The 57,671-nt window shown below is 36.4% G+C and carries 63 protein-coding genes, 1 pseudogene, 1 riboswitch and 1 other annotated feature (1 of these 66 running past the window's edge); of the genes and pseudogenes, 15 read left to right on the plus strand and 49 right to left on the minus strand.

Features of this window, described 5'->3' with window-relative positions; all coding sequences use genetic code 11:
- Positions 1 to 224: 224 nt before the first annotated feature.
- Positions 225 to 1,790: a fibronectin type III domain-containing protein gene (locus F8153_RS07310; RefSeq protein ID WP_151865704.1), complete on the minus strand. Its 1,566-nt coding sequence runs from the start codon at positions 1,788 to 1,790 to the stop codon at positions 225 to 227.
- 312 nt (positions 1,791 to 2,102) lie between these two features.
- Here F8153_RS07310 and F8153_RS07315 point away from each other — a divergent pair, with 312 nt between their 5' ends.
- Positions 2,103 to 2,417 carry a hypothetical protein gene (locus F8153_RS07315; protein WP_151865705.1) on the plus strand — a complete coding sequence of 105 codons (315 nt, stop codon included), beginning with the start codon at positions 2,103 to 2,105 and terminating at the stop codon, positions 2,415 to 2,417.
- Positions 2,418 to 2,647: 230 nt separating this feature from the next.
- Here F8153_RS07315 and F8153_RS07320 read toward each other — a convergent pair whose 3' ends face one another.
- Positions 2,648 to 3,175, minus strand: a complete 528-nt coding sequence (locus F8153_RS07320; protein ID WP_151865706.1) for a TDE2712 family protein — start codon at positions 3,173 to 3,175, stop codon at positions 2,648 to 2,650.
- Between the two features lie 224 nt (positions 3,176 to 3,399).
- Here F8153_RS07320 and F8153_RS07325 point away from each other — a divergent pair, with 224 nt between their 5' ends.
- On the plus strand, positions 3,400 to 3,867 hold the full coding sequence (locus F8153_RS07325; protein ID WP_151865707.1) for a C-GCAxxG-C-C family (seleno)protein: 468 nt from the start codon (positions 3,400 to 3,402) through the stop codon (positions 3,865 to 3,867).
- 11 nt (positions 3,868 to 3,878) lie between these two features.
- Complete coding sequence (locus tag F8153_RS07330; RefSeq protein ID WP_151865708.1) at positions 3,879 to 4,832, plus strand: TDT family transporter; 954 nt, start codon at positions 3,879 to 3,881, stop codon at positions 4,830 to 4,832.
- Positions 4,833 to 5,018: 186 nt separating this feature from the next.
- On the opposite strand, the gene F8153_RS07335 is transcribed toward F8153_RS07330, so the two are convergent.
- Together F8153_RS07335 and F8153_RS07340 are read right to left on the minus strand one after the other, a co-directional pair.
- Positions 5,019 to 5,375, minus strand: coding sequence for a PilZ domain-containing protein (locus F8153_RS07335; protein ID WP_151865709.1), 357 nt, complete (start codon positions 5,373 to 5,375; stop codon positions 5,019 to 5,021).
- 124 nt (positions 5,376 to 5,499) lie between these two features.
- Positions 5,500 to 6,510 carry a nucleoid-associated protein gene (locus tag F8153_RS07340; protein WP_192929706.1) on the minus strand — a complete coding sequence of 337 codons (1,011 nt, stop codon included), beginning with the start codon at positions 6,508 to 6,510 and terminating at the stop codon, positions 5,500 to 5,502.
- Between the two features lie 146 nt (positions 6,511 to 6,656).
- On the opposite strand from F8153_RS07340, the gene F8153_RS07345 reads away from it, so the two are divergent.
- A complete protein-coding gene (locus F8153_RS07345; RefSeq protein WP_192929707.1) occupies positions 6,657 to 7,127 on the plus strand; it encodes a GNAT family N-acetyltransferase in 471 nt (156 codons plus the stop codon).
- Between the two features lie 78 nt (positions 7,128 to 7,205).
- Here the strand turns inward: F8153_RS07345 and F8153_RS07350 are convergent, their stop codons facing one another.
- On the minus strand, positions 7,206 to 9,116 hold the full coding sequence (locus tag F8153_RS07350) for a stalk domain-containing protein (RefSeq protein ID WP_151865712.1): 1,911 nt from the start codon (positions 9,114 to 9,116) through the stop codon (positions 7,206 to 7,208).
- Positions 9,117 to 9,379: 263 nt separating this feature from the next.
- On the opposite strand from F8153_RS07350, the gene F8153_RS07355 reads away from it, so the two are divergent.
- Entirely contained in the window at positions 9,380 to 10,426 is a 1,047-nt protein-coding gene (locus F8153_RS07355; protein ID WP_151865713.1) for an FAD:protein FMN transferase, read from the plus strand.
- 30 nt (positions 10,427 to 10,456) lie between these two features.
- Here the strand turns inward: F8153_RS07355 and F8153_RS07360 are convergent, their stop codons facing one another.
- The 4 genes from F8153_RS07360 to F8153_RS07375 form a co-directional block, all read right to left on the minus strand.
- Positions 10,457 to 11,182 (minus strand): HAD family hydrolase, encoded by a 726-nt coding sequence (locus tag F8153_RS07360; protein WP_151865714.1) that lies wholly within the window; start codon positions 11,180 to 11,182, stop codon positions 10,457 to 10,459.
- A 162-nt stretch (positions 11,183 to 11,344) separates the two neighbouring features.
- Positions 11,345 to 13,999, minus strand: coding sequence for a cyanophycin synthetase (gene cphA, locus F8153_RS07365; RefSeq protein ID WP_151865715.1), 2,655 nt, complete (start codon positions 13,997 to 13,999; stop codon positions 11,345 to 11,347).
- Positions 13,996 to 14,847, minus strand: a complete 852-nt coding sequence (locus F8153_RS07370) for a cyanophycinase (protein WP_151865716.1) — start codon at positions 14,845 to 14,847, stop codon at positions 13,996 to 13,998. Before F8153_RS07370 ends, cphA begins: the two co-directional genes overlap by 4 nt.
- A 131-nt stretch (positions 14,848 to 14,978) precedes the next feature.
- Positions 14,979 to 16,592, minus strand: coding sequence for a Na/Pi cotransporter family protein (locus F8153_RS07375; protein WP_151865717.1), 1,614 nt, complete (start codon positions 16,590 to 16,592; stop codon positions 14,979 to 14,981).
- A gap of 249 nt (positions 16,593 to 16,841) precedes the next feature.
- Between F8153_RS07375 and acpP the strand changes: the two genes are divergently transcribed.
- Both acpP and F8153_RS07385 read left to right on the plus strand, forming a co-directional pair.
- Positions 16,842 to 17,069, plus strand: coding sequence for an acyl carrier protein (acpP, locus tag F8153_RS07380; RefSeq protein ID WP_151865718.1), 228 nt, complete (start codon positions 16,842 to 16,844; stop codon positions 17,067 to 17,069).
- Positions 17,070 to 17,206: 137 nt separating this feature from the next.
- Positions 17,207 to 17,545, plus strand: a complete 339-nt coding sequence (locus F8153_RS07385; RefSeq protein ID WP_151865719.1) for a hypothetical protein — start codon at positions 17,207 to 17,209, stop codon at positions 17,543 to 17,545.
- Positions 17,546 to 17,562: 17 nt separating this feature from the next.
- Here F8153_RS07385 and F8153_RS07390 read toward each other — a convergent pair whose 3' ends face one another.
- From F8153_RS07390 to F8153_RS16410, 7 genes and pseudogenes are all read right to left on the minus strand, one after another.
- Entirely contained in the window at positions 17,563 to 17,925 is a 363-nt protein-coding gene (locus F8153_RS07390; RefSeq protein WP_243136932.1) for an Asp23/Gls24 family envelope stress response protein, read from the minus strand.
- Positions 17,926 to 17,979: 54 nt separating this feature from the next.
- The gene (locus F8153_RS07395) at positions 17,980 to 19,326 is read right to left on the minus strand and encodes an urease accessory protein UreH domain-containing protein (protein WP_192929708.1); all 1,347 of its coding nucleotides are present in this window, start codon (positions 19,324 to 19,326) and stop codon (positions 17,980 to 17,982) included.
- Positions 19,327 to 19,344: 18 nt separating this feature from the next.
- Positions 19,345 to 19,944, minus strand: coding sequence for a molybdenum cofactor guanylyltransferase (gene mobA, locus F8153_RS07400; RefSeq protein ID WP_151865721.1), 600 nt, complete (start codon positions 19,942 to 19,944; stop codon positions 19,345 to 19,347).
- Positions 19,945 to 20,000: 56 nt separating this feature from the next.
- Positions 20,001 to 20,306, minus strand: coding sequence for a hypothetical protein (locus F8153_RS07405; RefSeq protein WP_151865722.1), 306 nt, complete (start codon positions 20,304 to 20,306; stop codon positions 20,001 to 20,003).
- A gap of 18 nt (positions 20,307 to 20,324) precedes the next feature.
- Complete coding sequence (locus F8153_RS07410) at positions 20,325 to 20,750, minus strand: DUF1893 domain-containing protein (RefSeq protein WP_192929709.1); 426 nt, start codon at positions 20,748 to 20,750, stop codon at positions 20,325 to 20,327.
- A 347-nt stretch (positions 20,751 to 21,097) separates the two neighbouring features.
- Positions 21,098 to 21,496, minus strand: a pseudogene (locus F8153_RS16405) (C-GCAxxG-C-C family (seleno)protein); the annotation flags it as partial.
- 24 nt (positions 21,497 to 21,520) lie between these two features.
- Positions 21,521 to 21,769, minus strand: a complete 249-nt coding sequence (locus F8153_RS16410; protein WP_243136933.1) for a hypothetical protein — start codon at positions 21,767 to 21,769, stop codon at positions 21,521 to 21,523.
- 297 nt (positions 21,770 to 22,066) lie between these two features.
- Between F8153_RS16410 and F8153_RS07420 the strand changes: the two genes are divergently transcribed.
- A complete protein-coding gene (locus F8153_RS07420; RefSeq protein WP_151865725.1) occupies positions 22,067 to 22,957 on the plus strand; it encodes a LysR family transcriptional regulator in 891 nt (296 codons plus the stop codon).
- 64 nt (positions 22,958 to 23,021) lie between these two features.
- Here F8153_RS07420 and F8153_RS07425 read toward each other — a convergent pair whose 3' ends face one another.
- From F8153_RS07425 to F8153_RS07490, 14 genes are all read right to left on the minus strand, one after another.
- Entirely contained in the window at positions 23,022 to 23,540 is a 519-nt protein-coding gene (locus tag F8153_RS07425) for a YeeE/YedE thiosulfate transporter family protein (RefSeq protein WP_151865726.1), read from the minus strand.
- 24 nt (positions 23,541 to 23,564) lie between these two features.
- Positions 23,565 to 23,792 (minus strand): sulfurtransferase TusA family protein, encoded by a 228-nt coding sequence (locus tag F8153_RS07430; RefSeq protein WP_151865727.1) that lies wholly within the window; start codon positions 23,790 to 23,792, stop codon positions 23,565 to 23,567.
- 10 nt (positions 23,793 to 23,802) lie between these two features.
- Positions 23,803 to 24,501, minus strand: a complete 699-nt coding sequence (locus F8153_RS07435; RefSeq protein WP_151865728.1) for a YeeE/YedE family protein — start codon at positions 24,499 to 24,501, stop codon at positions 23,803 to 23,805.
- Positions 24,502 to 24,666: 165 nt separating this feature from the next.
- On the minus strand, positions 24,667 to 25,377 hold the full coding sequence (tatC, locus tag F8153_RS07440; protein WP_151865729.1) for a twin-arginine translocase subunit TatC: 711 nt from the start codon (positions 25,375 to 25,377) through the stop codon (positions 24,667 to 24,669).
- 15 nt (positions 25,378 to 25,392) lie between these two features.
- Positions 25,393 to 25,581 (minus strand): twin-arginine translocase TatA/TatE family subunit, encoded by a 189-nt coding sequence (locus tag F8153_RS07445; protein ID WP_151865730.1) that lies wholly within the window; start codon positions 25,579 to 25,581, stop codon positions 25,393 to 25,395.
- Between the two features lie 217 nt (positions 25,582 to 25,798).
- Positions 25,799 to 26,821 carry a molybdopterin-binding protein gene (locus F8153_RS07450; RefSeq protein WP_151865731.1) on the minus strand — a complete coding sequence of 341 codons (1,023 nt, stop codon included), beginning with the start codon at positions 26,819 to 26,821 and terminating at the stop codon, positions 25,799 to 25,801.
- 229 nt (positions 26,822 to 27,050) lie between these two features.
- Positions 27,051 to 27,707, minus strand: a complete 657-nt coding sequence (locus F8153_RS07455; RefSeq protein ID WP_151865732.1) for a 3-oxoacid CoA-transferase subunit B — start codon at positions 27,705 to 27,707, stop codon at positions 27,051 to 27,053.
- A complete protein-coding gene (locus F8153_RS07460; protein WP_151865733.1) occupies positions 27,707 to 28,360 on the minus strand; it encodes a CoA transferase subunit A in 654 nt (217 codons plus the stop codon). The genes F8153_RS07455 and F8153_RS07460 overlap by 1 nt, the downstream gene beginning before the upstream one ends.
- 255 nt (positions 28,361 to 28,615) lie before the next feature.
- On the minus strand, positions 28,616 to 29,980 hold the full coding sequence (locus F8153_RS07465; protein ID WP_151865734.1) for a sigma-54 interaction domain-containing protein: 1,365 nt from the start codon (positions 29,978 to 29,980) through the stop codon (positions 28,616 to 28,618).
- A 36-nt stretch (positions 29,981 to 30,016) separates the two neighbouring features.
- A complete protein-coding gene (gene panD / locus F8153_RS07470; protein ID WP_151865735.1) occupies positions 30,017 to 30,400 on the minus strand; it encodes an aspartate 1-decarboxylase in 384 nt (127 codons plus the stop codon).
- Between the two features lie 3 nt (positions 30,401 to 30,403).
- On the minus strand, positions 30,404 to 31,249 hold the full coding sequence (panC, locus tag F8153_RS07475) for a pantoate--beta-alanine ligase (protein WP_151865736.1): 846 nt from the start codon (positions 31,247 to 31,249) through the stop codon (positions 30,404 to 30,406).
- Positions 31,250 to 31,349: 100 nt separating this feature from the next.
- The gene (gene panB / locus F8153_RS07480; RefSeq protein ID WP_151865737.1) at positions 31,350 to 32,189 is read right to left on the minus strand and encodes a 3-methyl-2-oxobutanoate hydroxymethyltransferase; all 840 of its coding nucleotides are present in this window, start codon (positions 32,187 to 32,189) and stop codon (positions 31,350 to 31,352) included.
- Positions 32,186 to 33,058, minus strand: coding sequence for a Rossmann-like and DUF2520 domain-containing protein (locus tag F8153_RS07485; protein WP_192929711.1), 873 nt, complete (start codon positions 33,056 to 33,058; stop codon positions 32,186 to 32,188). Before F8153_RS07485 ends, panB begins: the two co-directional genes overlap by 4 nt.
- A gap of 271 nt (positions 33,059 to 33,329) precedes the next feature.
- Positions 33,330 to 34,583: an MFS transporter gene (locus F8153_RS07490; protein ID WP_151865739.1), complete on the minus strand. Its 1,254-nt coding sequence runs from the start codon at positions 34,581 to 34,583 to the stop codon at positions 33,330 to 33,332.
- A gap of 275 nt (positions 34,584 to 34,858) precedes the next feature.
- Here F8153_RS07490 and F8153_RS07495 point away from each other — a divergent pair, with 275 nt between their 5' ends.
- Entirely contained in the window at positions 34,859 to 35,680 is an 822-nt protein-coding gene (locus tag F8153_RS07495; RefSeq protein ID WP_151865740.1) for a DegV family protein, read from the plus strand.
- Between the two features lie 69 nt (positions 35,681 to 35,749).
- On the opposite strand, the gene F8153_RS07500 is transcribed toward F8153_RS07495, so the two are convergent.
- On the minus strand, positions 35,750 to 36,256 hold the full coding sequence (locus F8153_RS07500) for a hypothetical protein (protein ID WP_151865741.1): 507 nt from the start codon (positions 36,254 to 36,256) through the stop codon (positions 35,750 to 35,752).
- Between the two features lie 386 nt (positions 36,257 to 36,642).
- Here F8153_RS07500 and F8153_RS07505 point away from each other — a divergent pair, with 386 nt between their 5' ends.
- Positions 36,643 to 36,852, plus strand: coding sequence for a hypothetical protein (locus F8153_RS07505; protein ID WP_151865742.1), 210 nt, complete (start codon positions 36,643 to 36,645; stop codon positions 36,850 to 36,852).
- Here F8153_RS07505 and trmB read toward each other — a convergent pair.
- Together trmB and F8153_RS07515 are read right to left on the minus strand one after the other, a co-directional pair.
- On the minus strand, positions 36,842 to 37,474 hold the full coding sequence (trmB, locus tag F8153_RS07510; RefSeq protein ID WP_151865743.1) for a tRNA (guanosine(46)-N7)-methyltransferase TrmB: 633 nt from the start codon (positions 37,472 to 37,474) through the stop codon (positions 36,842 to 36,844). The genes F8153_RS07505 and trmB overlap by 11 nt on opposite strands.
- Before the next feature lie 244 nt (positions 37,475 to 37,718).
- Positions 37,719 to 38,399: an MgtC/SapB family protein gene (locus F8153_RS07515; protein ID WP_151865744.1), complete on the minus strand. Its 681-nt coding sequence runs from the start codon at positions 38,397 to 38,399 to the stop codon at positions 37,719 to 37,721.
- A gap of 146 nt (positions 38,400 to 38,545) precedes the next feature.
- Between F8153_RS07515 and F8153_RS07520 the strand changes: the two genes are divergently transcribed.
- From F8153_RS07520 to F8153_RS07525, 3 genes are all read left to right on the plus strand, one after another.
- Positions 38,546 to 38,818: a hypothetical protein gene (locus F8153_RS07520; RefSeq protein WP_151865745.1), complete on the plus strand. Its 273-nt coding sequence runs from the start codon at positions 38,546 to 38,548 to the stop codon at positions 38,816 to 38,818.
- Between the two features lie 65 nt (positions 38,819 to 38,883).
- Positions 38,884 to 39,017, plus strand: a riboswitch (cyclic di-AMP (ydaO/yuaA leader).
- Position 39,018: 1 nt separating this feature from the next.
- Positions 39,019 to 39,177 carry a hypothetical protein gene (locus F8153_RS16055; RefSeq protein WP_192929712.1) on the plus strand — a complete coding sequence of 53 codons (159 nt, stop codon included), beginning with the start codon at positions 39,019 to 39,021 and terminating at the stop codon, positions 39,175 to 39,177.
- 76 nt (positions 39,178 to 39,253) lie between these two features.
- A complete protein-coding gene (locus F8153_RS07525; protein ID WP_151865746.1) occupies positions 39,254 to 39,544 on the plus strand; it encodes a cell wall hydrolase in 291 nt (96 codons plus the stop codon).
- Positions 39,545 to 39,590: 46 nt separating this feature from the next.
- Here F8153_RS07525 and F8153_RS07530 read toward each other — a convergent pair whose 3' ends face one another.
- From F8153_RS07530 to F8153_RS07545, 4 genes are all read right to left on the minus strand, one after another.
- Entirely contained in the window at positions 39,591 to 40,304 is a 714-nt protein-coding gene (locus F8153_RS07530) for a DUF881 domain-containing protein (protein ID WP_151865747.1), read from the minus strand.
- A gap of 204 nt (positions 40,305 to 40,508) precedes the next feature.
- Complete coding sequence (locus tag F8153_RS07535; RefSeq protein WP_151865748.1) at positions 40,509 to 40,691, minus strand: alpha/beta-type small acid-soluble spore protein; 183 nt, start codon at positions 40,689 to 40,691, stop codon at positions 40,509 to 40,511.
- Positions 40,692 to 40,758: 67 nt separating this feature from the next.
- The gene (trpS, locus tag F8153_RS07540; protein ID WP_207707701.1) at positions 40,759 to 41,754 is read right to left on the minus strand and encodes a tryptophan--tRNA ligase; all 996 of its coding nucleotides are present in this window, start codon (positions 41,752 to 41,754) and stop codon (positions 40,759 to 40,761) included.
- 49 nt (positions 41,755 to 41,803) lie between these two features.
- Positions 41,804 to 42,019, minus strand: a binding site (T-box leader).
- Between the two features lie 238 nt (positions 42,020 to 42,257).
- Positions 42,258 to 42,461, minus strand: a complete 204-nt coding sequence (locus F8153_RS07545; RefSeq protein WP_151865750.1) for a hypothetical protein — start codon at positions 42,459 to 42,461, stop codon at positions 42,258 to 42,260.
- A gap of 145 nt (positions 42,462 to 42,606) precedes the next feature.
- Between F8153_RS07545 and F8153_RS07550 the strand changes: the two genes are divergently transcribed.
- Positions 42,607 to 44,421: a heme NO-binding domain-containing protein gene (locus F8153_RS07550; protein WP_151865751.1), complete on the plus strand. Its 1,815-nt coding sequence runs from the start codon at positions 42,607 to 42,609 to the stop codon at positions 44,419 to 44,421.
- Positions 44,422 to 44,481: 60 nt separating this feature from the next.
- Here F8153_RS07550 and F8153_RS07555 read toward each other — a convergent pair whose 3' ends face one another.
- The 9 genes from F8153_RS07555 to F8153_RS07595 form a co-directional block, all read right to left on the minus strand.
- Positions 44,482 to 44,715 (minus strand): glutaredoxin family protein, encoded by a 234-nt coding sequence (locus F8153_RS07555; RefSeq protein WP_151865752.1) that lies wholly within the window; start codon positions 44,713 to 44,715, stop codon positions 44,482 to 44,484.
- Between the two features lie 97 nt (positions 44,716 to 44,812).
- Positions 44,813 to 45,352: a D-glycero-alpha-D-manno-heptose-1,7-bisphosphate 7-phosphatase gene (locus tag F8153_RS07560; protein ID WP_151865753.1), complete on the minus strand. Its 540-nt coding sequence runs from the start codon at positions 45,350 to 45,352 to the stop codon at positions 44,813 to 44,815.
- Positions 45,353 to 45,356: 4 nt separating this feature from the next.
- Positions 45,357 to 45,599, minus strand: a complete 243-nt coding sequence (locus F8153_RS07565; protein ID WP_151865754.1) for a hypothetical protein — start codon at positions 45,597 to 45,599, stop codon at positions 45,357 to 45,359.
- A 314-nt stretch (positions 45,600 to 45,913) separates the two neighbouring features.
- Positions 45,914 to 46,174 (minus strand): metal-sensitive transcriptional regulator, encoded by a 261-nt coding sequence (locus tag F8153_RS07570; protein WP_151865755.1) that lies wholly within the window; start codon positions 46,172 to 46,174, stop codon positions 45,914 to 45,916.
- A 129-nt stretch (positions 46,175 to 46,303) separates the two neighbouring features.
- On the minus strand, positions 46,304 to 47,716 hold the full coding sequence (locus F8153_RS07575) for a flotillin family protein (RefSeq protein WP_151865756.1): 1,413 nt from the start codon (positions 47,714 to 47,716) through the stop codon (positions 46,304 to 46,306).
- Positions 47,717 to 47,761: 45 nt separating this feature from the next.
- On the minus strand, positions 47,762 to 48,346 hold the full coding sequence (locus F8153_RS07580) for an NfeD family protein (RefSeq protein ID WP_151865757.1): 585 nt from the start codon (positions 48,344 to 48,346) through the stop codon (positions 47,762 to 47,764).
- Between the two features lie 136 nt (positions 48,347 to 48,482).
- Positions 48,483 to 50,279 (minus strand): ABC transporter ATP-binding protein, encoded by a 1,797-nt coding sequence (locus F8153_RS07585; protein WP_151865758.1) that lies wholly within the window; start codon positions 50,277 to 50,279, stop codon positions 48,483 to 48,485.
- A gap of 31 nt (positions 50,280 to 50,310) precedes the next feature.
- On the minus strand, positions 50,311 to 52,131 hold the full coding sequence (locus tag F8153_RS07590) for an ABC transporter ATP-binding protein (RefSeq protein ID WP_151865759.1): 1,821 nt from the start codon (positions 52,129 to 52,131) through the stop codon (positions 50,311 to 50,313).
- A gap of 349 nt (positions 52,132 to 52,480) precedes the next feature.
- On the minus strand, positions 52,481 to 53,164 hold the full coding sequence (locus F8153_RS07595; RefSeq protein ID WP_151865760.1) for a Crp/Fnr family transcriptional regulator: 684 nt from the start codon (positions 53,162 to 53,164) through the stop codon (positions 52,481 to 52,483).
- A 171-nt stretch (positions 53,165 to 53,335) separates the two neighbouring features.
- Here F8153_RS07595 and cooS point away from each other — a divergent pair, with 171 nt between their 5' ends.
- Positions 53,336 to 55,462 carry an anaerobic carbon-monoxide dehydrogenase catalytic subunit gene (gene cooS / locus F8153_RS07600; RefSeq protein WP_151865761.1) on the plus strand — a complete coding sequence of 709 codons (2,127 nt, stop codon included), beginning with the start codon at positions 53,336 to 53,338 and terminating at the stop codon, positions 55,460 to 55,462.
- 118 nt (positions 55,463 to 55,580) lie between these two features.
- Here the strand turns inward: cooS and F8153_RS07605 are convergent, their stop codons facing one another.
- From F8153_RS07605 to F8153_RS07620, 3 genes are all read right to left on the minus strand, one after another.
- Complete coding sequence (locus F8153_RS07605; protein WP_151865762.1) at positions 55,581 to 56,027, minus strand: hypothetical protein; 447 nt, start codon at positions 56,025 to 56,027, stop codon at positions 55,581 to 55,583.
- Between the two features lie 540 nt (positions 56,028 to 56,567).
- The gene (locus F8153_RS07615; protein ID WP_151865764.1) at positions 56,568 to 57,551 is read right to left on the minus strand and encodes an acyl-CoA dehydratase activase; all 984 of its coding nucleotides are present in this window, start codon (positions 57,549 to 57,551) and stop codon (positions 56,568 to 56,570) included.
- Positions 57,526 to 57,671: the end of a CoA protein activase gene (locus tag F8153_RS07620; protein ID WP_151865765.1), read on the minus strand. 967 nt of this gene lie beyond the right edge of the window; only the last 146 of its 1,113 coding nucleotides appear in the window; its start codon lies beyond the right edge, outside the window; the stop codon is at positions 57,526 to 57,528. Before F8153_RS07620 ends, F8153_RS07615 begins: the two co-directional genes overlap by 26 nt.

The following is a 57,671-nucleotide window of genomic DNA, read 5'->3' on the forward strand; positions in this document are numbered from 1 at the left end:
CTGTTCCTATTGGTTCCCAAGCGATATTACTTAAATCAATGCTTCTCATTAATGCATAATGAGCCTCTAAGTTATTTGCCATTGCCTGTAGGTCTTCAATTGAATATATTAATAATGGATCATCAATTGTTCCAGTTCCATTTTCCATGATTAGTGAAACATTTATTAATTCACTCCATTCGCCAACTTCTGCTGCACTCTTAGCTCTAACACGATATACATAGTTAGCTCCAATCTCTACTCCAGTGTATAAATTCTGTTTGTGAAACACTCTCAATTGCGCTCTCATTTACCTCTATATCGTAACCTTCTGCACCTTCTACTACATCCCATGATATCCTTACACTGTTTTCTAATGTTTCTGTAATTATGTTTTGTGGTATTCCTATAACTATTTCTTCATTTATTACTTCTTCAACCTGAACGATTAGAGCTTCACTCCATTCACCGGTTACATTCTCATTCTTAGCCCTTATCCTAAGAGTATAGGCTATTCCTAGTTCTGGATTAGCTAAAATGTATTGTGCTTCATTTACGCTCTCAATGGTGGTTCCATCTATTTCAACTTCATATCCCACCACATCAACTACTACATCCCATGATATCACTACACTGTCTTCTAATTTTTCTGTAACTATGTTTTGTGGTATTCCTATAACTATTTCTTCAACCTCAACTACCAGAGCCTCACTCCAGTCACCGGTTACATTTTCATTCTTAGCCCTTATCCTAAGGGTATAGGCTACTCCTACTTCTGGATTAGATAATATGTATTCTGCTTCATTTATACTCTCAATGGTGGTTCCATCTATTTCAACTTCATATCCCACCGCATCAGCTACTACATCCCAAGATATCCTTACACTGTTTTCTAATGTTTCTGTCATTATGTTTTGTGGTATTCCTATAACTATTTCTTCAACCTCAACTACCAGAGCCTCACTCCAGTCACCGGTTACATTCTCATTCTTAGCCCTTATCCTAAGGGTATAGGCTATTCCTAGTTCTGGATTAGCTAAAATGTATTGTGCTTCATTTACGCTCTCAATGGTGGTTCCATCTATTTCAACTTCATATCCCACCGCATCAACTACTACATCCCATGATATCCTTACACTGTTTTCTAATGTTTCTGTAATTATGTTTTGTGGTATTCCTATAACTATCTCTTCATTTATTACTTCTTCAACCTCAACGATTAGAGCTTCACTCCACTCACCGGTTACATTCTCATTCTTAGCCCTTATCCTAAGGGTATAGGCTATTCCTAGTTCTGGATTAGCTAAAATGTATTGTGCTTCATTTACGCTCTCAATGGTGGTTCCATCTATTTCAACTTCATATCCCACCGCATCAGCTACTATATCCCATGATATCACTACACTGTCTTCTAATGTTTCTGTAACTATGTTTTGTGGTATTCCTATCATAATTTCTTCATTTATTACTTCTTCAACCTCAACTACCAGAGCCTCACTCCACTCACCAGTACCTTCATGGGTTTTAGCTCTGACTCTATATGTATAACTAGAGCCAATAATTACATCTTCGTGTATAAATTCAGTACTTAATCCATTTTCCATCATACTTCCATTAACTTCAACCTCATAATTGGTAGCATTACTTATCTCGTCCCATGTAACTGTAATTGTTGTTTCGGTTATGTTATAACTCAAGTTGGACGGTATATCTACAGAACTAGATGCTGAACTAGCCCTGATATTTACCATAGATAAAATAAGAATAGTGGACAGAAATAATGCTATTAACTTCTTTTGCTTTTTTAACATTCTTTAACCTCCTTATGTCATTATTTTTTAAAAATTTCTTTATATTGTAATTATTACTATATTTTATAACATGATAATATTGATATCTACAATATTCGTCCCTGAAATTTCGACAAATATTCTGAAACTTTTGTAAATCTCTTCACTTTCACAATCTAATGATTGATATATTTAGTACTCTAAGCCTATATAATGTATTATCTCAAAAACAAAAAGAAGCCAATTTCCTAGCTTCTTCATGTTTTCTTTAATTTCTAACTTGTAACAACCTCTCACCTTATGGAATAAGCTTTACTGAGGGGAGAGAGTTCTATGTCAATTAAGTCCTTTGTATCTAAGGTTTTTAAGAGGGATGATTCTCAAAAGGATTATGTTAAGGTTGAGCTTGAAGATCTTAAAATGGAAATGGTTAGAATTACCGATAAAGAAATTCCCCATGAGGTAACGGTGGTTATTCCTAGAGTAGAAATAAGGGAGAAGTATGATGGGGATGGTAATTTAACCGAAAGAGAGGTTATTCTCAACAGTATTACCATGGTTCATGCCCCCAGACATCCCCTTGCAGGCCCTCCTGCTCCACCTCCTGAAATACCCGAAAGAACAGACGTGAATTTTAGACGAAGATAAAATAATTGCTACCCTATAGTAGTGGGTAGCAATTATTTGTGTAGTCATATAATATGTTCTATTCTATTTCTCTAACATCAATGATAGCCCCTTGGTTAAAGTCTTTTTGAGATAGGAGCTTTAGAACTTTTTCAGCTACAAAGTCTGGTGATAATAGTCGACCTTCGTTTGTGCATCAACAAATCATATGATAGTTTTTCAACAGTCTGAAGCTGTATAACAAATACAGCTTAACTAATTAACTCCCTTAGTTTACCTTCAATATATTCAACCAGTGGTTGATCTCCAATAGTGATTTTGTTATTCTCATATAAATCTGCCTTCACTCTAAAGAAGTTGATGATTAACTTATAATCCTTAATTATGTACTCAGTACTGTGGGCTGGAACAAAAACCACTTCCAACTCTTCATATTTGCTATCTTGAAGCTTATCTATTAAGGAATCTAAATTTAGCACCTTCAGTGGAGCAATCATGAGATTGGTATAATCCAAATCCTCCAGCATCCACATATTGTTGTTCCAATAAACCCTTTCTTTTTTTATGTCACTATGAAATATTTCTCTATTGGATATGGCACTAAGAACCTTTCTAACAGATTCTTCATTGAATTCATTGTCATAGAAATACTTCATTTCAGGATTTGAAGCCATATTATTTAAATAAGCCTCCCCTACCTTCTCCTTATCCTTAGTTGCCTGCCAATAATATAACATGCCCTCAACAGCATCTAGCTTTATTTTAATCCTTTTTAGCATAAGTCTTTTCATCTCCTTTTGGTTGTTTATATGTTATTATCAACGATTTCCATTATTATATTACCACAATTGCTGGCATTAAGCCATGATGTTTATGCTCTTTTTCAAGGATGTATATAAAAACCTAATGGATAAACGGAGTATGATAGAGATATTCTATTGTTATTTTTCAAGCAATGATGATATTCTTTATTATAGTAAAGTTTAATAAAGGAGGACATAAAATGAAGACTGAAATAAACATTGAAAAAGTTAAGGCTGATGCCGAGGAACTCTTTAGAAAAGGGGATTTCTTCTGTTCAGAGGCCATTGTATCATCTATAAGAGACAATTTTGAAATTGATATGCCTGAAGAAATGATCGCTATGGCTTCTACCTTTCCTGTAGGGATTGGCCGTTCTAAATGTGTATGTGGAGCAGTTTCAGGCGCATTACTTGCCTTAGGCTATTTCTTCGGAAGAACCAAAGGGGGCGATCCAAAGGTACAAAAGACCTTAGAATTAGCCAATGAGCTTCAACAAAGCTTTAAAGATAATCACAAGGTATTATGCTGTAAGATTTTAACCCATGGTATGGATATGGCATCAGGTGAGCACAAAGCCCAATGTGTATCCTTTACAGGAGAGATGGCAAAAAAGGCAGCAGAAATCATTGTCCGAGAAAAAGGCCTGAAAACTGCTGATGGACTATAGGGGGAATTGTAATGGTTAAGCTTATTAAAAAGGTTCCCATACCAATGGCGGGCTTAATGCTTGCATTGGCGTCATTGGGAAATTTAGTGTTATCCTATGGTAGCGGTTATCGAAATGTTTTTGGTTTGTTATCAGCTATATTATTGATTTTGTTAGTGGGAAAGGTATTAATAGATGGTGGAGCAGTGGCTGAGGATATGAAAAACCCAGCAATAGCCAGTGTTGCCCCTACCTTCTCTATGGGTATTATGATTTTGTCAACTTATATTAAACCCTTTAACGCTACCTTAGCCTTTACAGCTTGGATGATTGGTTTAATCCTTCATGGTTTATTCATTATCTATTTTACAAAGGCCTTTCTACTAAGGTTTGAAATGAAGAAGGTTTTAACCAGCTACTTTGTTGTTTATGTTGGGATTGTCGTGGGAAGTGTTACAGCTCCTGCCTATAATATGCAAAACCTTGGACAGCTGATCTTTTGGTTTGGTTTTATATCTTATTTGATTTTACTACCAGTTGTGATTTATAGAGTTTTAATTATTAAAGGGATTCCAGAGCCCCTTTTACCTACTATAACGATATTTGCAGCTCCTGCCAGCCTTTGTCTTGCAGGTTATATCAGTACCTTTTCAGTAAAAAGCAATCTATTGATTACCTTTATGATGGTTTTAGCTATGGTTATGACCCTATCAGTATTACTATATTTACCTAGGCTATTAAAGCTGAAGTTTTACCCTAGTTATTCAGCCTTCACCTTCCCCTTAGTAATCAGTGGTATTGCAACAAAGCTAGCCAATGGATACTTGGTAAAGAGTGGCAACACTATTGATATGCTAAAATATATTGTAAGGTTTCAAGAGGCCTTATCCATTGCGATCGTCTTATATGTTTTAATCAGGTATATAATGTTTTTAACTTCAGACTTAAAGGCTACCAAAGCACCTGCAGCTCCAATAACTAAGTAATGGTCAATAAATCCAGACTGTCGAGGCGTAGTTTTTCAACAATATAAAGGTGGATTATTCATTGAATAACCCACCCTTTTTATATGCTTGTTTAAATTTGATCTTTATGAATATTGTACATGTTATAGTATTCAATTCTTAATTCTTAATTCTTAATCCTTAATTCTTAATCCTTAATCCTTAATTCTACATTGTTTCGGTTGTCGTTAACTCTTCGCCATACTCGTCTACCTCTTTACTTAAAATATCAGCCAATCCAACAAACTCACAGCCTACAAAAAATCCAATTTCCATCTCAATACATCTTACAATCTTTAGCACACTAAAGAAGTACTTGTCCTCTGAAAGCTGAATCTTTGCATCGAAATAGTAATCAAGGGGGAGCTGGTGCTTGCACTTAAATCCGATTCCTGCCTTGGAGATGTTTTCTACTTCTATACCCTCATTAATATTCTCCAAAGATTTATTATCCTGCTTAAATAAAGAAGTGATTTTTAGCTCAAGACTAAGGGGTAACCTCTTGCTTCTTCTTTTCTCACTCATACCTATTCAACCACCTTTGGTTTTATCCTATGTATTCTATATACCTAAATATGTCCATGTTAAACGGATGCTTCCCTCTCATTATAATATAATAGGGACTATTTTCAAAGTTGTATCTTTTTAACTACTTATAAGAAAGGGAGTTAATATTTTTAATTAATATGGATATGGTTCCATCATGATTATTTAAATATTCTATATTGTTGTCTTCATTATCTAAGGTAATATTTATTTCAATGCCATGATCGGTTTTAATTTTTCGTTTAGAAAATACCTTTTCTATAACCTCTTCCTTTATTTCAACCTCCTTAGCATCAAATCCATTATTCTCCAGATGGTTTAAATAAACCTCTTTAAGCTCATGATTATTAGGAAAAACCCGTTCTGAAATCTTCTCTATGTTTATAATACCCTCGTCTTCGATACTATTGATGATTGCTTTTCCAAATTCATCGGATATTTGCATATCTCGATTACAGAATTTTTTATTAAAGGCCTCTGTTTGCTTCTTCAGCTTTTTCGCCAGCTCCATATCTGAAATCCCTGTAGTGGATTGTAAAAAATCACTGGAAAAATAACTTCTTTTTTCACCGTCAATCTCATATTCCCTTTCAAAAAGGGTTATTTTATAATCATCCAATGAAATTATGGCCCACTCATCGGCCTTCTGTCCCATCCCCGGTAGGGTAGTTTTGTATTTAATAATGCTATTATGTGGTCCCTCCTCACCCTCATGAATATAGTGAGTAAAGGAAGGTCTATAGTTAAACTTTAATACTCCCAAAAATGTTTGGCCTTGATGTTGAAAAGTAGTTATAAGTAAGTCTGCAGAAGGAATTTCAGACTGTTGAAGGATAATTTCGTAAAGAATGGAAGCGATTCTTCCAGATTCCTTAACAAAGGTCCTCTGATCCTTGAATATTTCTTCAGCGATGGATTTAACCCTGCTATCCTCTAAAAAATCAGCAGCCTTTCCATTATGATCCTTCAGGATTTTTGCAAGATGAGCCTCCATAAACTCTTGAATATCATTATTTATGGGATGCTCCTTTGATGAAATAACCGGTGCCCCTATCGAGCTGTCTAAAATATGAAGGATTATTTGATTAATTGTTACATGAACTGCTTCAGTCAAAAAAAACACTCCCTAGAATTATTTTTAGTATATAAACCATTGTCCTTATAATATTATATATTAAAATTCCTTAGTTTGAATTTATTTTTTTATAATTGTATTATACAATGTGATAAATGATAATTTTAAGTTTAGGAGGAACTTTTATGCTTAAGGTAAGGATCGCCAATGATGGAGATAAAGAATATTTTATAAAAGATTATCTCGCAAGATATGGTAATGATACGGAGTTGGCAGAAAAGCATGCATTGGTTTGTATAAATGTACATAGAACAATTCTATTAGTTAATGATGAAGAAATAATCGGTAGTGTGACCTGGGCTATAAGAGAAGGGGTTAAGGCAGGTCTTGTAGTGATTTTTCAAATGTCCATTGCTAAGGAAGTGAATAGAGGCAAGGGCTATGGCAGTACACTGGTAAAGCATTGTATTAATGATATTGAAACCTTCTATGGCTTTAAGGGTCATGATTTAAGGAGGATATTCATCGTTATTCACGAAGAAAATCTTGCCGCCAGAAATATCTATAAAAATAACGGCTTTCGAGTTGTTTCAGAACTTAAGGATCACTTAGGTAAAGGAATGAAGGCCCTGGTTTATGCAAAGGATTACTTTTAAAGAATTTAAAGGCCTTTGTATATCTTTATAATATTTAAAATGCTCCCACTTGGTGGGAGCATTTCTATTTGATGATTCTTATTGATTTTCGATGATTTCAAATGCTCTAGGTACTAACTGAACATATCCTTTACCCCAGTTAGTAGCTCCAGTTACGGCATCTATTTCGTAAGTCTTGTTTTCCATAACATAGTTGGTCATTTCATCAAGAACTACTAATGGTAGTTTTCCAGCTAAAGAAGTATCTTTATAATTTGTATACCATCTTCCAGTTTCACCAACATAGCTTGGGTTGTGCTGCTTAGCCAATGGATTTCCTCTTTGGAACTCTACGTAATCAATAGCCTTTACTTCATTTCCTTCTGCAATTGCTAATAATTGAACATAATAGGCACTGAAGTAGGTGGCATCGCCTATAAATACATAGATGGTTTCTTCTTGAGCATCCACTAAAGCTTTAGCACCCAATTCTTGAATGCTATTTTTCCAGCCAGTTGCTCCAGTAATACTGTCTATAGAAGAAAGGTCTTGAGTTTCAACGATCTTAGCTTCCATAGCTTGAAGAATGGCAAGGGGATCAATACCATATTTTTCACCCCATCTACCAAGGTAATCTGGGTTAACTCTCTTGCTAAGCCCTTCAGCGTCATAGTCATTAAATTCAACTGTTGAAATTTGACCATTTGTAATAACAAGTTTAACTTCTGGAGTATAACCTCTTGCATCGGTTTCACCCTTAACTACATATTCACCATCTGCATAGGTAAAGTTTACATCTGCTCTTGCAGCGTGATATAATGCACCTGCAGTAAATCTCTTTAAGTCTTCTCCCCAGCCAGTTGCACCTGTAGCAACGTCCACTAGGTTAGGGTCTTGAGTATCGATTAACTGTTTTTCTCTTTCAGTAATGATTGCTACTGGATCTACTTCTATACCAGCATCCGCTTTCATCGTAATCCATCTAGTTAAATATCCATCGTCATTCTTTTTATTAGCACCTTCTGCATTATATGAATCATAGTTAACGGATACAATTTTGCCTCCTTCTATAACCATATCAACAATTGAAGTCCAGCCTCTTGAATCAGTTAAACCAACGATTCTATAATTACCATCCTTATATCCTTCTACAACTTCTCCACCAAGACCAGCTATTGTAGTCTCGATTGTAGCTTCATACATAGCCTTAGCCATTGCTTTTTTTGTTAATTCAACAAATTTATGGTGGCTTGAGGTTGCAGTAGTTACAACATCTACAAGGTCAGGATTTTGCTTAGCTAATAAATCTTCTTCGAAGGCAGGAATAGCTGTCAACATAATATCCCACTTGTATGCATATGCTGGGTCAGATTTACCTAAACCGCTCTCGATATCATATTCATCATACACAACTTCAGTTATTTTACCATCTTGAATTGTGATGTCTACCTTAGGAAGTCTATTTCTATTGGTGCTAGCAAGACCTGTTGCAGTGTAAACTCCATCCTTCATTTGAGCATCAGCTTCAAAATAGTAAACACTATTGGTTCTTACATCTTCATAGGAATATTTTCCTAGAGCTTCTGCCAATTCAGCAGCAGAAACATAAGATTTACTATCTTTAATTTCAAAGGTTACTTCCTTCATTACTCCATTTACGAATAGATTGAAGCTACCAGCAGCAGCCCTTTCAGCAGGTGCAGTAACTATAGCTGCTTCACTATCTACTACGAAAATACTTCTAGTTGCAGCATCGTATTTAATGAATAGGCCTAGCTTTTCTACAACCTCTCTTACTGGAAGGTAAGCCAATCCACCTTCCCATAAGCTTTCACTTAAGCTTTGGTTTTCTCCATTAATGAATAAAACAGTGAACTGGGGTGTTTCACGATAATTTGTTGCTGGATCAAGGTTAGGCACTGGCCTATTTGTTGGCAATTCATCCGCTGCAAAGGCTATCATTGGGATCGCCATAAGAATAACTAATAGTACCGCTAATAGTTTTTTCATGTTTTTCCTCCTTTTATTTATAAATCCTTCGAAGACATTGTTAAATATGTAACATTTTGAGGCATGTCTTCAAACGTACACAATTAATAAATATTCTACAAAAATGATATAATTCCTGCTAAATAATAGAATTTTATAATTAATAATTGTTTTAAACTGTTCATATTGTTAATAACCTTCCTATCCCTTGGTTGAGGAGAATCTTTACAATTTATATGCAAATTGATATAATTACTTAGTATAAAGAGGAGGGTGTCGTATTTATGTCAAAGTTTTCATATAGAGTATTACTTTTGGCTCTATTGGTGTTAATTACTTCCCTATTTTCCGCCTGCAGTACAGAACCCAAGGAGCCAGTTCAAGTAGAGGATGATCAATCAATTTTAGGAACCTTTGGTCAGATTCGAGTTTTTGCTGCCAGTGAAAAAAAGGGAATTAAAGCCATAGAGGCAGCCTTTAAGAGAATACAATATGTTGAGGATACCATGAGTACCTCTGTTAATGATAGTGATGTACATCAAATAAATCAGGCTGCAGGAGAAGCTTCAGTAAAGGTTGCCCCTGAAACCATAAAGGTAATCGAAGCAGGAATAAAGTATCACCAGATTACTGGTGGGAGGTTTAATATCCTACTAGGCTCCCTAATCGAGCTTTGGGGTATCGGTAAGCCTCATCAGAAGGTTCCCACCGATGTTGAAATTGATGAAGCAAGAAAGCATATTGATATTCAACAGATTGAAATAACCAATAACAAGGTTCATTTAAAGGATTCTGATATGCTTATGGACTTAGGGGGAATTGCAAAGGGCTATGCAGTGGATGAAGCCGTGAAGGTCTTAAAGGATCATGGAGTTAAAAGTGGCTTTGTAAATATGGGGGGAGATGTTTATGCCATTGGTTCAAAGCCTGATGGAAGCCCTTGGTATATCGGAGTTCAAAATCCTATTATCGGAGCTAATAACTCTATTATAAGAGTCCCCTTGGTGGATCGATCAATCGTAACCTCAGGAGATTATGAGCGATACTTCGTGGAGAATGGAGAGCGTTATCATCATATAATTGATCCAGCCACCGGAAAACCTTCTAGAAAACAATTGGTAAGTGTAACAATCCTTTCAGATAAAGGAATGGATGGAGATGCCCTTTCAACAGCAGTCTTTGTTATGGGCCTTGAGGAGGGTTTAGCCTTTATTGAAGCCCAAGAGGGAATTGATGCCATCCTCATAACCAAGGATAAGGAAGTATATGTAACCACTGGTATAAAAGATCAGATTGAAATTATTGATAATCAATTTAAAATAGCAAATTAAACGAGGGAGCCAAAGGCTCCCTTGTTTAATTTAGATAATATCCACTTCAGCACCGACTTTATATATGACATCTTTTCTTTCAATGATAATTAGAGTATTCTTTACCAACTGGGGGTCACTTTTAATATTAAGCAATAACTCCCTTGCTGGGTTTATAGCAACTGGATTACCCACCAGCTTCAGCATAGAAAAGTCACCGTTGGTATCACCATAGGCATAACTTCCTTCAAGATTTATGTTGTATTTCTCTACAAATTCCATTATAGCATCATGCTTATTATTAGAGTCCCACATTTGATCAATCTCTCCAGTAAAATAGTCATTTTCATCTACTTTATATTGAGTACCCTTAAAATCTGTTACTTTATACTTAATAGCCATTTTCTCTACCAGGTAATCAGGACTACCTGAAACAAAGAATATTTTATGACCTTGTTCTTTATGCCACAGAATCTGATCCCTTGTATATCTATAAACTCTATCCCCCTTCATATCAATGATTTGATTGGAAATAAAATTAATTTCACCTCGATTTAAGCCCTTCATGGATTGCAGGTATATTGCTGCCACCTCAAGAAGATAATCCTCATAATCACCTTGTCTTTTATCCCAACTATGAAAAAGCTTCTTTGCTGCACTGTGCCATATAGCTGGATCTATAATTTCATATTTCAATAGCTTTTGAAAATGCTCCAGCATCAAGGAATTTCTATATAAGGTTCCATCTATATCAATAAAAACACCAATACTACTCATACCATTCCCTCCCATCATTCATGTTTTTTTATTAATACTCTAAATTCAAACTTATAAACAATAATACCATACTTATAGATTAATTCTATCACATAATAGACAAGAATATAAAAAACAACTGATAAGCATTAGCCTATCAGTTGTCCTCTGATCATTTTTACATTAAGCCTTAATTGCCAGCTGTGGCTCAATTGTCACCTTTTCACCAGTATGATCTAATACAGCTTCATAGTGTTTAATTAAATCTAGTAGCGGTTTATATTCTTCGTAGAAAACAATAATGGTATCATTGGGTTGTGCTCCTTCGATTGCCCTCCTAAGGGCTTCAACCTCACAACACTCTATGAGGATTTTGTCCTCAGGAACTCCACCTAAACAGCAGCCTTTTTTTAGGATCTTAGCAACCTCTTCTTCTTTTCTTCCCCTTAAGTCCTTATCCTCTTTAATGTATATATAGTCAAAATATTTCCCACTTATTTCACCTACTTTTAAGATATTAATATCTGTTCTATCTCCAGGCACACCAATAACTCCTATTAACCGACCAGTTTTTATCTCCTTAAGACCCTCTAAAACCTTGGTATATCCATCAATATTGTGACCATAATCCACTATGACCTTAAAGTCTTTTAGTTGGAAAACATTAAATCTGCCAGGATTATCTACATCATTACTATAGAAGGCCTCCATAGCCTCTTTTATGACTTTTCTATCAATTCCATAGGAGTAAGCTGCAGCCATAGCGGCTAAACTGTTTTCAATGTTATATTTTAGTATGCCTCCATAGGTGGAGGGTATTTTATTAACTGGCATTACATAGTGACTTTTATTACCATCGTAGAAATATACTTTATTGTCTAGAAGATATACTGCTTTACCCCTATTCTCCATATGCTGCTTTAAGAGGGGATTATTAAGATTTTGACTAAAATAAATCACCTTACATCTTACTCCCTCCAATATAAGGGGAGTATATTCATCATCTGCATTTAATACCGCATAACCCTCATCCTTTATTGCTTCAACAACAAGGGCCTTTACCTTAGCCATCTCCTCAAGATTGTTGATACCATCTATCCCCAAATGATCATCACCAATATTAGTGATAATGCCAACATCTGCTAGATCATATCCTAAACCTCTATTGACAATTCCCCCTCTAGCAGTTTCTAATACCGCTGCCTCCACCCTCTTATCTAAAAGGACGGCCTTGGCGCTTTGAGGCCCTGTAGTGTCCCCCTTCATAACCTCTTCATCATTTATATATACTCCTCCAGTTGTGGTCATTCCAACTGTCACTCCAGTTTTTCGCAATATATTGGCCAGCATTCTGGTGGTGGTGGTTTTACCGTTGGTACCTGTAATTGAGAAAATCGGAATTGAAGTAGGGCAATTGGCTGGAAATAACATATCCAATATGGCTCCTGCAACGTTTCTATCCTTCCCTCGAGAAGGATAATGATGCATTCTTATTCCAGGACAGGCATTAAGCTCAATGATTCCCCCTCCTGTTTCCCTAATATTCATAGATATATCCTGGGCCACTACATCCACGCCAGCAATATCTAATCCAATAATCTCAACCGCCTTAGTAAATAACTTCACATTCTCTGGGTGAATTTCATCGGTTACATCAATTGCAATTCCTCCAGTGCTGAGGTTAGCCGTTTCCCTTAGATAAACCACCTCATTTTCTCTAGGAATAGAATGAAGATCTATTTGGTATTTCTCCAAAAATAGAGCCATAGCCTCATCCATCTTTATCTTTGTTAAGGGCTTTTCATGATCCTCTCCCCTTAAAGGATTCTGATTCTCTATATCTATCAGCTCTTTTATGGTATTTAATCCATTTCCTACTACATGAGCCACAATTCTTTCTGCCACCGCTACAAGCTTACCATCAACAACAATTCCACGGTAATGCTTACCTTTTATATAATCCTCCACCATAATTTGATCACCATAGAGGCTTGCTAAATGATAGGCCTTTTCAACCTCTTCAGAGGACTTCAAATTGGTTGAGACTCCCTTTCCTTGATTTCCGTTATTGGGTTTTACCACCACTGGATAGCTTAATTCCTCTGCCACTTTAATGGCATCCGTCAGAGTCGTTACTGCCCTTCCTCTAGGTACTGGAATATTAAATATCTCCAGCAAACCTTTTGTCAGCTCCTTATCACAGGCTGCATCTACCGATATGCAATTTGTTAAAGAAGAAATAGTAGCCTGAATTCTTCTGCTATATTTACCATAACCAAGATGAACTAGGCTATTGTCTGCCAATCTAATGGTTGGAATGCCCCTTTTGTTGGCCTCAGAAACAATGGCCATCGTGCTGGGCCCCAATTGTTTTTCCCTTATTTTCTTTTGAATTTCTTGTAGTCTTTCATCTACATTTATGGATTTACCTTCAAGGTAACCTTCTAGAATATCAAAGGCCAGTTTTCCTGCCTCGTAACCAGCAACCTCATCATAGTAAGTGAATACTATGGTATAGATTGTTTCCTTCTCTAGATATCTGGTTTTTCCGAAATGCACTTTAAAACCAAGGATGCTTTGAATTTCAATAGCAACATGTTCTAATATATGGGGGATATAGGTACCCCTCTTTAACCTCTCAACAAATCCACCTTTATATCCTCTACTGCATTTATGCTCCTTCAGTCCCGGAAATTGTCTTAATAAAGTTTCATTAAAGTTTCTTATATCACAGGAGGGTATATCTAAATACTTATCTACATCTACATCCATTCTAATAACTGGAGAATGGCTATAGATGTTTCTACCCTGATATACCCTAATGTTGATAAGCTTCATTTCTGCTCCTCCTTATCCTTTTCCTCATGTTGGAGAATAGCTTTTCTAGTAACTAAATTAAAGCCATATCCTGTAGGTAATATGTGTATCTTTATATTGGTAATGACCAAAGGCTCATTTGGAAATTGTTCTGATATATTGGTGTATTCTATATCCATACCATCAACGATGGTAACAACCCCAGACCCAATAACCTCCAATTCAGTCTTTTTGTTAACAACAATGGCTGTATCTTCATCGATTCCAATCCCAAGGGTTGATGGATTTTGAGCAACAGCACCTAATAGTCTTCCAATTCTTCCCCTTTGATTAAAATGTTGATCTACTATGGCTCCATTTAAAAATCCCATACCCGGGGCCATCTTTATGGTACACTTTCGAGGGGCATCTTCGTCATCACCCTCAACCACCATTATCTGACTCATCATGGAAGCTCCAGCACTGGTTCCAGCCACCACTAAGCCCTCCTTCATCAGCTCCATGATTCTTTTATGAAAGGAAGTTCCTCCTAGTATACTGGAAATTCTCAACTGGTCTCCACCTACAAAAAAAAGACAAGATACATCTGATAAGGTATCATAAAATTGCTTTCGATTGGCCTCTATTCGATCCCTTATATTAATCGCTTCAACCCTTTCTGCTCCAATATCATAAAAAATCCTTTTATATTCCTCCCCCACCTCCAGGGGATAATTGGTGGCGGTGGTAATAATGGCTACCCTAGAATCTTTTCCTCCTGATACCTCTATTACCTTTTTTAAAATTTCTTTATCAGCCTTTTTATCCTCTCCACCACCAATGATAATCAATTTTGTATAATCATCTCTATCGATTTCTGTCTTCTTCATACTTTACTCCTTCCCAACAAACTACCTATATTTTTTCCTTTCATAAGCTAAATATTCAGTGGTTATACTAAGGAAGTGGTCATAAATAAAAAAAATCGTGTTTCCACGATTTTTTCATTATCCATTATTAACTATTTTTTTTCTTTTAATTCATCTAAAACTGACATTGCTATATTAGAGGAGTGGTCGCTAATTCTTTCTAGATTACTAATAATATCTAAAAAAATCACACCAGAGCTCGGAACACATTGTTGATTATTTAATCTACCGATATGATTTGCCCTTAGGGATTTTTCCATAGTATCTACCTTGCCCTCAATTTCTATTACCTTCATGGCTAAGCTTCCGTCTAGAGTCTTCATAGCCGTTAAAGAATCCTTAAAGGCCCTTATTACCAAATCTGACATTTCTTTAAGCTCCCCTATGGCTACCTCTGAGAAATTTAATTGATTATCTAACTTGTATTGGGCAAGCTCAGCTATATTTTCTGCATGATCCCCAACTCGTTCAATATCGTTAATGGTATTAAATAAGCCATCCACTGTTTCTCTGTTTTTATTGGAAATATTTGTATTGGAAAGCTTTACTAAGTACTGAGCCAGCTCCCTTTCCAATTCATTTACAATTTTCTCCTTTTTAAAGGTTTCATCAATTTTCTTTTGGCTACCCTCCATAAAGGACGCTATAGAGTGCTCTAGAGAATCTCTTGCAACATTACCCATATGCAGGGTTTCTTTAATTGCACTTCCCAAGGCAATTGAAGGGGTTTCTAGAATACGATAATCTATATACTTAACACCCACAACTGCATCCTCTTCACCAGGTATGATTTTTTTAGATAGATAAACCAGTAACTTAGCAAAGGGTAGCATAATTAGAGTGTTGGTTATATTAAAGATTGTATGGGCGTTGGCTATTTGTCTTGGTATATCTGTTGGATCAATTCTGGTAATTATCTCGAATAGAGGCCTTTGTAGGAATATAATAAAGACTAAAGTACCCACAACATTGAACATAAAATGTACGGCAGCGGCCCTTTTGGCAGTACGATTAGCCCCGATACTAGAAATTATTGCAGTAGTGGTAGTACCAATATTAATACCAAATAAAATAGGCAGGCCTGCAGTTATAGGGATTAGTCCCTGGGTAGCTAGTGCCAGAAGAATACCCGTTGAAGCCGAGCTACTTTGAACAGCAACAGTAATTAAGAATCCTGCTAAAATTCCATAGAATTGGTTTTCACCAAAGGATATAAACATATCTTTAAAGAAGGCTGATTCCCTTAAGGGCCTTAAAGCATCTCCCATGTATTTCATACCGATAAATAGGATTCCGAAGCCAATTAAGGCCTCAGCCAGCTGCTTGATTCGTCTATTCTCGGTGAATAGCCAAACTCCTACGGCAATACCAACAATAATGGGGGCATATTTATCAATTTTAATGGTAATTAATTGAGCTGTAATGGTTGTACCAATATTGGCTCCCATAATTACTCCAACTGCTTGAGTTAGCTTCATCATTCCCGCATTTACAAAACCAACCACCATTACTGTGGTTGCACTACTGCTTTGAACTATAGCTGTTACTATGGCCCCAACTATCACTCCAATAAATCGATTGTTGGTTAACATACCTATAATTGCTTTTAGCTTATCTCCGGCTGCCTTCTGCAAACCAGAGCTCATTACATTCATCCCATAAAGGAATAAACCTAAGCCTCCTATAAGACCAAATGCTATTTCCATTTTAAACCTCCTCATTTGTTTTAGCTGCAACCCTACTCCACAAAACACACCATCTAATACTAATCCTTTTCAAGGGTGGTTGCGTTAATTATTTGTTAGGTAAATGTTAATTTTGTGTTAATTTTTTTATGATTTCAATTAAGTTTTTTATCTCAATTTAGGGATATACATTTAAAGAAATTTATGGTATTCTAAATATGAATTTTTTTGCTTATAATTATACAAAGTATAAGAAGGAGGAATACATAAATGTTTGAACAAATTCGTACTATCATTGCTGAGCAATTGGGGATTACAGATGTTGAGTCTATTAAAAGATCAACCTCATTAATCAATGATCTTGATGCTGATTCTTTAGATGCCGTTGAAATCATCATGGCCATCGAAGATGAGTTTGGAGTTGAAATTCCCGATGAAGAAGCAGAAGGCTTCAAGAATATCGGCGATATCGTTAGTTATGTAGAGAACCACAGATAATTCATTGATATCTATTAAGATTTTTTACTAAAGTGCTGAGATCCTCAGCACTTTAGTTTTTTCTATAAGACAAGTTTCCATTTTTTCCATAAAACATAGCCTATAATGAGATACATTTTATATAAGGAGGTTTTCTTGTGGAAGCTAGAAAAAATAATGGAAACGATATGACTCATCCAATGCCGGATGGCTGTATGCCCCCATATGGAATGATGCCTGGTATGATGCCTGGTATGATGCCTGACATGGGAATGATGCCCGGTATGCCCCCTAATATGACGCCCGGTATGATGCCTGGTATGATGCCCAGTATGGGAGCTATGCCCTATTGTCCTCCAATGTATGGGGACCATCACCACATGGAGGAGCAGATGGAACAAATGTATTATATGCACATGTACTTAGCCGCAATGAATAAAGCAGAGGCCTATAGATACAAGATGATGCATCATGACCATCATGAATGTCACTGTTAACAGGTAATAAGCCTGTATTATGAGATTTTTATATCTTGAACGTATACATTAACCTTTTCCACAGTAATTTCTGTCATTGTTTCAATGGCAGATTTTACTTTTTGTTGAACCTCCTTAATTACATCTGGAATCACCACACCATATTCAATGGCTACAGATAGGTTAATCACCACCTGTTTTTCTTCATTTTCTACGTTTACGCCCTTACGGGGATTGTTTTTTCTGTTGGTGGTATCCACTACACCTTTAGAAATTCCACCACTGAAGGAAATGATCCCCTTCACCTCTTCAACAGCCTTCTTTGTTATGACCATAATTACATCACTTGCTATCTTAATCTTCCCCTGTTGCCCTTGTACCTCCATAGAGTTTTTTGACATATTAAAGCCTCCTTCAATTAAAATATTCTATCTATTATTCTAATCAACATGTTTTTATCTTTCGCCATCACAGCATGGAGTAGTTGGAGCAGGTGTCCAATCCATATCCTGTGGTAAATTATTCAAATCCTCCACAACCAAGAAACTTCCATCTAGCATACCCATCCAGCAGCTAAATCCCAATTGCCCCTCTTCTTCTGGGGTAAACTCTATAACGTTATAGCCAGGTTCCACCTTCATATTGATACCTAAACTAGGAATTGCTACTTCATTATTACAAGCGTTTACCTCTTCTCCACGAATTACCCATTTAACTGCTCTTCCTTTTTCTAAAACGAAGTAATTGGGCTCATAGCCATTGTTATTGGCATAGGTGGTAATTACTTGATACTCATTTATGATTTCTGGAAGCATAGCAGAAGTAATTTCTTGTTTAGCAGCGCTGGCAAATGTGGTTTTTCCCTGAAGGGCAAGTCCCCTATTGATAATTATTACCCCCAACACCATTACTAATACTGCTGATAATTTCAGAAGCTTTTTATTTAAACCAGAGCTAATATAACCACTTATAGTACCAAATCCCATCATTAGAGGTACAGTTCCTATACTAAAGAAAAACATTGCAATAGCACCCTTAAGGGGACTTCCAGTTCCTAAAGCGTAAAGCTGCATAGTTTGTAAGGGGCCGCAGGGCATAAAGCCTGTAGCTAAACCAATATAAAAGGGAGCTTTACTATTGCCCATAAAGCTTGGAGCTTTAAAAAACTTAGGGATCTTGATGTAGCTTCTTAAAAACTTAAAGGGTTCCAACATACTTAAACCCAACAGAATCATAAATACTCCGGCAAAAATCGTGATATAACCCTTCATTAAAGGCGAAAAACTAATAACCGATCCAATTCCTCCAACAATTCCGCCTACGATTGTATAGGCTATTACTCTCCCAGCGTTGTAGAGAAGTGAAGATTTTACAGGGTTTTTAAAGGCTAAGCTTTGAGAAATTACAATACCACCGCACATGGTTAAACAATGCAGGGAAGTTATTGCTCCTAATATCAACAATATTGGATAGCTAGCATTCTCATCAAGCTGAGGCATATAGTTAAAGCCAATGGTGCTTTTTATAATTAAATAGAGACCTAATAAAACAGTGATACCCACAAATATGCCAGTATAAGATGATTTTTTTATTTCTTTAGATTCTATTTGACTGCCTTCATAGCCTAAGACTTTAATAGAAGATAGAATTTTATCTATATTCGATGAGTCACAGGTTAATAACCCCTTTTCATAGGAAACCTCCACATTAATAGCCCCCAGCTTTTCTACAGCTTTTTTAATCCGATCACTACAATTATTACAATGCATACCAGTTATTTTTAAAGTGATAGCCTTTTTCATGATCATCTTCTCCTAATATTAGAATTGGTTTAAGTATTTATGAAAATCTTCTATTGTATTAATATTAATAAAGGACTTTAGTTTTGGGTCCAATCGTCTGACTACTTCCTCCGAAAGTTTTTTTACCTTAACGTCATTAAAGAAATCAGCAATTTTATAGTTTTGATTTCTTAATTGGCTTTCTATAGCGGAAATGCAATTTTTCCCATATATACTGTGGAGGGGTTCATAAAATCCACCTATAAAGGGAATTAATATATCCTCTTTACCTAAGAACTCAACCATGTATTTTAGCAATTGCACATTTAGAAAGGGCATGTCACAGGCTGTTACAAAAACATATGGAGATGTAGATTGATATAGCCCGGTAAGAATCCCTACCAAAGAATTTTTAGAAATTGTTCTAATACAATCATCTACAAATCTTACATCCTCAAGAAAACTGTACTCTTCTGGATTATTTGTAATAATGATGATTTCGTTAAAAACATCCCTTAAGGGATCAATAACCCATTCAATCATGGTTTTAACTCCAAGCTTCATAAGAGCCTTATTATGACCCATTCTGCTGCTGGCACCTCCAGCAAGAATTACGGCTGAAACCTTATTTTGTTGCATCAGTTAACCTCCGAAGATTAATTACTTGCTGTCTCATTACTAATTACTCATTATATCTATTTACCTTTCCCGCATCCTCCACAACCGCCACTACAGCCATCATGAGTCTTAATAACCTTATTAAAATCGGCGGAAAAATCTATGTCTTGAGTTAAAAACATTTGCTGGTGATCTTCTGAAAAAAACACCATATCACAGTCCTCATTTGAACAGGTATAATAGCTATCAGGTATTACTTGATTCTTTATTTTTTTCTTTAAGACCGTCTCTACTACAATATAATGCACTGCCTCTGATGAAGCCTTGCATAGGGGACACTCCATTGTCTTTTTTAACCCATAGTTGTTATTGCAACAGCCCATTGGAAAACTCCCTTCAGGTTATTTAGCATGATTTCTAATAAACTCAATTATTGTAGTATAGGCAGTTTTAGGATCACAAATATCTAATACCATTTTCTCCATTGGACACATATCTGTAGCCAACCTATTTTTAATATATTCTACCTCCTGATGGAACTGAAGGGGTATTTCTGCCTCCTGTAGCAGCTCCTTAGCACTACTACTTATAACTTCAGCATATACTTCTTTTATGCCTCCATATATGGCTAAAAGGGCTGCAGCTTTACCAATACATCTATCTGCCAGCACCATACCCCTTATGGAATCTTCATCTTGGTTCAGGGGTAGAAGCAAAGGCCTTAGCCCTTTTTCTAGGGAGGTATAGCAAACCTTACCATTTAAAACCATTACACAGGTTAAATCTTCTTCCTTTAAAGTTTTCTTCGCCAATTCAATATCTAGCATTTCATATACCTCCTTTATAATCATTTCAGCAAGTACACTATTCTACTAAATATTATAACAAATAATTGTTGTGGTTGCTATTATTCCCTTTTATATCTTATCCACATTGATTATATTTAAAATATTTTACACAAAAGAGGGTGCGTTGGAGAACACACCCTCTTTTATTGATGAAATTACAGACTGATCAAAAGCCCTTAGATTCGAGGCGCAATCAAAAGTAGCGATTGCAACGTATACAGAAATACGTAAGGGTGCTGGTTTTGTGAAGCAACAAAGAATATGAGGGTTTTTCATCAGACTGAGAGGGTGTGTTGGAAAACACACCCTCTTTCATCATGAAAAAACTATAGCTTGCTGTTGAGTATTTCAACCATTTTTACAACTGTATCAGCTGTAACACCTGCACAACGCTCTTTTCTTTCAGGATCGCCATAAGCACATCCCTGAACCTCCATGAACTTACCAACTGAATCAACGCATAATACTGATTCTGCAACGGTTGTTGGAAGGTTTAAGCCTGCTGGCTGGAAGATTGGGAAAGACTCTACTTTATACCAATCCCATAATTCTTTAACGATTTCCTTTTGCTGATCCTTCTCACAAACTGTACCAACACATGCTGCGGCAACCCCTAAACATCCACATAGTGTGGCTTGACCGGCATAACCTCCAGCAGCATTAATAAATGCTTCTGTTGGGATTTGATTGAATGGATATCCTACTTGTTCTGCTAATGATCCGAAGAACCCTTCGGCTACTCCAAAGCCTCAGCCAGCGCCTGTCTTATAGGCGTCATATGCCTTTTGGCCGGCTTTTTCAGCATCTAGCTTAGCATAGGTAAAGGGCCATTGTGGTTTTTCTGCTGTTGCAGAAGTAGAAGGAGCTGCTGCTTTATCAGTACATGCAGTTAATAAGCTACCTACTCCACCCATAAGAGTAACTCCCGCTATGGAAGTTCCAACTCCCTTTAAGAAATCTTTTCTTGATATTTGCTTGTCTTTCTTTTCAGTTGTCATTAAGTAAACCCCCTTTATTAATAATAAAATAACAAACCATGTTTTTTTTCAAAACACATGGATTTATCAAGTTCCAATACATTCATTATAATACATAAATATAAGTTTCTATAATAAGACTTGTTTATAATGTATAATGATGATTTATAATTGTCTATAAATTAACAATTTTTTCAGTGTTAAAAATCAATGATATCCTAATAATTTTCATGTTATAATATACTTGTACCATAAAAAATTATTATATCTACCTACTTATCTATTGAATATATCTATGAATAAAGGGAGTGATTCCTCATGAACCTTCAATATTTAAAAGCCTTTTATGTAACTGTAAAGCTGAATAGCATTTCAAAAGCCGCCAAGGAGCTACATTTAACTCAGCCGGGCTTAAGTATGCAAATCCAATCTCTAGAAAAAGAATTGGCAGTTACCCTTCTTACTAGAAGTAATAAGGGGGTTGAACTAACCGAAGCCGGCACTGTGGTTTTTGATTATGCCAATACGATCCTTTCTATGCAGGATAACATCGAGAGGGATTTACAAAGCTTAAAGACCAATAAAAAGGATCTACTAATTGGTTCATGTAAGGCAGTCGGTGAATATGCTCTTCCCTGTAGCATATATATCTATAAGCAGGATCATCAGGATGTAGATATTCATTATAACATTGTCAACTCTGAGGAGGTCCTCAATAGTTTATCCGACAGAACCATTAACATCGGAATTCTAAATGGCTATTTGCAAAAGGATCATATTAAGCTTGAAAAAATAACCTCTAATCGACTTCTATTGGTTACTTCCTTACCTCTAGTAAAGGATAAAATCACCTTAGAGGAATTAGTGAAGCTTCCCTTAATTTTCAGGGAAGAGGGCTCAGGAACCAGAGCTACCATACTGGAAAGTCTAAAAGCTTATAATATAAAATTGAAGGATATGAATATTATCTATGAACTAAATTCTATGGAGGCAATTAAAACCTCAGTAATTGCAGGTAAGGGTATCTCCTTTATACCAGAGCTAAGCATTAAAAGGGAGCTGAGGGATGGCGTTTTAAGAGAAATACAAATTGAAGGCTTAAATATTCAAAGTAACTTTTATATAGCCTATAGAGAGGATCATCAATTTACCAGCTTCGAAGGGGAGTTTGTAAGTTTCATTAAATCCTCTAAGAGGGGTTTTTGCTAATGAAGAAGCTTTGCCATGTAATAAGAAAACAACCTTAGCTATCGAAAAAGCTAAGGTTGTTTTCTTATAGTAGATACTTGTATAGTATTTTGCAGCCGATGGCAGCCCCTACAAACATAAAAATTCCAAATACCCAACCATGGAGGGAAAAAGAGGGTATAGCGCTAAAATATGCCCCTATATTACAGCCAAAGCTCAGTCTGGTCCCATAACCCATTAGAATTCCTCCTAATAGAGCAAATCCCAGTTGCCTAAAGCTTTTGATCTTCTTCCACTTAAATTCAGAAGCCCATAGCACAGCTAAAAGAGCTCCAATAATTACGGCAAAATTGATAACTGTATAGGTGTTCATAAAGAAGCTTTGTCCATCCTTAAGGCCATTGTTGTATGCAGCAAAATAGTACCATTTATTAGGAGCAAATCCAACTTTCTCTAGAATCCCTGCTCCCCAAAATAAAAATCCTGTAGTTACCTTCCATGCTGAACCAGTTATGGAAAGCATCAAAATATTTAATAATGCAAGGATTATTCCACCAACCCAGTAGGGCCAAGGCTTTTTAAATATTTTATGATATATTTTCAAATCCTTCCCTCCCTTTAGCATCCTTTATCTTGCCTTTTCAATATAAATCTCCCATTCCCCTTCAGATATCTCTATATAGTCAATATAATGCCCTTGCTTTTTGGTCCATTCAACAACATTTTTAATAGAGCAATTATGATCTGTATGCATAATTAATACGTCCCCTATACTCATCTTTTCTAGTTGTTTTAAGGCCTTTAACAATGGGATGGGACACGCCTCAAATAAACAATCTAACTTATACTCTGCCATAATACTCCTCCTACATAGATGACATGATACTATTCTTTTTGTCGAACCAATCCGCTACAAAATAAAGGCCAACCAATACTATCAGCTGTATAATCAGGGAAGGAAATAATCCCAAATACTTTGGTATATAGATTGTCTTAGATTTTGAAATTAGAATTTTGTCCCAAAATTCAAAATGCCTTGCTCCCATAGTTGCACCAATGATAAAGCCAATTAAAACTACAATTTGCAGGATATAGCCCTCTCCAATCCTCATTAGAGTTCCAGAAGCACAGCCTCCGGCTATAACCATTCCAACACCAAATAATATTGCCCCTAGGGCCGTATGCAAACCTACTGGTTTTAGTTGTCCTGGAATATTTTCCAGCAGGTGAAGACCATGAATTTCAATTGTATTATATTGAATGATGAAGAAACCCACAGTTGAGATGATAAGAGCTATCAGTATTGCCTTTAACAAAGAGGTACTTCCTACCATAATTGGATCTCGAAAGCTGGCAGCAAAACAAAAGCGGGATCTTTGCATTGTAACCCCTATTAAAATACCAATAATCCAAAAGCTACTAAAGCGTAGATTATAGTTTAAAAGGGCTAAATAAATAACTAAAGCTAGTAATGTTACACCAATACCATAGGGTGTTTGATTTTTTTTCTTTTTGTTTTCCATCTGCCTCTTTTTAATAAGCTCTTCAATTTTATTTGATGTCATTATATCAACCCTCCTATAGTTACCATTGTCAAGTTTATTGTTAGTTAATTATATCACATACTGCTCCTTATTTAATAAAAATTATTGATTAAGAAAAAAATACCAATATCTTCATAAGACAAAAAGGAGTTCCTATGTATAGGAACTCCTAGCAATCTGTTATTTTTACTTGTTCTTTCTCTTATAGATAAAGCTGGATATGATGATACTAAGTTCAAAAAGCAAAACCATTGGTGTTGCCAATAGTATTTGAGATACAATATCCGGCGGCGTTAGAATTGCTGCAACAATAAAGATAATCAAAATAATAAACTTCCTAGACTTTCTTAAGAAAGTAGGATTTACTATATTAAACTGAGATAACATCATTACTAATATTGGCAACTGAAATGTTAAGCCAAAGGATAATAGCATAGAGCCCACAAAGCTGATATAATTTGCAAAGGAAAAAAGAGGCTCAATGTCGTCCCTAGACATTTTTATAAAAAATTCAATCGTTAATGGCACGATTCCAAAATAGGCAAAGGCTGCCCCTAGTAGAAAAAAAACCATCGCCAATATATTGGCAAGTACTAGATAAAGCCTTTGCTTTAGATCTAGTCCTGGCAAAACAAAACGCCATATTTGGTATAAAACGATGGGCAAAGTTATTATTAAGCCCGTAAGCAGAGATATTTTAATGTAGGCTAAAAATAAATCGGGAGGACTTAAATAAATAAACTTTAATTCCTTAGCTGGCATAATGATATAATCTACTATTTTATCAACATAGAAATAACTTATGACCCCACCCATTATAAGAGCTATGGCTATTATAATAATTCTCTTTCTTAATTCTTCTAAATGACCTACTAAAGAAAGCTTCTTATCTTCCATTGTGCTATCCTCAGTTTACTTATCTGATTCTTTTTTTTCAGCTTCACCCTTAACCCCTGAGGTTATTTCTGATGTGTGGCTTTTAAACTCTCTAATACCCTTTCCTAATGCTTTTCCGATTTCGGGCAGCTTACTTGGACCAAAAACCACTAGGGCAATCACTAATATTAAGATTAATTCAGGTGCACCTAATTTACCAAACATAAATTTATTCCTCCTTGGATCTTCTTAATTAATAAGTTTGATAAAATTATACCATACTTTTTATAGAGTGTAAGAGTATAATTCTGTAAGAACAAGATCCATATCCACGATTTTAATTGGATTACCCCAAGACAAATAGCCTAATTCAAAGCCTTCATCCCATTACCAAAAAAAACTATAGAACAAAACCCTTATATTCTATAAGGAATCCTTATATTTAATATTTTCCAAAATGACAGTTGGGGTAGGTACAATCATCACATTTTAGACATAGACCCCCATAACCCAATCGAGAGATATCCCTTCTAACTATTCTCTCACCGGCAAAAATCTTTGGCAATAAAATATCAAAGGCTGTGGTATGGGAAAACATCACACATCCCGGCAAACCAAATATGGGTATCTCATCTAAATAGGCCACCATCAACATTGACCCAGGTAAAACTGGTGATCCATAGCTGATAACCTCTGCTGCTGTAGCTTTGATTGCACCCGGAGTTTTATCATCTGGATCCACTGACATTCCCCCCGTTACAATAATTAACTGAGCTCCTGCCTCCTTAGCTTTAAGGATTGTTGTCTTAATAGTATCCAAATCGTCGGGAACAATTTTTTTTATTATAATATCAGAGTTAAAGGTCTTTAATTTTTTCTCAACTACTGGACCAAATTTGTCTTCTATTAAACCTTTATATACCTCTCCACCGGTAACAATTACCGCTGTCTTCAATCTTGTAAAAGTCTTAACAGATATTAAGGGTGGTCTTTTCTCCAGGATCTCCTTTGCTGAATGAAGCTTTTCCTTGTCTATAATTAGGGGGATTACCCTACAGCCACCTATAAGCTCATCCTTATTTACTACTCTATCCCCCTGAATTGTGGCTATACTAATATCTCCTAGATCATTTACCTCCTCCAACAAATTTCTATCGATTTTTAATAGCCCCTGATATTTTGCCTTAATATTGATTTTCCCTTCCCTTGGCTCAGTAAAATAGATCCCCTCACCAGCCATCATTTCACCTAAAAAAATCGATGCATCATCTTCATGAAGCTGATTTTCTTTTATATCTAATATATATATATTTTCTTTACCTATTCTCAGTAAATGGTCTATGTCTTCTTCTCCAATGACATGACCCTTTTTAAAGGCTACACCCTTAAATTTTCCTGGTACGATCTCTGTAATGTCATGGGCAATGATCTTGCCAACGGCCTCAGTTGTTGGAATTGTTTTCATAATAACACCTCGTTTTTTATATAGAATGCTTATAATAATTTTACACCTTTGGCGAGGGTTTTGAAATTAAAAAATGTAATTTCTCCTTAGAAAACTAAAAGTTTGTAGTAAAGTAATAAGTCTGGCAAGAAGTCAGACTTATGGTTTATGATTTAATTCTATTAGTGAATTTTTCAAATACCTGATGAAATTGTTAAAAACCAAGATTTCTCTTTAATAGGTTATAGGGTTATTCTGCGACTTCCATAATCTTCAGATTCTCATCGATTATCAACTCAGCCTCTGTAGCATTTTTGATATCCTCTATCGTAATATCTGAGGCAATTTCCCTTAATACCAATCCCCCTTGGGTAACCTCCATAACCCCCATTTCAGTAATAATTAAATCCACTTCTCCTTTAGCTGTTAGGGGCAGAGTGCATTTTTCCAATATCTTGGCCCTGCCTTTTGCAGTATGCTCCATTGCCACAATTACCCTCTTGGCTCCAACTACAAGGTCCATAGCCCCTCCCATACCTGGAACCAGCTTACCAGGAATCATCCAGTTGGCCAGATTACCCTCTTTATCAACCTGAAGGGCCCCCAATACTGTAACGTCAACATGACCCCCTCTGATAATACTAAAGGACATAGTGCTATCAAAGAAGGCAGCACCCCTTTTAGCTGTTACATAGATACCACCAGCATTAACCAAATCCTTATCAACCTCAGCTTCCCCTGCAATAGGGCCCATACCTATAAATCCGTTCTCCGATTGAAGATGAATTTCCACATCATCTGGAATAAAATTTGCCACCATAGTGGGTAAGCCAATACCAAGATTTACAACATCTCCATCCCTTAGTTCCTTTGCTACCCTCTTTGCAATTCGATCTCTAATATCCATTAGCCTCTCCCCTTTACTATATAATCTACAAAAATTCCAGGAGTTACAACATTACTTGGATCTATTTCACCTGCTTTAACAATTTCTTCTGCCTCAACAACAACTAAATCAGCAGCCGTAGCCATAACAGGATTAAAGTTTCTAGTGGATTTGTTGTACCAAATATTCCCCTTCTCATCAACTTTACTTCCCTTAAGCAAAGCTAAATCAGCCTTGATGGGGAGCTCCAAAAGATAGGTTTTCCCATCAACTAAGATCTTTTCCTTCCCCTCTTCCACCATTGTTCCTATGCCAGTGGGTGTTAAAAAGCCTCCTAATCCAGATCCAGCAGCTCTGATCTTCTCAACCAGAGTTCCTTGAGGAATCAGTTGAACCTCTATTTCTCCTGCATTCATCTGTCTTCCTGTTTCTGAATTTGTTCCTATATGAGAGGTTATAACCTTCTTAACCTGCCTGTTAACCACCAGCCTTCCGATTCCCTTATCAGGAAAGCCAGTATCATTACAAATAATCACTAAATCCTTTACATTCTTTTCGATAAGGAAATCTATCAATGATTCTGGGGTTCCATTAGCTAAAAATCCCCCAATCATCAAGGTCATTCCGTCCTTTAGAAATTCTGATAAAGCTTCCTTAGAAATGATTTTCTCCATTTTAAAGCCTCCTCTTAATTTTTATACTACGAATATTTGCAAAAATCATACCATAACAATGAAATTAAATAAAAAAAGCATTTCATCCAGCAATAGTAGGGGATAAAATGCCTATTAACAAAAAAAGTTAGGGAATATGGTCTATTCTATTATACAGAAAATCACCTATTCGATGCATAAACACATCATGTAAGCTAGTTTTCTTTAGTTTTTAAGGGTTTTATTCAGATGCGTTTTAGCATCACTATTGATGCATTAATCCATCATTTTCATTCCATACTTTTGAAGTTTTCTCACCAGAGTTGATTGATCAATTCCGAGGGCTTTGGCTGCCCTTCGGGTGGTCTTATTGACAACTATACTTTCTCTTAATAGCTTTACTTCCAACTCCATCAGTTGCTCCTTTAGGGACCCCTTCCCTTTATCGGCCAAGAGAGGCTTATTCTGAATTATCGCAATATCCTCAGCAGCTATCACATTTCCATCCACAACCACCGCCAGCCTCTCTATGGTGTTTTCTAGCTCCCTTACGTTTCCTCTCCATTGGGACCTTTCCAATGCCTCTAGGGCTCCTTTAGATAACCTTTTATTGAGGCTGTATTTTTTATTAAAAAGATCCATAAAATATCTTGCTAGGGGCTGGATATCCTCTACTCGATTCCGCAATGGGGGTATCTTTATACTTACCACATTCAATCGATAGTAAAGGTCCTCTCGAAAAAGACCGGTATCAATGGCTGTTTCTATGTTCTTATTGGTAGCAGCAATCACTCTGCTTTCGATAGCAATTGATTTAGTAGCTCCAATGGGGATTACCTCTTTGTCTTGGATCACCCTTAGGAGCTTTGCCTGCAGATGGGTTGGAAGTTCTGCAATTTCGTCTAAAAAAATGGTTCCGTTGTTGGCCATTTGGAATAGTCCAGCCTTTCCATCCTTTTTTGCTCCTGTAAAGGACCCGTACTCATACCCAAATAGTTCACTTTCAAGTAGAGTCTCTGGGATGGCGGCACAGTTTACCTTAATGAAGGTTCCCTTTACCCCACTGGCCTTATGAATTAAATTGGCGATAACATCCTTACCCACACCCGATTCGCCTAGAATCAATACATTGGAGGTTACCTTGGATGCTTTGAGGGCCAATTCCACCACCTTGTCCATGGCAGGACTATGAAAAATGAAATCAACCTCCTGTTGAAGGGAAGATGCCTTTGGTCCTATGGTCTCGTTTTCTAAGCTATAGATCTCCGTTAAATCCCATACATTATTGACAATCATTTTAATCTTACCGAAGGAATCAAAAACCGGAACCCCCTTAGCCAAAAGACGTTTTCCTGTATTCACAGTGTACATCACCGTTGCAGGTGCCTTTAGCTTTAAAACCTGGAGGCTAGCTGATTGTGAGAAAACCCCCTCCTTCACCAATTCCTCCATGTTCTTTCCTACCAGGTCCTCCTTCTTAAGGCCAGACATTCTTTCATAGGTTTTATTGACACGTAGGGTTTTACCTGATCCATCGGTTATATAGACGCCATCACAGAGGTTTTCGATAATATCATTAAGCTCTTCATTTTTTTCAATTACCTCTTTCAACTGATTGACCAGCTCCTTTTTAGCATCCATAGGATCCCCTCCCCTTTGTAACTATATCATCAATAATTATAAAACTTCTCCGTGATGCTCCTCATCCTTAAGCTCTATTATATCATTATCATCATCTAGAATAACAACCTTTGGTTTAAAGGTTTTTAACTCCTCTTCTCCGATCCAGCAATAGGCAATAATAATCACCATATCTCCAGGCTGTACAAGCCTTGCTGCTGCACCATTTAAACAAATCACCCCGCTATTTCTCTCACCCTTTATTACATAGGTCTCGAATCTAGCTCCATTATTATTATTAACAATTTGAACCTTTTCGTTTGGGTAAATCCCCGCCGCCTCCAGCAGGGCTTCATCAATTGTAATACTTCCTACATAATTTAGATTGGCTTCCGTCACAGTAGCTCTATGAAGCTTTGATTTAAACATATTTAACAGCATTTTTTAAACCTCCACAATTATATTGTCAATTAATCTAACCTTCCCGACTTTTACTGCAAGGGCAATCAAAACCCTACCCTCAATAAAATCCATCAGCTCTAATCTAGGAAATGAAACAGCCTCTACATATTCTGGCTTTAGGAGGGGTTCTTCAGAAAGAAGATATCTAATCATTTTCTTAATCTTTTCTATATTCCTTTCTCCCTTTTCCACTGCCTCCTTAGCATGAAAAAGACTTCTAGATATCATAAGAGCAGCTTTACGATCTTCATCACTGAGATACACATTCCTAGAACTCATAGCCAGTCCATCAATCTCTCTGATGATGGGGCATGGAACAATTTCTATATCCATAAATAGGTCTTCAACCATTGTTTGAATTACAGCCACCTGTTGAGCATCCTTCAGACCAAAGTAGTTTCTGGTTGGACTTACTATTTGAAAGAGCTTATGAACAACGGTTGTTACTCCTTTAAAATGGCCTGGCCTAGACCCTCCACAAAGAATATTTGTAATATCTGTAACTTCAACATAGGTTCGATAGCCCATTGGATAGATCTCATCAGCCGAGGGATGAAAGATATAGTCACCACCGGCTTCCCTTGTAAGCTGGCTATCCCTGTCAATATCCCTTGGATATATATCAAAATCCTCATTTGCTCCAAACTGAGTAGGATTCACAAATATACTTACAACAACAAGATCATTTTCTTTTCTAGCTCTCTCAATTAAGGACCTATGACCCTGATGTAAATACCCCATGGTTGGAACAAATCCAATGGTTTCTCCCAGAGCTTTATGGTTTTTTACAATTCCCTTCATTTCCTTTACGGTGGTAATAATCTGCAATTTCAATACCTTCCTTCAATAATTTATCTACTATAATTTGCTTCCATATTTGGAAGCTACAATAATTCAACATTCAACATTTAACATTCAACATTAGCTCTTAAGCTTTTAAATTAATTTTATCCAAAATTGCCTCATCAATGGTGAAGGTGTGCTTTTCTGCTGGAAAGGCTCCTTTTTGAATTTCTTCTTTAAATGCTGCAACAGCCCCTTTAATGTCTGACCCTACATCACAATATTTCTTAACAAATTTCGGACTAAAGTCACTAAACATCCCCAACATATCCTGAGTAACCAAAACCTGTCCATCACAGTATTTACCCGCTCCTATCCCTATAGTGGGAATGTCTATGGCTTCGGTAATGATTTTTGCTAGCTTTTCTGGTACACACTCTAATACTATTGAAAATACCCCAGCCTCCTGTAATAGCTTTGCATCCTCAAGAATTTTTCTAGCTTGAACCTCGTCCTTGCCCTGAACCTTGAAGCCCCCCATCATGTTTACCGATTGGGGAGTTAATCCAAGGTGACCTACTACAGGTATTTGTGCCTTTACTAAGGCCTTTATTTTGTCTACAACCTCAGTTCCGCCTTCAAGCTTTACAGCATGGGCATTGGCCTCTTGTATCATTCTACCTGCATTCTTTATTGTTTCTTCAACACTAATATGATAGGAAAGAAAGGGCATATCTGCTATTACCAGCGCTCTCTTACAGCCCCTTGCCACTGCCTTAGTATGATGGATAATATCCTCCACCGTTACCTGCAGGGTGTTTTCATAGCCTAAAATCACCATTCCCAAGGAATCACCAACAAGTATACTATCTACTCCTGCCTCATCCAAAAGCCTAGCAGTAGAATAATCATAAGCTGTCAACATTGATATTTTTCTTCCTTCTTTTTTACTACTTAAAAAGGATGCAGTTGAAAATCTACTCATACAATCTCCTCTTTCCATAATTTATTTAAATCCTCAATAGCTACCTCATCCTTCAGCCTACCCTTCTTGGCAAGGGAAGTGGTTTCCCTACCCAAAAACTTATAAAATTCCAGCTTATTTGGAAGCTTTTCCTCAAGCTTGTCTATATGACTTTTTATGGTATGAACATCTCCTCTTACGATGGGCCCCGTCAGGGCCTTTATGGTGCCAAGATTTTTAATATTATTCATGCTTCCAGTTATCAAAGGATACAAGGCGTCAAAACCAACATCAGCATCTATTCCTGCCGCTGTTAGTAGGCTTATTCCTAAGTCCATCAGAGTCACCAAATAATTTGAAACAACGCAGGCAGCCCCATGGTATAGAGCCTTATCCTCCCCTTTAAGTGTAAAAAATTTATTGCCACAATCCTGGATAAGCTCCAATAATATTTCCTTAGCCTCATCATCCCCTTCTATACTAAATACAGTTTCCTTCAAATCTAAAACTGCCTTTTCAATATTGGCAAAGGCCTGTAGGGGATGTAGGGATGCAATATAACAACCCTCATCTTTAGCTTTTGTTAGCAACCGAGAAGAATGGGCCCCACTCATATGAATTAATAGCTGACCTTTCTTCAATTTTCCTGTTTCAGATAAGCTATTGGCCACCTCTTCAATGGTATCATCCGGGGTGGTAATGAAAATAGCATCAGAGGCCTCAACAATGGCTTCAAGACTTTCAAATTCGAGAGAATTTGTAAAGTTAGCAGACTCCTTAGCAGATTTTAAACTTCTGCTATAATAGCCTACAACCCGATATCCATTGTTTATTAAGTATTTTCCGAAGCTCTTCCCAACCTTACCTCCACCAATAAATCCAATATCCACAATCCTTCCCCCCTCATTTAACGATAAATAACAAAAACCTCTTCCATGGTTATCACAGAAAAGGCATGTAAATAAAATACACCTATTTGAGGATTCAAAAAGGTGCTTAGCATCGATTTTATTTGTCTTTTCTGTCTCAGTCCCCATGGCTTAGAGCAGAAGTAATATAATTTTTTATAATTATTGAACTTTAAAAGGTTTAGCTCTCTAGCTGAGTAGCCATCCTAACTTGAGTTTACCATATATTATATTTATATTCAAGACAATAAGATTATAGTGCTCTTTTCATAACGAAGGACTTTCTTCCGTCTAAACCTCTAAAGGCAAAATAATAGTATATGGCGGAGGTTGCATAGAGGGTTCCTGCTAGATAGAAAATCCATTCATAACCATAGCCATCTATAATAATCCCGCTGAGTCTTGTACAAACAGCCCATCCAACCTGAACAACGGCTTGACTCAAGCTGTTGGTTAAGCCCTTTAGATTTTCTGGAACCTCCTCCATCATAATGGTTGAGGAGATGGGTCCACTGGCATTCATGATCGCTTGCCTTATTAAAAAGGCAATAATGGCAATCCAAAGAATACTCGTATCCCCCAGCATGATCATAAAGGGTATTGATAAAATTTGAAGCATAAAGACAGTCTTAACCTTTCCCAGCTTTGATGCTAGAAAGGGCCCCATCATCACTGCAATGATTGTGGAAGCCTGCCCGGCGGAAATAATAAAGCCTATGGTACTACTGTTTAAGCTAAATTGATTCTCAAAATAAACATTAGAAAAGGGTACAAATAGACCCGCACCAAAGCCTACTAACCCACTTGAAAATATGAGTTTAGACATAAGCCTCCAATTGTTTTTGGAGGTTATATTTTTTACAAACTCAGGCCATTGATTTTCTTTCTTGGAACCCTTGGATTTAATCTTGCTCATAGGAATCAGAGCCAGCAAACTAAAGGATGCTGCTATCAACAGAGTAATCCTTTGACTCTGATCTAGGGTATTCACCCCCAGCTTTATCAATAATAACGGTAAGCTACCTCCGATTATACTACCCACCATAGAGGAGAATATCATTAAAGCAGTATTTACGCTAAAAATTCTAATTCGGTTTTCCTTTGTTGTATTTTCCATTAAAAAGGGAGCATTACTAACCATAAAAAAGGAGTTAAAGATCCCCAGCGTAAAGCTGAACAACAATAATTGTCCTTGACTAAGGAATAAGGCCCTAAAAATCTGACAAAGGGCAGTTACAAAAATACCTGTCATCATAATATTTTTTCTGCCTAATCGATCACTAAAAAATCCTACAGGAACTAAAAATATTGCGCTGGCTAGGGCTGTCATGGAAATTAACTGCCCCATAAAGGCTTTATTAAAGCCAATTTCTTGAAGGTACAAATTATACAAGGTGGAAATCATGCCATTGCCTAAGTTATTAAGTAGTACTACAGCAAAAATCCATTTTATATTTACAGGTAATATCCCTATGTCTGCCTTTAGTCTTCCGAGAAGTCTTTTCATTAACTCAGCCCCCAAATTATTTCGAAAATCTAAATATACATCCTTATATAGGATAAACCTAATAATTCTAAAAGTCAATAGATCTTTTTAAGGCTGATATAAATAGTACATATTCACTATCTTCTAGGCTTCTTACGATATTCTATGGTAGGAGTTATTAAATGAATGGTTCTAGAAATACTATTTGTTAGTAGCACTTTTAAATTATAACTTTACAACAGGTATTAGTACCTGGTATTATTATTATATACTATTATTCGTAAGGAGATGATATAATGATCCAAATAGTCACCGATAGCACCGCTTACTTCGAAAGGGCCGAAATGGAGAAATACGGATTGAAAATTGTTCCCCTTTCAGTGAACTTTGAAAACACTGTAAGTGATGAGGGCTTTCCAGGGGAATTTGACGAATTTTTTAATAGACTTGCTGTATCTAAGGATTTTCCTACCACCTCCCAGCCTTCTGCTGGCGCCTTTGCTGAGGTGTATAAAAAAGCCATCGAAGAAGGCAAAGAAGTGATTACCATAACCCTCACAGCCAAGCTTAGTGGTACATATAATAGTGCCATTACTGCTGCAGCCTTAGTTGACCAATCTAAGGTTACGGTAGTGGATTCTGAAACAACTGCAGCCAATTTAAAGGAGCTAGTTATGATGGCCCTTGAACTTTCCAATAATGGATTGTCAAGAAATGAAATAGTGAATATCTTAGAATCTCAAAAGAAGAGAATGGGTGTAAATTTAACTGTAGGAACCCTTGAATATTTGAAAAAGGGTGGACGTCTTTCCAACACCGGGGCCCTTATAGGGAATCTTTTGAACATTAAGCCCATTATCGCCTTAAAGGATGGTAAGCTTGTACCGGTAGGAAAGGTTAGAGGTAGAAAAAACGCCATAGAAAAGATCAGCGAAGGGATTCCACAAGAGGTTAAAACCATAAGCATCTGTCATATTTTTGCCCTTGAGGAGGCTACTGAGATTAAAGAATACTTTATAGACAAATATCCCAGTGCTACTATAAACCTAGAGGTTTTAGGACCAGTAATTGGCGCCCACCTTGGCCCAAAGGCCCTTGGAGTTTTATATAGTTACTAGCTAATAGTTCTTCCTCCAACAGAACTAGAATATAAAACGATAAAAATCGAGTAGAGGAAATAGTCCCTTCTACTCGATTAGTTTTTTTATCTTAAATATTATATCAGTAGTATCTTTCTCTCGAATCCTAAACCTTTGATATCCTAAGTAACAGTAATTTTCACCTTGATCAAGAAGATAGTAAATTGAAAAGATTTTTTGTTGAAGAAACTTTAGGGAGCTTAGGATTTCATCATTTTCATTTAAACTGAAGGAAAAGGTAGCCTTTTCTTTATCAACAATCAGAGTAAGGAAAAGGACCTCTCCTGTAATTGATAGCTTGCAGCTAATATCATTTAATATCCAATTTAGGTCCCTCTCACCCTCACATTCCATATAAAAGGCAGTTTTGTCATATTGAAAAAGAAAATAAATTTCAACATCTTCTAAAGGGGCTCGCCTATAGCTATTGGGGAAATTGAGTATTGTGCCTTTGTTAATAACCTCCATGGGCTTAAGCTTTAGAAGGGGATTTATGCTTTCCAAAACAGCCTTGTTATGGGTAGTGTCTAATAAATTATTGAATGTGTTCTCCATAGCTTCCCATCCCCCTTTAATATGTATATTCTATTTTCCCACATATAAAGACATTTTTCCTGCCTTAATTCTGATTTATGCGAACAAAAGCAATTCATGCGTTAATACTTATGGTTAAAATGCTTTTGTTTTCCAGAGAACCCATGCGTTCTCTAGGACACTTCGTTGTACTCTCCTTATTTTTATAAGGGGGTTACCCCCTTAAAATCCCCCATTTAATAGGTAAAAAAAGAGAACTTTCCTATTAAATAAAAAAGGTAAATATTAATTTACTACAATAAAAGTTAAAAAAATTTAACTAAATTTATGCAGTATTTTAACCTACTTAGAGTGATTTTTTAGTATTATTTATATATCAAAAGTATTCATCTTGAGGAGCCAGTTATATGACAACCTTACAAGCAGTTATAAGATTAAAAGAGATTAAAGAGACAATTGAAAACTACAAGATCCCCTCCGACCTTCTGGTTAACATCCAACAGGAATTTTTATCTTTGAAGTCCCAGCTACTGAGTTCTAGTTTTGCCTTCGAGGGTGTAATTGGTCTAATAGATGAGGTTGAAGCTAAGTTAAATAAGGCTAAGATTATTCATTAATTCCAACACATTTATATATAGCCTTCCCCATTCTAAAAAACTTTTCTTCATACTCTGTCATAATATTTTCAAGGTCTTTTTCCTTATGGAGGTCATAGATAACCTCCATAAGCTTTAGTCCACACCTTCGCATCTCATCTAAAGTAAACTCAAATAATTCTAAACCATCGGTTTTAAAGTGTATTTCACCTTTTGGGGGTAAAATCTTTTTATATTTAACTAATAGACTACTATGGGTTAGCCTTCTTTTTTCATGGCGTTTTTTCGGCCACGGATCGCTAAAGTTTAGATAGATTCGTTGAATTTCTCCCACTAAAAAAAAATCCTCTATTTCCTCAGCAATGGCTTTGGTTAGCAGTAAATTATTTAAGCCTTTTTCTTCAACTTCCCTTGCGGCTTTATATAGCAATTCACCTGACTTTTCTATTCCTACATAGTTGATGTGGGGGTTCTTTTCTGCTAATGTCATGATAAACTTCCCCTTCCCCATACCTATTTCAATATGTATAGGGTTTTCATTATTAAATCGTTTTCTGAAGCTACCCTTGGATTTTGTTGAATCCACGAAAAAGCTGAATTCCCTTAGTAAATTATCTACTCCTGGTATATTTCTTACCCTCATATGTATAACCGGTCCTTTCAGTATTATAAACCAGTGAAAAGTTAAAAATTAAAAGTTAAAAGTTGCAGTGAGATAAGGCCAATTACAATTGAGCCTTATTCTCATGATATTGTTGTTTATCAGCTATTTCCCAATGAAAACAACATACCACGAAGGCATATTTATAATTTTCAATTCTAAATTTTGCAATTTCAATTTTCCTACCTTCTACTATATCACTTCTTCTAAGATAAAGTATACCTTATTAAATAATCGTGATCTTTCTTATACCCTTTGTATCCTTTAAGATGATGGCTATATCTTCCTTATGGAATTCATGTTGTTTGTTACCTTTGGACTTAACCTTAAGGGTTAATAATGCTGTTTCGCTTTCCTCAGTCATCATATCCAAAGAAACCTGTATAATTGAAATATCGTTCTTACCTAAGGCTTCTGCTACCCGGCCCAATTGGCCGGGAACATTGTCAATAGTCAGCTGTATGGCAATGATACTTCTTTTGTCGGGTATATAAATTTCTAAGTGGGTAAAAACCTTAAGGGCCAATAAAACAGTAATGGTTGCTATAATGGCTCCAGTATAAAATCCTGCACCTATGGCTAATCCAATGGCAGCAACTGTCCATAGACTAGCTGCAGTAGTTAAACCCTTAATAGTATTGCCCTCTCTAATAATTGTCCCAGCTCCTAAGAAGCCCATTCCACTTATAACCTGGGCCCCTAGCCGCGCCGGATCAATATCGGAGTAATTCCTATAGTTTCCGTATAGATGTAAGGAAAGAAGCATCACTAGCGAAGCCCCTATACACACCAATATATGGGTTCTAAAACCTGCAGCTCTCCTAATGCTTTCCCTCTCGATGCCTACTAATCCCCCTAATATAACAGCCAATGCCAATCGAATAATTATTTCATTTACAGATAACATATCCTTCACCTAGCCTTGTAGATGGTTTATAATAAATATATGTGTATTTAAAGTATTTGCTTCTTTTTATTTGCAATTACAAAAAATAAAAAAATCTTTGTTCATATGAATTTATAAATTTTTTAATATAGAAGGGGGAAAATATAATGGATTATATAGATACTGGGGGATTTTTGTTATGGGAATGGCTAAAAACGCTCATTATTTTTTCTGTAATAGATATCCTATTTATCAAGAAAAAATTTAGGGATGTTATAAAGAGTCCTGATACCTTTATATCCTCTTTGATTGTTGCATCTTTTTTGTTAATCATCCGTGGACAGCAGCATTTCTCAATAGGTCTTTTTGTTCTATGGACTATAGCTTCCATTATTCTTTATCTAATACTAAAAATTTTGTATAATATGTTTATGCGATAATTAGTTGTTATTATTTTCCAAATTAAACTTACATTAACATCATATTTTCATTTTAGCCTGTAAAAAATATAAATGAGCCGAAAGTTTATTAAAATAAACTGCGGGGGACCCAAAAATGGGGTGAATCGTCTATTATGACGTAGGCTATTTCCCAAGCCGAACCCGACAGCTAACCTCGTAGGCTACAGGGAGGGTTTAAAATGAAAAAAAATCTGTTAATGTTGGCTCTATCCTTTATGCTGATTGCACCTAGTATACAAGAAATAAATGCCTATAAGGATTATGGCTCTGATTTATTGATTTTAGAGGAAACCCGAGAGGCAACCCAATCAGAGGCTTATCTCAGGCATTACAGTTAGCGGTAAATACTATTCTTCCCACGAAATCTATCTACTAGCAAAGATTATCCATGCTGAAGCAAGAGGCGAAGATGAAATGGGTATGATTGCAGTAGGTGCAGTAGTCCTTAATCGTGTAGGCTCAGGTGAATTTCCAAATAGAATAGAAGAAGTAATATTGCAACCAAAACAATTTAGCTCAGTTGATGATGGTCAATTTCAGCTAGAACCTAATGAAGTGGCCTATAAAGCAGCTTTTAAGGCTCTAATGGGCAATGATCCAACAAAGGGATGCTTATTTTTTTACAATCCCCAAATTGCAACAGCGGGATGGAGCTTTAATAGGGAAACTGTTGTTGTCATAGGTGACCATCATTTCACAAAGTAGATAAAAAAACAACAGATTGAAATATCTGTTGTTTTTTTATCTACATTTATCCTTCATTAGGAACTGTTTTATAAAATTGTATGGGTTTTTCCTTAGTTACCTTGGGTATTTCCATGTTTTCACTAAAATCGATTTTACTTTCTATTCCATCGTTAGACATTAGGCTAAATATCAATGTTCTATATTCAACATATCTCTTTAATGCATTTACATCTCCTATGGCACCAACTGTATAGGGTGGTGATATGGGCATACCATTGACATTTATGTGGTTTCCTGCACGAATAATTTCACTTCTAGCAGTAATTCGATTATCATTTATGGTTATAACCTCAGCACCAAAAACCCTTAATTCATTCACTAAGTTTATCAGGTACCTTTTATCGTCTATTACAGGAGCAATATTTACTCCCTCTTCTCCTTCAATGGTTATGATAATCCCAGGCCCCGTAACCGCCATATGTCCACTTAACAACTTAAATTGATTTACATCAGCCCTTAACTTCTTTAGTGGAATACTTTCTGTAGCCCTCTCCTTCTCAAATTCTTCAACTCTAGCTTCTAATTCTTGAATATTTTGTCTCATTTCCTTATTATTCTTTCTTAGAGCGTTGATTTCACTTATGTCAGAATCATTGTTTATATTATTATTAAAGCTATTGGGCTGGATTTTTTCGTGGGTATTTAATTGTATCCCTACAAGCAAACCAAACAATATAAAAAAAACCATTAATGTTAAATGTACAATTTTATTTTTCAAGGTTACACTTCCTCAAGTTATATTATCTCTTATTCCTTCTATTGTACCAAATGGTGAAAGAAAACGTCAAATAACAAAAGTATTTCATTAATTAAATATTTTAGGTGAAATTGCTTTTGTTTTCCAGGGAACGCCCCCCTTAAGAACCTCCCATTTTATAGGACTTAAAACGAACTTTTCCTATGAAAAAATAAAATAGGAAGGTTAAGACCTTCCTAAATGTGTTAAAGACTTCTCTGCTTCCTCTACCATTTTTTTAACCATGTTGCCGTCAACATAGCCTGCTCTAGTCTCGTTTTCTAAGCCTAATTCCTTTGCAATCTCTTCTTTAAATGAATTTAGAGCCTGACGAGCCTCAGGTACTACAGGCCTTCTATTGTTATTCATAAATATCACCTCAAGTATAATATACCTTCTTATTAAATAATTTATTATTGGTATATTATTCATGTTATTATTTGAGGGTTATCAGTCCCAAGCTTTCCCTTACCTCCCTCATGGTGGTCTCAGCCATTTCACTGGCCCTTTCGGCTCCCTTTGTATATACAGACACAACGTAATCTAGATTATTAGTATAATCTTCATATCTTGTCTTGAAGGGTTTTAAGGTCTCATTAACCACCTCTGCTGCCTCAGTCTTTAATGCTCCATAGCCCTTTCCTTCAAAGGATTCCACCACTGCTTCTATGCTTTTACCACTCAGGGTAGATATAATGGTTATCAGGTTTTTAACTCCTGGCTGATGATCACTATAGGCTATTCTTCCTTCATTATCAGTTACAGCCCTTTTAATTTTCTTAACAATAACATCCTCAGAATCCATTAGGAAAATAGTGCCATTGCTATCTTCATCTGACTTTGACATTTTTTTAGTTGGATCTTGAAGGCTCATGATTTTAGCCCCCACCTTCGGTATATGATGCTCCGGCACGGTGAAGGTATCACCATAAACCTGATTAAATCGAAGAGCGATATCCCTAGTCAGCTCTAAATGTTGTTTTTGGTCCTCTCCTACAGGAACAACATCTGTTTTGTATAAAAGAATATCTGCTGCCTGCAGCACTGGATAGGTGAATAGACCTGAGTTAATGTTATCCTTATGCTTATCTGACTTCTCTTTAAATTGAGTCATTCGGCCCAGCTCTCCCATATAAGTATAACAATTTAGAATCCATGATAATTCTGTATGCTGAGGAACATGGGATTGAAAAAATAATATGTTTTTCACTGGATCTAAACCACAGGCTAAATATTGTACTAAAAAGGATAAACAAACTCTATTAAACTCCTTAGGGTCCTGCCTAACGGTTAAAGAATGTAGATCAACAATGGAATACAAGCATTGATATTCCTTTTCTAAAGCTTTCCAGTTTTGAATAGCCCCAATATAGTTTCCTAGGGTCAAACTTCCCGTTGGTTGTGCACCACTAAATATAATCTTCTCCTTCATTATATAACCTCCCATCAATTTATTAAATAAAAAACTCCTCATCTCTAAATTAAGAGACGAAGAGTATTCTCCGCGGTACCACTCTAAATTGTGCCTAAGCACCCCTTATTGGTTTAATAACCTATCCTTCTAACGGAGGATTGCCGTCTAGCTTTTAACCAGCACTCATAAGTCCATTCAAAGTAGGATTTAGTTCGATCTTCCACCATCATCGACTCGCTATTATAAATTGCCTACCTCTACTATTCTCAATCATCGTTTTATTATTTTGAATTATATAATATTGGAAAAGTTCTTGTCAATATGATAATTTTAATAATTCATGTTAAATGTTGAATGTTAAATGTTGAAATTATTGTAAATGAAGAATGTAGAATTTAGAATGTAGAATTTATGGTAAAATTTGAAGAACAAAGTTCAATTTTTAGATTATTTAAGCTTGGGATTTTATTTTTATTATTTCTCAATTCTCAATTCTCAATTCTCAATTCTCAATTCATTTATTATTCCTCAAAATGATCCTCTATATCCATAAGTTCCTTTTCTAGTTCTTCTACCCTTTTTTCTAGCTTTACGATCCTTCGAAGGAGCTCATCCTTTGGGGTAGATCTACCAAAATACTTAAGCAATAACACAGTAATAATCACAGGCACACCCATTAATAATAGGACTACAAGAATACTAAGGAATTGATATATCGTAGACAAAGGATCGCCTCCACCCATTATAATATCTTAAATTATATCATAAATACTTAAAAACATAAAAAATAATAGTTTAAAACCTATAATAAGTGCTATTATATAATAGACGACATTATTCTACAAATTTCACAATGGAAGGAGCTGTGCTATGAAGGGAACGGTAGTTTCAACTTGGCTAAAAAGCCTTAGAGGGATTTATGGTGATGAGGTAATAAATAATGCAATTAAATCAGTTGCATGGAATCAGGATAGAATCATTAGCCCTTTAGAGGATATAGTGGATTCGGAAATATTTAGGATCTTTGATTATATTTCCAAGGAGGTTAAAGAACCAGTTGCTAATATATGGCGGAAGGTTGGTAGGGAAAATATTTATACCTTTCAAAAATGGTTTCCTTCATATTTTAAAAGATATAGCCTTAAGGGTTTTCTGATTATGATGGATGATGTACATACTCAGTTAACTAAAATAGTCAAAGGCGCCAATCCTCCAAGAATGTATCCTAAGGAAATAAACGAAAAAGAAATAGAAATTACCTATATATCGAAAAGAGGCTTATTCGATTATTTCATAGGACTTCTAGAGGGCAGCTCAAAGTATTTTCAAGAAAAGCTTGAGTTAGAAATCCTTGAAAAGGGTAAAACTCATGATGATAAACACATGATGAGGGTGAGAATAAAGCTGGAAAAAACCCCCGATAGAACCATATCGTCACCGGTAAGCAAACTGTTAGGCTTAGGTTTTATTAAGAGTTTGCCCTTTAAGATCAGTCTTTCACCTGGAATCCTAGTATTTATTATAGCTTATTATATTAATGGTACAGAAAATATTTTGGATAGTTTGCTGATATCAATTGTCTCAATTATTTCAACCTTTACAGTTTCCTTCCTTACCCTTAAACCCTTTAAACTAATTAAGGAGGAAGTGGCTAAGCTTCAGGAATATGATTTCGCAAGCAAAACATCCATAAAAAGCCATGATATTTCCCAAGAAATAATTGAAACCCTAAATACCTCTAAAGATGTGGTTAAAAAGGATTTCCTCTTTTTAAAGGGTGGTACTGATGATATGAATAACTATGTTAAGGAATTTTCTGATATAGCCTCCCACATGAAGGATCTATCGGATTCTATATCATCTGTTGTACAGGAGGTTGCCTTAAGTGCAACCAATCAAGCAGAGGAAACCGAAAACGCCGTTGTCATATTAGATGAATACATAACTACTTTAAATAAAATTGTTAAAGAAGAAACTGAGGGTAAGGATCTTTTAGAGGATTCTGTCAGCAGCTTGAAGGGTTCCTATAATTCTATAAAAAATGTAAATCATATGATTAATAATGTTAAAAATAATTTTTCCAGTGTGAATCAACAGGGAAAGGACCTTGCAACCCAAGCCTCTAAAATCATGGAAATAAGTGCTACTGTTGAAGCAATTGCTGATCAAACCAACCTTCTGGCCCTAAATGCTGCCATTGAAGCTGCTAGAGCAGGTGAAGCGGGTAAGGGCTTTACAGTTGTTGCAGATGAAATAAGAAAACTAGCAGAAAATTCTAAGGAGTCAGTTCACCATATAAATGATAATTTGATTTTCTTTATTAATCAAATTGAAAAGTTTGTAAGGGACATTCAAGAACAGTATCACCAGCTTGAATCCAGTAATGAAACCCTTGATAAAGTCACCATTGACAATGAAAACTCTACCCAACAGATTATAAATGTTGCCAACGTCATCGTAAAGCTCATCAATGAATTATCAGCTGAAACTGCAAGGCTAACAGGAGTGGTTGAAAATATTCACTCATTAGCAGCCATTGCCGAGGAAAACTCCGCTTCATCAGAGGAAATGAGTGCAAGTGTTACTCAATACTCAGATAAGGTAAAGGATTTATCACAGCAGATTTCTCAGCTAGAATCCCTTATTAATAGCTTTAGAAACGAGTTAAAAAAGTATAAAATATAAAAGGTATATAAAAAGAATCAGAGATTACCCCTCTGATTCTTTTCTAATTAAAAAATTTTTCTACTCTGCTAAAAGACCTTCTATTTTACCCTTATCGAAGCCCACAACTGCTTCTCCGTCGATTTCTATCACAGGAACTGCCATAATTCCTTTTTTCATGAGTTCTTTTCTAGCAACTGCATCCTCTTGTACATTTTTTTCTGTGTACTCAACACCCTTTTCCGAAAGATACTCTTTCGCTGTATGGCAGTGGGGTCATGTATTGCTGGTGTAAATGATTACTTCCTTTGCCATGATTCACTCCTCCTTTATAAGATGTAATAGTTAAGTATTATAGACATTTTGTCTTCTTACACAATTTTAACATATAATCTCTCAAAACCCAAATTTTTCAGCGGGATTGTCTTATAATTTCTTTCACAACAGCTTCAAGATCAACTTCCCTATTCATATTTCGATCTTTAAGTTGGGATTCGTTAATGGTAGCCCTTGGGTCATAGGCTCCTATTTTTGCAGTATAACAATTGGCCTTTATACCAGCTGTTATATCTGTATCTCTATCCCCCACCATCCAGCTACAACCCAAATCTATATGATATTTTTCCGCCAATTTAAATAGCATACCAGCCTCCGGCTTTCTATATTTACTGGGCCTTTTAAAGTCAGGGCAATACTCAATATCCTTTATGACACAATAACCTTCTAGAAGTTCCCTTAAACGAAGATGTATATCATAGAGCATCTGGTGGGTGAGATGACCTAATTCAATCCCCCCCTGATTGGTAACCACAAATATATCGAAGCCCGCTTCATTGGCTAAGACCAAAGCTTCCCTCACTCCATCATACAAATTTAAATCTTGGGGTTTATTTACATGCTTTTTGTTATCATTTAGAACGCCATCTCTGTCAAAAAATATTCCCTTATTCATCATTTTATTCTCCCTGAGATCGAGATTGGGGTTGGTTCTGAATAAAATATTTTTTAATTCCTTGTCGAATTTCTCTCCTAGTAAAGAGTGGATCTCCTTGTTCCTTCACATTTTGGTATTGAATGAGCTCAATAATTGCATCAATATTAAATTTGTTTATTTCATCAACGCTATTAAAAAAGCCCCTCTCTTCATCTAGTTTTTGAATAAAGTCTACTATTTCAAGTTTGATGTTTGCAGATACCATAATAAGTACATTCCTTTCTGGTAAAATCAGAATTAAAAATGAAAAGTTAAAAATGAAAAGTTATGGTCAAAATAACGTTTTATAAATATCATTATTTAAATAATCTGCTTACAAATAGTTATATAGCTATTATGTAAATAAATACCATGCATAAGAGTATCAACTAGTTTTTCATTTTTCATTTGGCACTTTTCACTATTGATCACTGTACTTATTTTACATCAAGAGGACAAAATATATTCCTTGTTGATTATATTATATTTCCCTATTGAAGGTTTCCTGTATTCATGATAATTTAAGACAACAATCTATCATTATTTCATGAATTTGATAATATTCTTTATGATGTCCTCTATCTCTTCATTGGTCACATGATCCTTCATAAGGCATTCCTTAGAATTCTCTTCAATTATTAACAATCCTACCTTTTCAATTGATGCCTTTATGGCGGTTATTTGAACTAGGACCTCATGACAGCCCTTATCCTCCTCAATCATTTTTTCTATTCCGTTAATATGACCCTTGATGGTTTTTAGCCGGTTTATGATATCCTTTTTTACATCCATTGCTTCCATTAACTCACTTCCCTTCCACATTATAAACTAATAATATTTTCTCATAAGTCATAAAAAATATAAAGGTTAAAATTAACTATTTTTACCCAACAGAAAACCATAGACCCTAGAATCTATGGTTTTAGTTTTCTATTCTTCTTTTGGAATGTCTTCATTCTTTTTATTAAAGTTCTTTATAACCTCATTTAAATCAATTCCTGTTAGAGCATTTACTGTTTCAGGAAGCTGGGCCATAATATCTGTAACATAGCCCGTTACTTTACTTGCTCCCTTTCCGCCTTCCTTCCCACTGCCACTATCAACAATAACAATTTTTTCTGTTTTCGCCAAAGGCTCTGCTATTGATTTTGCAATCTCCGGTAGCTTTTCAATAATCATCTGAGTAACAGCTGCTTCGTTATAGAGCTTAAAGGCCTCTGCCTTTTTAGCCATGGCTTCTGCTTCTGCATTACCCTTTTCCCTGATGATTTCCGCCTCAGCCTTACCCTCTTCTCTAATGGCCTTAGCCTTTGCAAGACCCTGTAGCTCTATAGCCCTTGCCATTGCCTCTGCCTCTTGAATTTCTTTAAACTTACTGGCCTCTGCTTCCTTTTCATGCTTGTATTTCTGAGCATCGGCGTCCTTTCTAATGGATGCCTCCAGCTCCTTTTCCCTTTTAATAGCTTCCTTTTCTGCTAATTCAATTTGTCTTTCCCTACGTAGCAGCTCAACCGCCATTTCAGTTTCTGTTACTTCCTTCTTCACCTTGTTTTGTTCTATTTCATAAGCAAGGTCTGCCTTAGCCTTTTCAGTTTCCTGATCCTTCCTATAGGACTGAACCTTTAGTTCTTTATCCTTCTCTGCCTCTGCTATTTGAGTTTCTGCATTTAATCTTGCCTGCTCACCAATCCTATGGGCCTCTGCAGTCTTAATCTTAGCATCCCGCTTAGATTCAGCCTCAGCTATTTCAGCATCCTTTTTTACCTCGGCGATTCTTTTCTTCCCAAGGGCTTCAAGATATCCGTTATCATCCTTGATATCCCTGATGGTAAAGGCCTTTATTTCTAGGCCCATATCTGCTAAGTCAGATGCAGCAACACTTTGTACCTGTGAAGCAAATTTTTCTCGATCCTTATAGATGTCTTCAACTGTCATTTTAGAAATAATCTCACGAAGTTTCCCTTCCAGTACATGCTTTGCAGTATCGCGAATGACTTCTATTGTACCATCTTCATTACCCGTATTAAACTGTTCTATAGCTGATAATATACTTTCTGCGTCGGATTTTACCTTAATAACCGCAACTCCATCGGCCTTAATTTCAACACCCTGCTCCGTTAAGGCACCATCGGTTCGCACCTCTAGCTTAATATTTTCTAGTGAAATCCTGTCGGTTCTTTCTAATAGAGGAATAACAATGCCACCCCCACCAGCAATTACCCTCTTTTTAAGACCCGTTACAACAATAGCCTTATCCTGTGGCGCCTTTTTCCATGTTAATAGCAATCCGAAGGCCAACAGAACTACAACTCCAACAATGATAAATGGTATAAAATTTGTCACTTAATCTCCTCCCAACATTTATATATGAATTTTAGTACTGCTAAGCTACTCCTTCTTCTTTTCTACATAAAAGATATGCCCTTCGATCTTCTTTATTACCACCAAATCTCCATCCTCTAAATCCGACATATAATCTATAGATTTAGCAGGGGCTGTATATCTATTATGTTGTACAACATATCTAATTCTTCCCATTTCTCCCCCTCTAATTGGTAATATGATTTTAGCTTCATGGCCAATCAAGTCTTTATTGGAATGGGCTAGAGATTGCCGTTTGTGTAATGGAATTATGATGAATTTATACATTGCCCCTGCAACAATAAAGCCCAAAGCTGCCCCTAAAGTGCTTGCAGTAAAATCATTATACCCCCTACTAAGGGACATAAGGCCAACACCACCAAATACAGTGATGAAGGTGGCTATAATTGCTGGTTTCAAAGGAGTCACCGTCCCTAAGGCCTTATCTGCACCCCCTATAGACACATCAGAATCTATATCGATGTCAACATCTACATCTAGGTCTGTATCAATCCCTAACTCTGAATCTCCGCCAAATAATTGGCCTAAAACAAAGGAAACAACGGTAAATAATACTCCTGTTTTAAAGCAAATGTCAAATATCTCTTCCAATAACATTCCCCCCATCAAAATAGTACAAATACCATAATTCTCCATAAAGTAGTATTTTCCTGCAATATTTCCTAAATATTATATATGTTTTCAGAAAGGGTAGCTTAATTTTTTAAAGCTACCCATAAATAGTCCTTTAAATATAGTATTGAGACTGAGTGTTATACATTTGAGCGTAGGTAAGGTGGGGAAACTTCATTAATTCACTATGATTACCATATTGAATAATTCTACCCTTTTCAAAAACGGCTATTTTATCGCAGAATCTACAGCTGGATAATCTATGGGATATATAAATTGCTGTTTTGTTTCCAACTAAATCATTAAATTTGTTATAGATTTCAAACTCAGCAATTGGGTCTAGGGCTGCTGTTGGTTCATCAAGGACTACAATTGGAGAATTTTTAAATAGAGCCCTTCCTATAGCCAGCTTTTGAGATTGCCCTCCTGAAAACTCTATTCCTGTTTTATCGAATTGCTTATAGATGGGAGTATGAATTCCTCTTTCGAGCTTCGCTAGATCCTTCTCAAGCCCAGCCTCCTTAAGAATCTTCAGTATTTCATCATCACTGACAGCGTCGGCATTTTCAAGGGCTATATTCTCCTTTATGGTAAAGGCCAAAAGCTTGTAATCCTGGAATACAACAGAAAGTATTTTCATGTATTCATCATATTTGTATTCATTTATATTTATTCCATTTATTAGTATTTCTCCTTCAGTAGGCTCATACAATCGGGTTAAAAGCTTAATAAAGGTGGTTTTACCTGCTCCATTTAAACCCACCACCGATAGCTTTTCACCTTGGTTAATAACGATGGAAACATCCTTTAGGGCATATTCTTCCTTTCTGGGATACTTAAAGGAAACCCCCTTAAATTCGATTACGTACCTTTCTGATAATTCAATTGCCCTTGTACCCGCCTTGCTTTTATTTTCTATTTGTTCGAACTGCATAAAGAGCTCAAGATATCTACATAGCTGATTTACTTCTATAAAGGTATTAACAAAGGTTGAAATAGATGTACAAAAGCTGTTGGTGGCACTGGCATACATTGTAAAGCTACCAATTTCCATAGTACCTTTAAAAACCCTGTAGGTTAAGTATCCGTAGACAATAATGAGCTGAAACTGTAGGTTGATGGCACTTAAGCCATTGAGTTTTCCCTCTGTTCTAAAATGCTGTGTATTAACCCTTACAACCTGACTTGTGAAATTTTGCACCTTTGAGGTGATTACTGGAGCAATATTATACAGCCTTATATCTTTACCCAATGAAAAATCTGAGGTTAAGGTTCCAAAGTATCCAAAGGCTCTATTACCAGGAATATTTTTTTGACCTGCTTCATATCTTAGCTTCTGCACCTTCATAAAGATCTTTGAGTTTAAAGCAACAATGGCTAGGACAACAAAAATCAATATACCGTTTAAGGTTAAGATTAAGGCAGTTAATCCTATAATGCTAATGGTACTGGATACCATAACGGCTAAGTTTTCCACCAGTCGCCAGATGGCACCCTCATTGTATATTGCGAATAATGCCCGTTCTCTAAGGTTTAAAATTTCGGGATCTTCGATGTTTTGAAAATCCATATCGGCAATTTTTTCGCTGATAACGAGGTCTAATCCATAAATCAGTTCCTCATTCACTACCTGAACCCTCATCTCAAACCATTTATTGATAATGTTGAAAATAAAGTTTCCTAATATAATTAAAGCAATCAATTGCACAAAAACCTCTGTTCGCTGCTGGCCCATAAGCTCATCGATTATAAACTTCGGCAATATGATGTTTATAAAGGGTGCTGCAGATTTAAACAATGATGAAAACAGCAGTGTGGGTATATAAATCTTCGAAACCCTATTGGTTAACCCTAAAAAATACAGCATTACCTGGAAGGTATCCTTTAAGCCCTTCCAATCCTTTTTATTCATATAATCATTCCCCTCTGAAAAATGCTTTCCCCTATGCCCCCTTGGATATTAACTGATCCTCTTTATAATATTGGGCTTGTATATTAAACATCTCTGCATATTTTTCCTTTAGGTCCATAAGCTCCGTATGGGTTCCATATTCCTTTATCTCGCCATCTTCGAAGAAGGCAATAACATCACAGAATCGGGTGCTTGATAATCTATGGGATATGTACACAGAGGTCCTATTCTCGATCATATCATCAAAGCCCTTATAAATATCATGCTCTGCAATTGGGTCTAGTGCTGCAGTAGGCTCATCTAAAATTACAATTTCTCCATCCTTATATAAGGCCCTTGCCAATGACAGCTTTTGATTCTCCCCACCGGAAAACTCTACCCCATACTCATCAAGAACCTTTAATACATTGGTTTTAATCCCATTCTTTAAGGAATCAATTTTCTCCTTTATCCCTGCTTTTCTAATGGAGTCCTCTAGCCTATCCATATTGATATCTTCGCTATAGGCAATATTTTCAGCAACATTAAAGGCAAACATTTTAATCTCTTGGAAAACTACCGAGAAAATTTTGAAATACTCCTTTTGGTCAAAATCCTTAACATTGATGCCATTCAGTAGAATTTCTCCCTCTGTCGGTGAGTATAATCTTGTTATAAGCTTTACTAGGGTGGTTTTACCAGCACCATTGATACCAACGATGGCCAGCTTATGGCCTGCCTTAATTTTTAAGTTCAGATTTCTAAATATATACCTTTCAGTATTAGGATATTTAAAGGACACATTCTTAAATTCGATCTCATAGGGTTTTTCCTTAGGAATAGCCGTAATATTCTTACTGCCCTCTTCATCCTCTATATCCAAGAAATTTCTTAGATCATTGATATACATGCAATTAATTTTGATAAAGGCGATATCCTTCATAAGGGTATCCATCCATCCAGCAAAGCTACCAATGGAGGCTGCATACATGGTAAAGTTTCCGAGGGTCAAGCCTTTAAAAATCACACTATAGACAAGGTATGTATATACAACACCCTCCCTTAATAAAAGTAAGGCAGAGTCTACAAGGGAGGTTTTGAAGTATCTTCCCTGCACATCCTTGGCAATATCTACCCTTTTACCATCAAAGGTTCTTTTCTTACGTGATAAAAGGGATTTTAAGCTATAGATTCTTATATCCTTTCCAAATTGAAAATCTGACATTGTCATGTTAACATATCTAGATTTTCTCTCGTAATCTGAAAGTTCATCTTTTTTGCTTCTTTCATAACCCTTAGCCCTTAAGGTAAGGTAATAGGTAATACACACGTTAATAATTAGGAAGACCAAAATTATTGGGTTTAATAGCATAATGATGGTTACATAGCCAAAGAAGCCTATTAAGCTTCCCAATATGGTAAAGACCTTTTGCAAAACTCCACCTACACCTTCCCAAGGATTTCTCACGGTCCTCCAAGCCAAGTGAATATCATTTAGTATTTTAGGATCTTCAGTATGTCTATAATCCATCTCCATAGCTTTATCATTGATGATGTCGATAAAATTGAAACGAATATTAGACATTTTCATTCTAAAGGCCCCTATAGAATAGGCAATACTATAGTTGGTAATAGCAGATATCACCAAGGCTGATGCTAGGATTCCCAGCATTACCTCCACTCTCTTTAAACCCAATAGCTCATCTATTAACAGCTTAGGGGCAAATATCCATATAAATGGTGATATTGCCAAAAAGATTGAATGAAAGCCTACTGAAAGGAAAACCGATTTATCCCACTTCCAAATATAGCTAAATACAAACATTAAGTTGTTAAAGGTAGATCTTTTCTTCTTATGATTTTCATGATTCATGTCTATCCCCTCTCTTTCTCCCCCAAAAAGTTCTACAAGTTTGAATTGATTTTTATATCTGACAATTCATACTAAAAGATTATATCATACAAAATATGCTAATATATGTTACAAAAAAAAGACATTATAGAAATCTATAATGTCATTATATTTGTAAAACGATTAAGAATGTAGAATCTTGATTCTATGCTGAACTTTCATTAACAAATTTCAATTTTTTTGTTGTTTCTCAGTTTCCTGTTTGTTTTATTGCAGTTTTGTCTATATTTAACTCTGAAATCTTCATCTTCTCTGTTTCCATAATTACTCATTACTAATTACTAATTACTCACTGGTTTTTAACTATATATTATTGAATCCAGCTTCTTAGCTTTTCAATATCCTTAATAACAATCCTTTTACCGCTTATATCGATGGAGCCTTCCTTTTTAAACTGACTTAAGGCTCTACTTACTGTTTCCCTTGCCGTACCGATCATATTGGCTAATTCCTGCCTTGAAAGTCCCAGCTTAAGCTCCAATCCACCAGCAGACTCTTCACCATGCTCCCTTATTAACTTTAAGAGAACCTGGGCCGTCCTCATATAGGTATCCCCCAATGCCAGCTCCTTTACCTTTTGCTGAGAGGTAAAAAGCTTTTTACTCAAAACCTTTATAATCCTAAGGGCTATGTCTGAATGATCCATTATCAGCTTCTCTAAATCTGCATTTCTGATCATTCCGAGGCTGGTATCCTCAAGAACCTCCGCCGATGCTGGGTAGTTCATGTCATTAAACAAGGTTACCTCGGCAAAAATATCCCCCTCCCCCAAGAGGGCATAAATCAATTCTCTACCATCTGGAGCTGTTTTAAAAATCTTTACTTTCCCAGATTTGATAAAATAAAAGCCCTCCCCAGGATCCCCTTCCATAAAGATGATGGCTCCCCTTCTATAATTTCTTTCTATAGTAATGGCCTTAATCATCTCCAAGCTATTATCTGAAAGGGTGGTAAATGCAGGTATCTTCTTTAGTATTTCAATAGTTGTTTTCATTATTTACCTCCGATTTTAGTTAAGCTACTATTCTAATTATAAATCATTTTCATTATCAATTAAAGTACTCTAACTAAATTATGATCAATAGAAGGCCAAAGGATAATTATTACATAATTTCCATAGCTATAGGGATACTATACCTATATTTGAAATATGGAGGTTGATAAGATGTCTGATAAAGTAAAAGAAAGCTTTGAAAACAGTACCGCCACCATCAGTCCTGGGAAGGTTGGCTTAAAGGCCAATTCATCCGGACTTAGTGGTACTAATGATCCTACCCACCATGAAGATTTACACCAAAGGATTCAAGTAAACTATAAAAATATTAAAAAGTCCCCATCTCCTGATGAGGTTCATAAATGGCAAAGAGACCATATTAAAGTAGATGATCAAAGTCCCGAGGGCTATCCCCTCAATATTATTATCGATCCTGCCATGAGGGAAATGTATCAGGTGGTCCATAACGCTGATATGACCAATGTATTCGACCGTTTCTCTGAGCAACAGCCCCAATGTCGTTTCTGTGTGGAGGGTCTATCCTGCCAGCTCTGTGCCAATGGTCCCTGTAGAATCAGTCCTAAAGCCCCTAGGGGTGTATGTGGTGTAGATGCACATACCATGGTGGCAAGAAACTTTACCTACCGACACGTTACCATTGGTACTTCCGCCAACATCTTTCATGCCCATCAGGCAGCTAGAACCCTAAAGGCAGCAGCAGAGCACCCAGAAAGCCAATTAAAAATTCGAGATGTAGATAAGCTTAAGAAATATGCTGAAATGCTGGGATTAAACAGCAGCCTTCCTGTTCCTCAGCTGGCCAAAGAATTTGCTCAATTGGTTATTGATGATATTCATAGACCCGCCCATGAGGATTCTGTCTTAGTAGAGGCCTTTGCCCCCACTAAGCGTAAGGAGCTTTGGAGAAGCCTCGGATTATTCCCTGGTGGTGGCTATAGTGAAGTAGCCTTTACCCAAACAAAATGTATGACTAATCTAAGCTCAGATCCGATAGATTTTCTATTGAACTGCGTAAAGCTAGGTATCGCCAACGAGTATCAAGGCTTATTTATGCTGGATATTCTTCAAGAAATTTTGATGGGAACTCAAAAGATTGAATTTAAGAAGCAGAATATGGGTCTCCTTAGCCCTGACATGGTAAATATCATTACCAATGGTCATATGCCATTAATGGCTCAGGTGGCTATGGATATTGCTTCCTCCGATGAGTGGCAGGAAAAGGCCCGTCAGGTTGGAGCCAATGGCATTCAAATATTAGGCCATGTATGTGAAGGACAACAGCTGATGAACTATTCCGGAACCCAAAGCATGAGGGCCTATGGTGGTCAGGAGGGTGAGTGGCTATCGGAAGAGTATCTGTTGGCAACAGGAGTAGTTGATCTCTTTATGTTTGATTACAACTGTACCGTTCCAACCCTTCCAATTTATGCAAAGCGATTTGGAACCAAGCTGGTTTCCACCCATCCAGTAATACAGCTTCAAGGAACTGAAACCATTGACTTTGTACCAGAAAAAATGAATGAACAGGCGGAAAAGATTCTGAATATGGCGCTAGAAGCCTTTAAGGAAAGAAGAAAGGAAAACCGTGAGATTTATGTACCTCCCTATACCTCTGAGTGCATGATTGGCTTTAGTACTGAGTCTGTTAGAGATGCCCTAGGTGGAAGCTTCGATCCATTGATAGAGCAAATAGCCAATGGAAATATTAGAGGGATTGCAACAATCGTAGGCTGTACCACTGCCCGTTATGGCCAAGGGGGTAGCAATATATTTAAAATAACCAAGGGCTTAATAGAAAACAACATTTTGGTCCTATCTGGCGGCTGCACCTCCTCAGTTATGCAATACACAGGTCTAACCCACCCCTCTGCTGCAGAGGAGGCCGGCGAAGGCTTAAAGGCCGTTTGCAAACAGCTGGGTATTCCACCAGTACTGTCCTATGGAGCCTGTGTTGATATTGGCAAAATGACCCATACTGCCATGGAGCTAGCGGATGCCTTAAATGTGGATACCAACAAGCTTCCCCTTGTCATCGGTGCTCCAGAATACCTAGAGCAGAAGGCCGTTGCCGATGCTTGTACTGCAGTTGCCTTGGGTTGGCTGGTTCATGTTGCCCCAGTTCCCTCTATAACCGGTAGTGATGTTGTAGTTAAAACCCTTACAGAAACCACTGATAGTCTTGGCTTAGGTAAGGTTATGGTGGAACTGGATGCTGAAAAGACTATTCAAATCTATGTTGATCATATCGAGAAAAAAAGAAAGGAGTTGGGTATTTAGGAAAACTTTAATGAGTTAGGCATTGTCCTAACTCATTTTTTAATGTCGTTGTAGATTTTATTAACTTTATATCACTAATTACCTCTTTAATTCTCAGGAAATAAAATAGGATAGGGTATTAACAACCCTGTCCCTTAGATAATGTATTAAAAATATAGGAGTTTAGTTGATACCTAGCCTTTGTATTAAACAGGATTCTAATCCCCACATCACAGGTAAAGTACTGCAGGAGCTTTTTTTGCTTATCATCCATTGGAAACTGTAGCTTGTTTTCTAATATTTCAAATATCCTCTCATCAATATCATAAAAATCCATAAGTACATTTAGTAGCTTATAGCCATGGCAAATCCTATCCTTTGAATTCAACTGCTTAAGAAGCTGATCCTTATAGTTATCCAAGCTTCTTTTTAATCGGCTAATAGCTTCAACTAAAGCTTCAGCCTCCTCTTCATCCATCATATCTATCTCTATCAGTATTTGAATAAGCTCTTTATTTTGTTCTTCAATTATCAAATATTCATTAATTGTTTCAAATACAGAATCCTTTAATCTATCCCAATCCATATTCCTTCCCCCCTAAAGTTTTACAAGCCCTAAAATTACCATTTACTAAAGGATATAAGACATTTTGCAGGAATATGCTTGATGAGTTAAAATTCTTTAAAATCGAAGTTCACTATAACAGAGGAAGTACGATATAGTGGGACGATTTGAACCGTCCGATACCACTGAAAGAGTCCATATTTTGCGAGACTATTTAAAAGGCCTTAGATTTGAGGCACAAGAAAAACCAGCGAACACAATATATACAGGCAAGAACCGTCTTCGGTTTATTTACAGATAATGTAATTAAATGATATAATAGTTAATAAATGGTTGTGTAAGTTCAATAATAATATAATCAAAACTATAAATATTGGCGGTCAATATTTTGAAATTTAGTGATGTTTTAAAGGATAAGAAATTCCACATCACGATGGACACCCTTGCCTTCGGCTAGTGGTTCCCACTACCAAGCCCACAGCGGTCTTTCTCCGCCAAGTTATCGCCCATGCTGGGCACACAAGCAAAAAGCCTCCCTACTATTAGGAGGCTTCTATAAGCTTACGCCAGCTTCTCTACATCACTCTTCACTTGATTACTCCACTTACCGCACTTATCTCCCCATCGGGACATCAGAATTCCATCTCTGATAATTTCTACAACCTCACATAGGTTGGAGCAATCTTCACATTCCATACCTCTAACCTCGTAACCAGAATTCATAATTTCAAAGCCCTGGAAGTTGGTGTTATTTTTCTTAGCTGCATGCTCCTTAGCCAATAGACAACAGCCTATGGCCCCCATAACCTCATGGTGGGGAGGAACAAAGATTTCTTGATTTAATGCTTCCTCAAAGGATTTTTTGATGCCTGCATTGGCTGCAACTCCCCCTTGAAATACGATAGGCCCTGCTAAGTCCTTACCCTTTCCAAGATTATTCAGGAAATTTCTTACCAATGCATCGCATAGACCTTTGATGATATCCTCTTGATTATGGCCCAGCTGTTGCTTATGAATCATGTCGGATTCTGCAAATACTGCACATCTACCCGCAACTCGAACGGGATTCTTGGATGTTAGGGCCTGTTGACCAAACTCACTTATATCAATACCTAGTCGAGCCGCCTGACGATCTAAAAAGGAACCTGTGCCTGCAGCACATACGGTATTCATGGCAAAATCGCTGATGATGCCATCCTTCAGTAAAATGATTTTAGAGTCTTGTCCACCTATTTCAAATATGGTTCTTACACCCTTAACAAAATTCAGGGCTGCAATTCCATGGGCTGTAATTTCATTTTTAACCACATCTGCTCCTACAATCATGGAGGCCAGATGCCTACCACTTCCCGTAGTGGCAACCCCCTTAACTTGAATATCCCCTTTAATTTGTCCACTAATTTCCTTTAAGCCCCTCTTCACAGCATCTATTGGTTTACCTTGGGTAGCGGTATATACCTTTCCCAGGATTTTATTTTGATCATTCATCAATACTACATTAGTACTGACGGAACCAACATCAATTCCCAGATAGCAATTCTCCATTATAAGCCTTCTCCTTCCTTCTTCTTAGTAAATCGACAAAGGCCTCAAGTCTTGTTGAATAGCCTGCCTCGCCAGTCATTTCATCAACAATTAAGCATAAATATGGAATACTATAATCCT

The sequence above is a fragment of the Alkaliphilus serpentinus genome (assembly GCF_009017255.1).
GTDB classification, from domain to species: domain Bacteria; phylum Bacillota; class Clostridia; order Peptostreptococcales; family Natronincolaceae; genus Alkaliphilus_D; species Alkaliphilus_D serpentinus.

Coding starts and splice junctions, on each gene's coding strand:
- F8153_RS07465 (WP_151865734.1), bottom strand. CDS start 29,980: ATGGATGCTAAAAAGGAGCTGGTCAATCAGTTGAAAGAGGTAATTGAA.
- F8153_RS07320 (WP_151865706.1), bottom strand. CDS start 3,175: ATGCTAAAAAGGATTAAAATAAAGCTAGATGCTGTTGAGGGCATGTTA.
- F8153_RS07525 (WP_151865746.1), top strand. CDS start 39,254: ATGGGTATGATTGCAGTAGGTGCAGTAGTCCTTAATCGTGTAGGCTCA.
- F8153_RS07325 (WP_151865707.1), top strand. CDS start 3,400: ATGAAGACTGAAATAAACATTGAAAAAGTTAAGGCTGATGCCGAGGAA.
- F8153_RS07405 (WP_151865722.1), bottom strand. CDS start 20,306: ATGGGCTGTTGCAATAACAACTATGGGTTAAAAAAGACAATGGAGTGT.
- F8153_RS07435 (WP_151865728.1), bottom strand. CDS start 24,501: ATGACATCAAATAAAATTGAAGAGCTTATTAAAAAGAGGCAGATGGAA.
- F8153_RS07430 (WP_151865727.1), bottom strand. CDS start 23,792: ATGGCAGAGTATAAGTTAGATTGTTTATTTGAGGCGTGTCCCATCCCA.
- panD (WP_151865735.1), bottom strand. CDS start 30,400: ATGCTGTTAAATATGTTTAAATCAAAGCTTCATAGAGCTACTGTGACG.
- cooS (WP_151865761.1), top strand. CDS start 53,336: ATGTCTGATAAAGTAAAAGAAAGCTTTGAAAACAGTACCGCCACCATC.
- F8153_RS07585 (WP_151865758.1), bottom strand. CDS start 50,279: ATGAATAAAAAGGATTGGAAGGGCTTAAAGGATACCTTCCAGGTAATG.
- F8153_RS16410 (WP_243136933.1), bottom strand. CDS start 21,769: ATGACAACTGAAAAGAAAGACAAGCAAATATCAAGAAAAGATTTCTTA.
- F8153_RS07345 (WP_192929707.1), top strand. CDS start 6,657: ATGCTTAAGGTAAGGATCGCCAATGATGGAGATAAAGAATATTTTATA.
- F8153_RS07495 (WP_151865740.1), top strand. CDS start 34,859: ATGATCCAAATAGTCACCGATAGCACCGCTTACTTCGAAAGGGCCGAA.
- F8153_RS07490 (WP_151865739.1), bottom strand. CDS start 34,583: ATGAAAAGACTTCTCGGAAGACTAAAGGCAGACATAGGGATATTACCT.
- F8153_RS07395 (WP_192929708.1), bottom strand. CDS start 19,326: ATGAAAAAGGCTATCACTTTAAAAATAACTGGTATGCATTGTAATAAT.
- F8153_RS07515 (WP_151865744.1), bottom strand. CDS start 38,399: ATGTTATCTGTAAATGAAATAATTATTCGATTGGCATTGGCTGTTATA.
- F8153_RS07315 (WP_151865705.1), top strand. CDS start 2,103: ATGTCAATTAAGTCCTTTGTATCTAAGGTTTTTAAGAGGGATGATTCT.
- F8153_RS07550 (WP_151865751.1), top strand. CDS start 42,607: ATGAAGGGAACGGTAGTTTCAACTTGGCTAAAAAGCCTTAGAGGGATT.
- F8153_RS07505 (WP_151865742.1), top strand. CDS start 36,643: ATGACAACCTTACAAGCAGTTATAAGATTAAAAGAGATTAAAGAGACA.
- F8153_RS16055 (WP_192929712.1), top strand. CDS start 39,019: ATGAAAAAAAATCTGTTAATGTTGGCTCTATCCTTTATGCTGATTGCA.
- trpS (WP_207707701.1), bottom strand. CDS start 41,754: ATGAAGGAGAAGATTATATTTAGTGGTGCACAACCAACGGGAAGTTTG.
- F8153_RS07520 (WP_151865745.1), top strand. CDS start 38,546: ATGGATTATATAGATACTGGGGGATTTTTGTTATGGGAATGGCTAAAA.
- F8153_RS07355 (WP_151865713.1), top strand. CDS start 9,380: ATGTCAAAGTTTTCATATAGAGTATTACTTTTGGCTCTATTGGTGTTA.
- F8153_RS07535 (WP_151865748.1), bottom strand. CDS start 40,691: ATGAATAACAATAGAAGGCCTGTAGTACCTGAGGCTCGTCAGGCTCTA.
- F8153_RS07370 (WP_151865716.1), bottom strand. CDS start 14,847: ATGAAGAAGACAGAAATCGATAGAGATGATTATACAAAATTGATTATC.
- F8153_RS07455 (WP_151865732.1), bottom strand. CDS start 27,707: ATGGATATTAGAGATCGAATTGCAAAGAGGGTAGCAAAGGAACTAAGG.
- F8153_RS07560 (WP_151865753.1), bottom strand. CDS start 45,352: ATGAATAAGGGAATATTTTTTGACAGAGATGGCGTTCTAAATGATAAC.
- F8153_RS07445 (WP_151865730.1), bottom strand. CDS start 25,581: ATGTTTGGTAAATTAGGTGCACCTGAATTAATCTTAATATTAGTGATT.
- F8153_RS07410 (WP_192929709.1), bottom strand. CDS start 20,750: ATGCTAGATATTGAATTGGCGAAGAAAACTTTAAAGGAAGAAGATTTA.
- F8153_RS07335 (WP_151865709.1), bottom strand. CDS start 5,375: ATGAGTGAGAAAAGAAGAAGCAAGAGGTTACCCCTTAGTCTTGAGCTA.
- F8153_RS07590 (WP_151865759.1), bottom strand. CDS start 52,131: ATGAATCATGAAAATCATAAGAAGAAAAGATCTACCTTTAACAACTTA.
- F8153_RS07310 (WP_151865704.1), bottom strand. CDS start 1,790: ATGTTAAAAAAGCAAAAGAAGTTAATAGCATTATTTCTGTCCACTATT.
- F8153_RS07565 (WP_151865754.1), bottom strand. CDS start 45,599: ATGGTATCTGCAAACATCAAACTTGAAATAGTAGACTTTATTCAAAAA.
- F8153_RS07615 (WP_151865764.1), bottom strand. CDS start 57,551: ATGGAGAATTGCTATCTGGGAATTGATGTTGGTTCCGTCAGTACTAAT.
- acpP (WP_151865718.1), top strand. CDS start 16,842: ATGTTTGAACAAATTCGTACTATCATTGCTGAGCAATTGGGGATTACA.
- F8153_RS07570 (WP_151865755.1), bottom strand. CDS start 46,174: ATGGAAGCAATGGATGTAAAAAAGGATATCATAAACCGGCTAAAAACC.
- F8153_RS07330 (WP_151865708.1), top strand. CDS start 3,879: ATGGTTAAGCTTATTAAAAAGGTTCCCATACCAATGGCGGGCTTAATG.
- F8153_RS07360 (WP_151865714.1), bottom strand. CDS start 11,182: ATGAGTAGTATTGGTGTTTTTATTGATATAGATGGAACCTTATATAGA.
- F8153_RS07350 (WP_151865712.1), bottom strand. CDS start 9,116: ATGAAAAAACTATTAGCGGTACTATTAGTTATTCTTATGGCGATCCCA.
- cphA (WP_151865715.1), bottom strand. CDS start 13,999: ATGAAGCTTATCAACATTAGGGTATATCAGGGTAGAAACATCTATAGC.
- mobA (WP_151865721.1), bottom strand. CDS start 19,944: ATGCAACAAAATAAGGTTTCAGCCGTAATTCTTGCTGGAGGTGCCAGC.
- F8153_RS07605 (WP_151865762.1), bottom strand. CDS start 56,027: ATGGATTGGGATAGATTAAAGGATTCTGTATTTGAAACAATTAATGAA.
- F8153_RS07375 (WP_151865717.1), bottom strand. CDS start 16,592: ATGGAAATAGCATTTGGTCTTATAGGAGGCTTAGGTTTATTCCTTTAT.
- F8153_RS07450 (WP_151865731.1), bottom strand. CDS start 26,821: ATGAAAACAATTCCAACAACTGAGGCCGTTGGCAAGATCATTGCCCAT.
- F8153_RS07500 (WP_151865741.1), bottom strand. CDS start 36,256: ATGGAGAACACATTCAATAATTTATTAGACACTACCCATAACAAGGCT.
- panB (WP_151865737.1), bottom strand. CDS start 32,189: ATGAGTAGATTTTCAACTGCATCCTTTTTAAGTAGTAAAAAAGAAGGA.
- trmB (WP_151865743.1), bottom strand. CDS start 37,474: ATGAGGGTAAGAAATATACCAGGAGTAGATAATTTACTAAGGGAATTC.
- F8153_RS07420 (WP_151865725.1), top strand. CDS start 22,067: ATGAACCTTCAATATTTAAAAGCCTTTTATGTAACTGTAAAGCTGAAT.
- F8153_RS07460 (WP_151865733.1), bottom strand. CDS start 28,360: ATGGAGAAAATCATTTCTAAGGAAGCTTTATCAGAATTTCTAAAGGAC.
- F8153_RS07390 (WP_243136932.1), bottom strand. CDS start 17,925: ATGTCAAAAAACTCTATGGAGGTACAAGGGCAACAGGGGAAGATTAAG.
- F8153_RS07595 (WP_151865760.1), bottom strand. CDS start 53,164: ATGAAAACAACTATTGAAATACTAAAGAAGATACCTGCATTTACCACC.
- tatC (WP_151865729.1), bottom strand. CDS start 25,377: ATGGAAGATAAGAAGCTTTCTTTAGTAGGTCATTTAGAAGAATTAAGA.